42 protein-coding genes and 2 pseudogenes are annotated in these 42,427 nt (G+C 71.9%); 20 read left to right on the top strand and 24 right to left on the bottom strand.

The genetic code is table 11. From position 1 onward, the window contains the following. Positions 1-61: 61 nt before the first annotated feature. The 4 genes from ABZY57_RS17230 to ABZY57_RS17215 are packed head-to-tail and all read right to left on the bottom strand — an operon-like array spanning position 62 to position 3,745. Complete coding sequence (locus ABZY57_RS17230; protein ID WP_356512684.1) at positions 62-1,336, bottom strand: ABC transporter permease; 1,275 nt, start codon at positions 1,334-1,336, stop codon at positions 62-64. Then, entirely contained in the window at positions 1,336-2,046 is a 711-nt protein-coding gene (locus ABZY57_RS17225) for an ABC transporter ATP-binding protein (RefSeq protein WP_356512682.1), read from the bottom strand. The genes ABZY57_RS17230 and ABZY57_RS17225 overlap by 1 nt, the downstream gene beginning before the upstream one ends. Beyond that, positions 2,043-3,230, bottom strand: coding sequence for a peptidoglycan-binding protein (locus ABZY57_RS17220; RefSeq protein ID WP_356512680.1), 1,188 nt, complete (start codon positions 3,228-3,230; stop codon positions 2,043-2,045). The genes ABZY57_RS17225 and ABZY57_RS17220 overlap by 4 nt, the downstream gene beginning before the upstream one ends. Continuing rightward, positions 3,227-3,745: a hypothetical protein gene (locus ABZY57_RS17215; RefSeq protein ID WP_356512678.1), complete on the bottom strand. Its 519-nt coding sequence runs from the start codon at positions 3,743-3,745 to the stop codon at positions 3,227-3,229. Before ABZY57_RS17215 ends, ABZY57_RS17220 begins: the two co-directional genes overlap by 4 nt. A 90-nt stretch (positions 3,746-3,835) precedes the next feature. Here ABZY57_RS17215 and ABZY57_RS17210 point away from each other — a divergent pair, with 90 nt between their 5' ends. Genes ABZY57_RS17210 through ABZY57_RS17200 form a run of 3 tightly spaced genes read left to right on the top strand, consistent with a single transcriptional unit; the run spans position 3,836 to position 6,710 of the window. Further along, positions 3,836-4,501 carry a response regulator transcription factor gene (locus tag ABZY57_RS17210; RefSeq protein WP_356512676.1) on the top strand — a complete coding sequence of 222 codons (666 nt, stop codon included), beginning with the start codon at positions 3,836-3,838 and terminating at the stop codon, positions 4,499-4,501. Continuing rightward, positions 4,498-5,778 carry an ATP-binding protein gene (locus ABZY57_RS17205; protein ID WP_356512674.1) on the top strand — a complete coding sequence of 427 codons (1,281 nt, stop codon included), beginning with the start codon at positions 4,498-4,500 and terminating at the stop codon, positions 5,776-5,778. Before ABZY57_RS17210 ends, ABZY57_RS17205 begins: the two co-directional genes overlap by 4 nt. Positions 5,779-5,804: 26 nt before the next feature. Next, on the top strand, positions 5,805-6,710 hold the full coding sequence (locus ABZY57_RS17200) for a hypothetical protein (protein ID WP_356512672.1): 906 nt from the start codon (positions 5,805-5,807) through the stop codon (positions 6,708-6,710). Here the strand turns inward: ABZY57_RS17200 and ABZY57_RS17195 are convergent. After that, positions 6,682-7,410 carry a hypothetical protein gene (locus ABZY57_RS17195; protein ID WP_356512670.1) on the bottom strand — a complete coding sequence of 243 codons (729 nt, stop codon included), beginning with the start codon at positions 7,408-7,410 and terminating at the stop codon, positions 6,682-6,684. The genes ABZY57_RS17200 and ABZY57_RS17195 overlap by 29 nt on opposite strands. A 209-nt stretch (positions 7,411-7,619) precedes the next feature. Between ABZY57_RS17195 and ABZY57_RS17190 the strand changes: the two genes are divergently transcribed. The 9 genes from ABZY57_RS17190 to ABZY57_RS17150 all read left to right on the top strand — a co-directional run bounded on the left by ABZY57_RS17190 (position 7,620) and on the right by ABZY57_RS17150 (position 19,189). Next, on the top strand, positions 7,620-8,849 hold the full coding sequence (locus tag ABZY57_RS17190) for an FG-GAP-like repeat-containing protein (RefSeq protein ID WP_356512668.1): 1,230 nt from the start codon (positions 7,620-7,622) through the stop codon (positions 8,847-8,849). Positions 8,850-8,935: 86 nt separating this feature from the next. After that, positions 8,936-10,189, top strand: a complete 1,254-nt coding sequence (locus ABZY57_RS17185; RefSeq protein ID WP_356512666.1) for an FG-GAP-like repeat-containing protein — start codon at positions 8,936-8,938, stop codon at positions 10,187-10,189. A gap of 185 nt (positions 10,190-10,374) precedes the next feature. Further along, positions 10,375-11,322, top strand: a complete 948-nt coding sequence (locus ABZY57_RS17180; RefSeq protein WP_356512664.1) for an LLM class F420-dependent oxidoreductase — start codon at positions 10,375-10,377, stop codon at positions 11,320-11,322. A gap of 26 nt (positions 11,323-11,348) precedes the next feature. Next, on the top strand, positions 11,349-12,143 hold the full coding sequence (locus ABZY57_RS17175; RefSeq protein WP_356512662.1) for a glucose 1-dehydrogenase: 795 nt from the start codon (positions 11,349-11,351) through the stop codon (positions 12,141-12,143). A 127-nt stretch (positions 12,144-12,270) separates the two neighbouring features. Beyond that, the gene (locus tag ABZY57_RS17170) at positions 12,271-13,398 is read left to right on the top strand and encodes an LLM class flavin-dependent oxidoreductase (protein ID WP_356512660.1); all 1,128 of its coding nucleotides are present in this window, start codon (positions 12,271-12,273) and stop codon (positions 13,396-13,398) included. Between the two features lie 309 nt (positions 13,399-13,707). Then, positions 13,708-15,447, top strand: coding sequence for a D-aminoacylase (locus tag ABZY57_RS17165; protein ID WP_356512658.1), 1,740 nt, complete (start codon positions 13,708-13,710; stop codon positions 15,445-15,447). Beyond that, complete coding sequence (locus ABZY57_RS17160) at positions 15,444-16,919, top strand: aldehyde dehydrogenase family protein (protein WP_356512656.1); 1,476 nt, start codon at positions 15,444-15,446, stop codon at positions 16,917-16,919. Before ABZY57_RS17165 ends, ABZY57_RS17160 begins: the two co-directional genes overlap by 4 nt. Positions 16,920-17,150: 231 nt before the next feature. Then, a complete protein-coding gene (locus ABZY57_RS17155) occupies positions 17,151-18,731 on the top strand; it encodes an APC family permease (RefSeq protein WP_356512654.1) in 1,581 nt (526 codons plus the stop codon). A gap of 161 nt (positions 18,732-18,892) precedes the next feature. After that, the gene (locus ABZY57_RS17150; protein ID WP_356512652.1) at positions 18,893-19,189 is read left to right on the top strand and encodes a hypothetical protein; all 297 of its coding nucleotides are present in this window, start codon (positions 18,893-18,895) and stop codon (positions 19,187-19,189) included. Positions 19,190-19,283: 94 nt separating this feature from the next. Here the strand turns inward: ABZY57_RS17150 and ABZY57_RS17145 are convergent, their stop codons facing one another. Continuing rightward, positions 19,284-19,931, bottom strand: coding sequence for an NAD(P)H-binding protein (locus ABZY57_RS17145; RefSeq protein ID WP_356512650.1), 648 nt, complete (start codon positions 19,929-19,931; stop codon positions 19,284-19,286). Between the two features lie 59 nt (positions 19,932-19,990). Between ABZY57_RS17145 and ABZY57_RS17140 the strand changes: the two genes are divergently transcribed. Both ABZY57_RS17140 and ABZY57_RS17135 read left to right on the top strand, forming a co-directional pair. Continuing rightward, complete coding sequence (locus tag ABZY57_RS17140) at positions 19,991-20,398, top strand: helix-turn-helix domain-containing protein (protein ID WP_356512648.1); 408 nt, start codon at positions 19,991-19,993, stop codon at positions 20,396-20,398. 43 nt (positions 20,399-20,441) lie between these two features. Then, positions 20,442-21,230: a DUF4239 domain-containing protein gene (locus ABZY57_RS17135; protein WP_356512646.1), complete on the top strand. Its 789-nt coding sequence runs from the start codon at positions 20,442-20,444 to the stop codon at positions 21,228-21,230. A 34-nt stretch (positions 21,231-21,264) separates the two neighbouring features. Here the strand turns inward: ABZY57_RS17135 and ABZY57_RS17130 are convergent, their stop codons facing one another. The 4 genes from ABZY57_RS17130 to ABZY57_RS17115 form a co-directional block, all read right to left on the bottom strand. After that, positions 21,265-21,663, bottom strand: coding sequence for a VOC family protein (locus tag ABZY57_RS17130; RefSeq protein WP_356512644.1), 399 nt, complete (start codon positions 21,661-21,663; stop codon positions 21,265-21,267). 32 nt (positions 21,664-21,695) lie between these two features. After that, positions 21,696-22,637 (bottom strand): sigma-70 family RNA polymerase sigma factor, encoded by a 942-nt coding sequence (locus tag ABZY57_RS17125; protein ID WP_356512642.1) that lies wholly within the window; start codon positions 22,635-22,637, stop codon positions 21,696-21,698. Between the two features lie 116 nt (positions 22,638-22,753). Further along, positions 22,754-23,323 carry a hypothetical protein gene (locus ABZY57_RS17120; RefSeq protein ID WP_356512640.1) on the bottom strand — a complete coding sequence of 190 codons (570 nt, stop codon included), beginning with the start codon at positions 23,321-23,323 and terminating at the stop codon, positions 22,754-22,756. 37 nt (positions 23,324-23,360) lie between these two features. Next, complete coding sequence (locus tag ABZY57_RS17115; RefSeq protein ID WP_356512638.1) at positions 23,361-23,999, bottom strand: LysE family translocator; 639 nt, start codon at positions 23,997-23,999, stop codon at positions 23,361-23,363. A gap of 124 nt (positions 24,000-24,123) precedes the next feature. Here ABZY57_RS17115 and ABZY57_RS17110 point away from each other — a divergent pair, with 124 nt between their 5' ends. Beyond that, positions 24,124-24,666: a GNAT family protein gene (locus ABZY57_RS17110; protein WP_356512637.1), complete on the top strand. Its 543-nt coding sequence runs from the start codon at positions 24,124-24,126 to the stop codon at positions 24,664-24,666. Between the two features lie 17 nt (positions 24,667-24,683). Here ABZY57_RS17110 and ABZY57_RS17105 read toward each other — a convergent pair whose 3' ends face one another. After that, a complete protein-coding gene (locus ABZY57_RS17105; protein ID WP_356512686.1) occupies positions 24,684-25,535 on the bottom strand; it encodes a LysR substrate-binding domain-containing protein in 852 nt (283 codons plus the stop codon). Between the two features lie 87 nt (positions 25,536-25,622). Here ABZY57_RS17105 and ABZY57_RS17100 point away from each other — a divergent pair, with 87 nt between their 5' ends. Together ABZY57_RS17100 and ABZY57_RS17095 are read left to right on the top strand one after the other, a co-directional pair. After that, positions 25,623-25,748 carry a hypothetical protein gene (locus tag ABZY57_RS17100; RefSeq protein ID WP_356512635.1) on the top strand — a complete coding sequence of 42 codons (126 nt, stop codon included), beginning with the start codon at positions 25,623-25,625 and terminating at the stop codon, positions 25,746-25,748. A gap of 53 nt (positions 25,749-25,801) precedes the next feature. Further along, a complete protein-coding gene (locus ABZY57_RS17095) occupies positions 25,802-26,161 on the top strand; it encodes a DoxX family protein (RefSeq protein WP_356512633.1) in 360 nt (119 codons plus the stop codon). A 33-nt stretch (positions 26,162-26,194) separates the two neighbouring features. Here the strand turns inward: ABZY57_RS17095 and ABZY57_RS17090 are convergent, their stop codons facing one another. From ABZY57_RS17090 to ABZY57_RS17060, 7 genes and pseudogenes are all read right to left on the bottom strand, one after another. Then, on the bottom strand, positions 26,195-26,785 hold the full coding sequence (locus ABZY57_RS17090; protein ID WP_356512631.1) for a hypothetical protein: 591 nt from the start codon (positions 26,783-26,785) through the stop codon (positions 26,195-26,197). Positions 26,786-26,934: 149 nt separating this feature from the next. Continuing rightward, positions 26,935-27,090 (bottom strand): annotated as a pseudogene (locus ABZY57_RS17085) (DUF397 domain-containing protein); the annotation flags it as partial. A 76-nt stretch (positions 27,091-27,166) separates the two neighbouring features. Continuing rightward, positions 27,167-27,445, bottom strand: a complete 279-nt coding sequence (locus tag ABZY57_RS17080) for a type II toxin-antitoxin system RelE/ParE family toxin (RefSeq protein ID WP_356512629.1) — start codon at positions 27,443-27,445, stop codon at positions 27,167-27,169. Between the two features lie 3 nt (positions 27,446-27,448). Then, positions 27,449-27,619, bottom strand: a pseudogene (locus ABZY57_RS17075) (prevent-host-death family protein); the annotation flags it as partial. A gap of 36 nt (positions 27,620-27,655) precedes the next feature. Then, on the bottom strand, positions 27,656-28,516 hold the full coding sequence (locus ABZY57_RS17070; RefSeq protein WP_356512627.1) for an LLM class F420-dependent oxidoreductase: 861 nt from the start codon (positions 28,514-28,516) through the stop codon (positions 27,656-27,658). A 138-nt stretch (positions 28,517-28,654) separates the two neighbouring features. Next, a complete protein-coding gene (locus ABZY57_RS17065) occupies positions 28,655-29,905 on the bottom strand; it encodes an ADP-ribosylglycohydrolase family protein (protein WP_356512625.1) in 1,251 nt (416 codons plus the stop codon). Positions 29,906-30,045: 140 nt separating this feature from the next. Then, complete coding sequence (locus ABZY57_RS17060; protein ID WP_356512623.1) at positions 30,046-32,208, bottom strand: VCBS repeat-containing protein; 2,163 nt, start codon at positions 32,206-32,208, stop codon at positions 30,046-30,048. Between the two features lie 149 nt (positions 32,209-32,357). On the opposite strand from ABZY57_RS17060, the gene ABZY57_RS17055 reads away from it, so the two are divergent. Beyond that, complete coding sequence (locus ABZY57_RS17055) at positions 32,358-33,446, top strand: tyrosine-protein phosphatase (RefSeq protein WP_356512621.1); 1,089 nt, start codon at positions 32,358-32,360, stop codon at positions 33,444-33,446. Between the two features lie 119 nt (positions 33,447-33,565). Here the strand turns inward: ABZY57_RS17055 and ABZY57_RS17050 are convergent, their stop codons facing one another. From ABZY57_RS17050 to ABZY57_RS17040, 3 genes are all read right to left on the bottom strand, one after another. Continuing rightward, positions 33,566-36,157 (bottom strand): bifunctional FO biosynthesis protein CofGH, encoded by a 2,592-nt coding sequence (locus tag ABZY57_RS17050; RefSeq protein ID WP_356512619.1) that lies wholly within the window; start codon positions 36,155-36,157, stop codon positions 33,566-33,568. 40 nt (positions 36,158-36,197) lie between these two features. Then, on the bottom strand, positions 36,198-36,989 hold the full coding sequence (locus ABZY57_RS17045) for an SDR family oxidoreductase (protein ID WP_356512617.1): 792 nt from the start codon (positions 36,987-36,989) through the stop codon (positions 36,198-36,200). Positions 36,990-37,268: 279 nt separating this feature from the next. Next, positions 37,269-38,501, bottom strand: coding sequence for a PLP-dependent aminotransferase family protein (locus ABZY57_RS17040; RefSeq protein ID WP_356512615.1), 1,233 nt, complete (start codon positions 38,499-38,501; stop codon positions 37,269-37,271). A gap of 128 nt (positions 38,502-38,629) precedes the next feature. On the opposite strand from ABZY57_RS17040, the gene ABZY57_RS17035 reads away from it, so the two are divergent. After that, positions 38,630-39,475, top strand: a complete 846-nt coding sequence (locus ABZY57_RS17035; protein ID WP_356512613.1) for a hypothetical protein — start codon at positions 38,630-38,632, stop codon at positions 39,473-39,475. A 150-nt stretch (positions 39,476-39,625) separates the two neighbouring features. Here ABZY57_RS17035 and ABZY57_RS17030 read toward each other — a convergent pair whose 3' ends face one another. From ABZY57_RS17030 to ABZY57_RS17020, 3 genes are all read right to left on the bottom strand, one after another. Beyond that, entirely contained in the window at positions 39,626-39,835 is a 210-nt protein-coding gene (locus tag ABZY57_RS17030; protein WP_356512611.1) for a DUF397 domain-containing protein, read from the bottom strand. 186 nt (positions 39,836-40,021) lie between these two features. Further along, positions 40,022-40,906, bottom strand: coding sequence for a helix-turn-helix transcriptional regulator (locus tag ABZY57_RS17025; RefSeq protein ID WP_356512609.1), 885 nt, complete (start codon positions 40,904-40,906; stop codon positions 40,022-40,024). 338 nt (positions 40,907-41,244) lie between these two features. After that, positions 41,245-41,979 (bottom strand): GPP34 family phosphoprotein, encoded by a 735-nt coding sequence (locus ABZY57_RS17020; RefSeq protein WP_250742596.1) that lies wholly within the window; start codon positions 41,977-41,979, stop codon positions 41,245-41,247. Between the two features lie 163 nt (positions 41,980-42,142). Here ABZY57_RS17020 and ABZY57_RS17015 point away from each other — a divergent pair. Beyond that, positions 42,143-42,427: hypothetical protein (locus ABZY57_RS17015; protein ID WP_356512607.1), on the top strand; the 285-nt coding region annotated here is incomplete at its 3' end.

The following is a 42,427-nucleotide window of genomic DNA, read 5'->3' as shown; positions in this document are numbered from 1 at the left end:
ACCCACCCACCCCCGACCCCGCACACCCACCCCCCAGCCAACGGGGCCGGGCCCCCCGCCCCTACCCCGCCTGCAGCGCCAGCGTCGGCGACAGCTTTGCCGCGCGGACCGCAGGGTAGAGGCCTGCCACCGTGCCGATGGCCAGGGTTGCCGCGAAGCCGCCTGTGACGGCCCAGAGGGGGATCACCCAGGGGAGGTCGCCGGCCCGGGCGTACACTGCCGTGGCCGCGCCGCCCAGCACGATGCCTGCCAGGCCGCCCAGGCCCGACAGGAGCAGGGACTCCGTGACGAACTGGATGCGGATCTGGCCCTTGGTGGCGCCCAGGGAGCGGCGCAGGCCGATCTCGTGGCGGCGTTCCAGCACCGAGATGATCATGGTGTTGGCCACCCCGACCCCGCCCACCAGCAGGGCGATGCCGCCCAGGCCGAGGAGGAGGGTGCTGAAGGCGCCCTCGGTGGCGGCCTTCGCCTGGAGGGCCGCCGACGGGTCCGTGACCGAGACCGTGCTCGGGCTCTGCGGGTTGGCCGTCTTGGGGATGAGGTCGCGGACCTGCTGGACGCGGGCGTCGGCGGAGCGCTCGTAGACGGACGTGGGGTGGCCGTCGAAGCCCAGGAGGCTCTGGGCGGCGTCCCAGCCGATCAGTGCCGAGCGTTCGATCTCCGGTGCCAGCGGGATCGGCTCCAGGATGCCGATGACGGTGAAGTACTGCCCGCCGATGAAGACCTGCCCGCCCGGCCCCGTGATGCCCAGGCGCTCGGCGGTGACGTGTCCGAGGACCACGGACGGGTAGCGGCCCGTCGCGCCGTTGAGCCAGCTTCCGCTGTGCATCCGGGCCCGGAGCGTCTTCAGGAGCTCGTCCTTCGCCGCCTTGAGGGCGATGCCGTTGGTCTCCTCCTTCGGGATGTTCTCGCTGCGGCGGACGGACTCCTTCACGTCGCCCGTCGTGCCGACCGATTCGACCCCGCCGATCCGGGCGATCATGCCGGGGGCGTCCTTCGGCAGCTTGGTGTCCTGTCCCGAGAACATCGACGGGCCGGGGGTCGCGACCATCATGTTCGTGCCGAGCTTGTCGAGTTCCTGGAGCAGCTTGGCCTGGCTCGACGAGGAGATGCCGACGACCGCGATCATCGTCGCGATGCCGATCGCGATCCCGAGCGCGGACAGGAACACGCGCATGGGCCGCGAGCGCAGGCCCGCCGATCCCACGTGGAACACGTCCCGGGGTCCCAGCCGGGGCGGTGACAGCTTGCGGGCCTTCTTGCCGGCGGCGCGGTCCTGCTTCTCGGCGGCGCGCGTCTGCTTCTCGGCCGCGCGGGACTTCGTACGGGCACCCATTACGCGCCCACCCCCAGCGCGTCCGCGTTCCACACGTCCGCCACGATCGCGCCGTCGCGGATGCGGACCTGCCGGGGCAGGCTCGCCGCGATCTCGTTGTCGTGGGTGATCACGGCGATGGTGGCTCCGTCCTGGTTGAGCTCGTGCAGCAGTTCCATCACCGAGTCGCCGGACGCCGTGTCCAGTGCGCCCGTCGGCTCGTCGGCGAGCAGCAGGTCCGGTTCGCCCGCCACCGCGCGGGCGATCGCCACGCGCTGCTTCTGTCCGCCGGACAGCTCGTGCGGCCGGTGGTCCATGCGGTCGCCGAGGCCGACGCGCTCCAGGGCGCTTTCGGCCCGCCGTCCGCGTTCGGCGCGGGAGAGCCCGGAGTACAGCAGCCCTTCGGCGACGTTGGCCCGGGCGCTGATGCCCGGTACCAGGTGGAAGGACTGGAACACGAAGCCGACGTGGCGGGAGCGCAGCGCCGACAGGGAGCGGTCCGAGAGGCTCGCGATGTCGTACCCGGCGATGGCGACGCGGCCGGCGGTGGGCCGGTCCAGGGTTCCCACGATGTGCAGGAGGGTGGACTTTCCGGAGCCCGACGGTCCTACGATGGCGAGGAGTTCGCCGTTCAGGACGGTGAGGTCGACTCCGCGCAGGGCCGTGACCCCGCCGGGGTACTCCTTGGTGACCCCGCTCAGTTCGACGACCGCGTGGGCGTGCTTGTTCATGACGCGGGGACTCCTACGAGCATGCCCTCCTTGAGGGCGTCCCCCTTCACCTCCACCCGACCCTTGCCGAACATGCCGAGCTCGACCTGGACCTCGCGGACCTCGCCGTCCTCGACGACCTGGACTCCGAAGCCGCCCTCGGCGAGGGCCAGGAGCGAGTTGACCGGTACGGAGAGCACCCCCTTGCGGACTTCGCCCGTCAGGCTCACCGAGACCGGGGACTGGTCGGGGCCCGTGGCCTCGGCGGGGCTGTCGAGGGCGATCTCGACGTCGACCTTCGGCTTCTGGTTTCCGCCGCCGCCCCCGCCCCCACCGCCGCCCCCGCCGCCCGAGGACGGGTCGTCGCCGTTGGCGGTGGCGCCGATCGAGCCGATCCTGCCCTTGGCGGTACCGCCGCCGGGCAGGCTCACGGTCACCGGGTCGCCGGTCCTGACCTTGCCCGCCTTGGCCACGTCCAGCTGCAGGCGGACCATCCGCTCGGTGCCGGTCAGGGTCATGACGGGCTTGCCGGCGGCGGCCTCGTCGCCGACGGCCATGTCGTTCTTCTGGATCCGCTGGGGTCCGGAGGCGAAGGCGATGTCGTCCTTGCCGACCTCGCCCGTCTCCTTCACCTTGTGGGACTTCTGCCAGCGCTTGACGGCGGTGGCCGTCCCGGCGGTGAAGGTGCCGTCCGAGGTGTCCAGGCCGGTGCCGAAGCCGAGGGCCTGGAGGTTCTGCTTGAGCTGTTTGACGTCCTCGCCCTTGTCCCCGGACTTCAGGGACCGGTACACGGGGGTGCTGCCGTACATCAGGCGCACGGGCTTGCCGTTGACCTCGTAGAGCTTGCCGTCGCGCTCGACGGAGGAGCCGGCGGGCGCCGCCCAGGTCAGGGTCGCGGACCCGGACCCGGACCCGGACCCGGAGCCCGCCCCCGCTCCCCCCGCCCCGCCCGCACCCACCGCGTTGAGCTTGCGCTCCTTGGCGAAGCCGAGCGTTCCGTCGACCGTGAACCCGGAGCTCAGGTCCCCGCGCGTGACCGGCTGCGTGGCCCCCGGCAGACCGTCCGCGCGGCCCTGGTTCGAGCCGCCGCCGCTGCTGCCGCTGCCGCCGTCCGTCCCGGCCTGGGCCACGACCGCGTACCCGCCGCCCGTGACGGCGAGTACGACGGCCAGCGAGCCCAGGAGCCACGTGCCGCGCTTCCTCACTGGCCCTCGCCGCACTTGTTCAGCTGGGCCATGAAGGCGTCCTTGTCGGCGCCCTCGGGTATGGAGAACCCGGTCCGCGCGTTCCCGTTGAACTCCGGGTCCGGCATGTCGAAGCCGTTGTCCCGCATGCACTTGGCCTGCTTCAGGGCCTTGTCCTTCTCCGCCTGCGGGATCTCGCCGCCGGAGCCGGGGCCCTTCATCCCGCACGTGTCCATGGCCTTCTTCAGGACCTCCTGGTCCGTGCCCGCACCGAGCGTCATTCCGCGCGGGTCCTCGCCGGGCTTCGGGTCGGGCATGTCGACGCCGTTCTCGCGCAGGCACTTGCGCATCTTGAGGGCGTTGTCGGCGTCCGCGCCGCCACCGCCACCGCTGCCCCCCGTGCCGCTCGAGTTCGAGGAGTCCTTCTTCTCGTCCTTCTTTCCGTCCGAGCCGCCGGCGCCGCCCGTGCACGCGGTGACGAAGAGGGTGAGGCCGGTGAGGAGCGCGGCCGTGGTCATGGTCGTGGATCGCTTCATGGGCCCGAGGGTGCGCGAGAAGCGGGTTTCGCTTCTCTAACGGCTCGTGCTTACAACGGCGAAATGCCCCTCTCGGGTAAAGAGGACGCCATGCGAGTTCTGGTGGTGGAGGACGAGGAGTTCCTGCGGGAGATGATCGCCGAGGGGCTGCGCGGCGACGCGCTGGCCGTGGACGAGGCGAGCGACGGCCTGGAGGCTCTGAACCGCCTGCGCCTGGGCGCGTACGACGTCCTGGTCCTCGACCGCGACCTGCCCGGCCTGCACGGCGACGAGGTCTGCCGCCAGGTGGTGCGCGAGCGTCTGCTGACCCGCGTCCTGATGCTGACGGCCTCCGGGACCGTACGCGACCGGGTGGAGGGCCTGGGCCTCGGCGCCGACGACTACCTCACCAAGCCCTTCGCCTACGACGAGCTGCTCGCCCGTGTGCTGGCGCTGGGGCGGCGCGCCCAGCCGGCCCTGCCGCCGGTGCTGGAGCGGGCGGGGGTGGCCGTGGACGTCGCGCGGCGCACCGCCACCCGCGAGGGGCGCAGGCTGGCGCTCTCCCGCAAGGAGTTCGCCGTCCTGGAGTCGCTGCTGCGCGCGGAGGGCGCGGTCCTCAGCAGCGACGACCTGATCGAGCAGGTTTGGGAGGAGGACACCTCGTACCGCACGAATGCGGTACGGGTGACCCTGAGCAAGCTGCGCGCCAAGCTGGGGGATCCGCCGTTGATCGAGACCGTTCCGGGCGCCGGATACCGGATCGGTGATCCACGATGAGAGCAGTGCTCCACTCCGAGCGCGCCCGTCTCACCGTGCTCTACGGCTCCCTGCTGCTCCTCGCGGGCGGCGGCCTCATCGCACTGATCAACATCCTGCTCCGCAACGGCCTCTACACCCGCATCAGCGGGGCCGTCACCACCACCGTCCCGGCCTTCGAGGGCACCCCGCCGTCCGTGGTCCCGGGCCGGCGGCTGCCGGTCCCCGCCGAGAAGCTCGACCCCGGCGCCACCCCCACCCCCGAACAGCTCGAACAGTGGCGGGCCACCCGCAACCTGACCTCGGCCGTCGAGCAGGCCACCCTCCACGAGCTGCTCGTCGTCTCCCTCGTCGCCCTCGCCGTCTTCGCCGTCCTGTCCATCTGGCTCGCCTGGTGGATGGCGGGCCGCGTCCTGCGCCCCGTCGGCGTGATCACCGAGACGGCCCGGCGCCTGTCCGGCGCCAACCTCCACGAGCGGATCGGCCTCCGGGCCCCGCCCGGCGAACTCAAGCGGCTGGCGGACACCTTCGACGGGATGCTCGACCGGATGGAGGACCTGGTCGGGGCGCAGCGCCGGTTCGCCGCGAACGCCGCCCACGAGCTGCGCACCCCGCTCGCCGTCCAGCGGGCGGCCGCCGAGATCGGGCTGGCGGGGGAGCCGTCGCCGCAGAAGGTGGCCCGGATCCGCTCCAAGCTCATCGAGGTCGCGGACTCCAGTCAGCACCTCGTCGAGTCGCTGCTCCTGCTCGCCGTCTCGGAGGAGGGCCTGGAGGCGACGGAGCCGGTGGACCTGGCGGGGCTCGCGGAGGCGGAGCTGGCGGGCATCGAGGCGACGTCCCCTCAGGACCTGCTGGTCGTACGGGACCTCGCGCCGCTGACCGTCGCGGGCGACCGGACCCTGCTGGGCCACCTCGTACGGAACCTGCTGGCCAATGCCGTGCGTCACAACCGCGCGGGCGGCCGCCTGGAGGTGGCGACCTCCAGGGAGGGGGTGCTGACGGTCTCCAACACCGGTCCGGTGATCGAGCCGGCTGACGTGCCGCGCCTGCTGGAGCCCTTCCGGCGGCGGGCGGAGCGGCGGCACACGGCGGGCGAGGGAGCCGGGTTGGGGCTCTCGATCGTCGCGTCGATCGCGCGGGCGCACGGCGCGGAACTGACGGCGCGGGCCAACCCGGAGCCGGGCGGCGGGCTGATGGTCCGGGTCTGGTTCCCGGCCGCGTCACCGGGGGCGTCCCCGGGGGCGTCACGGGCCGCGTCCCCGGCCGCGCGACCCGCCGGGGAAACGCCCGGCGCTTGACCGGTCAACCAAAATGAAGATCGGCTGTGTACGGTCGGGTCAATGAGCAAGCACGCCCGAGCCGGCTCCCGCGCGTCCCGTCCGTCCCGCACACCCGGGGCGTCCCGACCGACCCCGCGCTTGCGCGCCGGTGGTGCGCGGCGCGCGGTCCGTGCCGGGCGCGGTTCCCGGCGTGCCCTCGGCTCGCGCCCGCTCGCCTTCGCGGCCGCCCTGGGCCTGCTCGGTTTCGGCGCGGGCTGGCGTACCTCGCCCAGAACCCGCCGGCCAACGCGGCGGCGTCGGCCGCCGCCGACGCCCGGCCGCCGTCCGGGGAGCGCGCCGCGAGGGCTGCCGAGCGCGACCCCCTCCAGGGTCTGCCCGAGGTCAGCGAGCAGACCCGGGCGAAGATCCCCGCGGACGCCCGCCAGCTGATCCTGGTCACCGGCAAGGCCAAGGACTCCTCGGAATCCACCGCGGCCCTGTACACCCGCCCGGCGGCCGGCGCCGACTGGGCGAAGAGCGACAGCTGGCCGGCGCGCAACGGCGCCAAGGGCTGGTCCACGGAGCGTACGTACGGGGACCTGACCTCACCCCAGGGCGTGTTCGCGCTGACCGACGCGGGCGGGCTGCTGGCGAAGCCGCCGGGCACGAAGTTCCCGTACGACCAGGACAGCTCCTTCGTGGCGACGGGCCGCGGGGTCAACGGCGAATCGCTGCGCGGCTCCTTCGACTACGTCGTCGCCATCGACTTCAACCGCAGGACGGGAGTGAGTCCGCTCGACCCGACGAAGCCGGAGGGCGAGGAGAAGGGCGGCAACATCTGGCTCCACGTGGACCACGACGGCCCCTCGCAGGGCTGCGTGGGCATCCCGAAGGCCGCGATGCAGAAGGTCCTGGCGACCCTCGACCCGGCGGCGAAGCCGGTCATCGTGATGGGGCCGCAGGGCTTCTGACGGGCCCGCCCGCCGCAGGCTCACCGCCCGCCGCAGGCTCCCCGCCGGCCGCAGGCTCTCCGCCCACCGCCGGCTCCCCGCCCGCGCCCCCGCCCGCAGCCGGGTCGCGGGCCAGCAGGGCGATGTAGGCGAGGTCGAAGACGGCGCACAGCAGCCCCAGCCCGAGGATGAACGGCGCGTCCTCGACGACTCCGAACAGGAAGGTCGGCGCGAGCGTGCCGAGCCATTTGGCGACGGCGATGACCAGGGACTGCCCGTGCCGGCCGCGCCGGCTCGCGTAGAGGGCGATGAACAGTCCGGACATCAGCAGGTTCTGCAGGAACGCCGAGTAGCGGCTCGCGTCGTGCGCGCCGAAGTGGGCGAGGAAGAGCCACTGCACGGCGAAGGCGCTCGCGAAGAGCAGCGCGGTCCAGACGGCGAACAGCGGCCGGGTCACGAAGCGGGGCAGCTCGGCCCGCCCGTAGCGCAGGTACGTGTACACGATGACGATGTCGGCGAGTGCCCACACCACGTTGACGATGCCCTGGGCGGAGACTCCGACGGTGAACTCGCGTACGGCATACGTCGACTCCCACGCGAAGTTCAGCGCGAGCGCGGCGACCGGCATCGCGTACGTCCGGTCCCGCAGCCCCACCCGGATCGCCTCGGCGTACACGAGGGTCCACGCCACACCGCTGACCAGCGTCAGAAAGAGATCCACGCGCGGCACCCTAGCGGTCCGCCCCGCGCTCGCACATCCCTCGTACGCCGCCTTCGGTGGCTCCGCCGTCGGATTCTGATGCCCGTGGCCCGGGGCAGGAAGGAAACGGGCCAGGGCTAGAATCCACACACTCGAATCCGCGTTCCAGGGGGGCCGGCTCCTGCGGGCCTGTGAGAACACGGCTGCTCCACACACATCCGGGGGGATCTGTGACCCTTTCCGTTCCGCGCGCCGTCCGCGGCGCGCTCCTCGCCGTCGCCACGGCGCTCGCCACCACCGCGGGCCTCCTCGGCGGCGCCTCGGCCGCCCAGGCGGCCAGCGGTTACGGCCGTTGTCCCTGGGGCGAGGTCTGCGTGTTCAGCGGGCCCGTCGGCACCGGCGACATGAAGATCGTCAAGAGCAGCCTGGCCCGCCTCGGCACCTGGGACAACCGCATCAGCTCGCTCTCCAACAACAGCGACTACACGGTGTGCGTCAGCCCCGATCCCGACTACGGCTGGAACGGCGCCACGCACTACTACAACACTCTCGTGTCCTTCGACGAGAGCTCGCGCCCGGACCTGGACGACGCCATCAGCTCGATCCAGCTCCTGCCGGACGCCGAGGACTGCGGCACCTTCGCCACCCACCCGTGGTGGTGGTGGGACGAGGAGCCGCAGACGCGTCCCGCGCCCACGGCCGCCGAGACGGCCTTCGGCGACCTCGACGGCGACGGCCGCACCGACCTGCTCGGCCGCAACCGGTACGGCGCGCTGTGGTCCGTGAACGCGGCGGAGGACAACAAGACCCACCGCATCGGCACCGGCTGGAACGCAATGACCCAGTTGCTGCGCCACGGCGACTACGACACGGACGCCAAGGAAGACGTCTTCGCCCGCGACAAGGACGGCGCCCTGTGGTTCTACCCGGGCACCGGCTCGGCCCTCGGTACGCGCGTCGGGCTCGGTGGCGGCTGGAACGCGATGCGGGACCTCGCCGCGATGGGCGACCTCACCGGTGACGGCAAGCGGGACCTGCTCGCCCGCGACACCGCCGGAGTGCTGTGGCTGTACCCCGGCAACGGCAAGGGCGGTTTCGGCACGCGCAAGAACCTCGGCGGCGGCTGGGGCGTGATGAACGAGCTCGTCGGCGCCGGTGACATGAACTCCGACCGCATCTCGGACCTCGTGGCCCGTGACACCTCCGGGCGGCTCTGGTTCTACCCGGGCAACGGCCGCGGCGCCTTCGGCGCGCGCAGCCTGATCGGCACCGGCGGCTGGAACGGCTTCAAGGAGCTGGCGGGCATCGGCGACTACGACGGCGACGGGCGGCCCGACCTCCTGACGCACTCGCACGGCGACAACTACCTGCGCCTGTACCCCGGGACGGGTGCGAAGGACGGCCACCTCGGCGGCGCGAAGGTCATCGGCAGCGCCTCGGACGCGCACCTCGTGTTCTGACCGCCCGGCCCTCCGGTTCTCACCCTCCCCATTCAGTCTTCAGTCTTCGGACTTCGCGCCTCAGTTCAGAACGGACTGCCCTCCTCATGACCCGACCCGGTACCCGATCCCGTCCCCTGCGCCGCATCCTCGGCGCGGCCGTCGCCACGGCCGCCTCGGTGGCCGCCCTGGTCACCGCCGCGCCCACCGCCGCCGCGGCCGAGAACTACGAGCGCTGCCCGGCGGGCAAGTTCTGCGTCTTCGCCGGCGACGACTTCACGGGCGAGATGAAGACCTTCTCGTCCCCGCAGGCCACGCTCGGCGCCTGGGACAACAAGATCTCCTCGCTGGTGAACAACAGCGACCTGTGGGCGGCGGTCTTCCCGGACGCGAACTACTCGGCCGGCCAGAACGGCGACGTCCTCATGGTGAGCCCGCACAACGGCCCCAACGACCTCTCGGGCTCCCTCATGGGCCGGTTCGACAACACCATCAGCTCCATCCGGATCGCCACCACCGAGTACGAGGTGAACCAGGGCGTCCCGTACATGGACTGGGTGGCCTGGCCCGACCAGCCGCGGCCCGCGCCGGTTCCGGCCGTCGCGAACTTCGCGGACCTCAACAACGACCGCATCGCCGACCTGCTGGAGCGTGGCGACGACGGCCGCCTGTGGTTCCTGCCCGGCAAGAGGGACGCCCAGGGGCGTACGCAGGGCAAGTTCCTCGGCGGCGGCTGGAACGCCATGACCCAGCTGCTGCGCCACGGCGACTACGACACCGACGGCAAGGAGGACGTCTTCGCCCGCGACAAGGGCGGTGTCCTCTGGTTCTACCCGGGCCTGGGCACCGGCGCCCTCGGTACGCGGCTGAGCCTGGGCGCCGGCTGGAACGCCATGCGCGAGATCAGCGCGGCCGGCGACCTGACCGGCGACGGCCGCGGCGACCTGCTCGCCCGCGACACGGCCGGCGTGCTGTGGATGTACCCGGGCAACGGCAGGGGCTCGTTCGGCACGCGCAAGAACCTGGGCGCCGGCTGGGGCGTCATGAACCAGCTCGTCTCGCCCGGCGACCTGTCCGGCGACGGCCGGGCCGACCTCCTGGCCCGGGACGGCTCGCGGCGGCTGTGGCTCTACCCGGGCAACGGCGCGGGCGGTTTCGGCGCGCGCAAGGTGCTGCCGTACGCCTGGCCGCTGGACGCCCCGATCGTGGCCACCGGCGACTCCACCGCCGACGGCATCAGCGACCTGCTGCGGCCCATCGGCTGGCAGGCCTTCGTGTACCCGGGCACCGGGACCGGCGGCCTGCGCGGCCCGGAGGCCAACATGGGCTGGGACAGGGCCGACCGGGTCCGCGTCTTCTGACCCGGGGGACCGCGTCCCCGAGCATCGGGACCCCGCGCCTTCGGGTGCGGGGTCTTCTGCGTGTCAGGACCCGGTCCCGGTTGCCGTCTTCGCACCTACCCCTTGCCTGACGGACCGTCAGCTATGACGATGGCCCCCGCACCGGTATGACGAATCGGCAGTCGAGGACGAGGCGGGTACGGCCCATGGCGCGCGTGTTTCCTGAAGGTCGGCTGGTCTACGGGATGCAGCTCCCGATCCAGTCGCAGAGCACCATCTATGCCGAGCCCTGGGAGGCCACGGCCGGCGCCGCCGATCTCGCCGCGGTCGCCCGGGCGGCCGACCGGGCCGGCTTCGGCTACGTCGCCACCTGCGACCACGTGGCCATCCCGCGGCACATGGCCGGCCCCATGAGCACCATCTGGTACGACCCCGTCGCGACCCTCTCCTTCCTGGCCGGGATCACCGAGAACGTGCGGCTGCTGAGCCACGTCGCGATCCTGGGCCTGCGCCACCCGCTGCTCAGCGCCAAGCAGTACGCCACCGTCGACCACCTCTCCGGCGGCCGGCTGATCCTCGGCGTCGGCGCCGGGCACGTGAAGGAGGAGTTCGAGGTCCTCGGCGTGGACTTCGCCCGCCGCGGGGCCGTCCTCGACGAGACCCTCGACGCGCTGCGCGCCGCCCTCGGCCCCGAGGAGTACCCGGAGTTCGAGGGTGAGCTGTTCTCCTTCAAGGACCTCGGGCAGCTTCCCCGCCCCGTCCAGTCCCGGATCCCCGTCTGGGTGGGAGGGTCCTCGCCCGCCGCCGTCCGCCGCGCCGCCGTGCGCGGCGACGGCTGGCTCCCGCAGGGCGACCCGCTCGACAGGCTTCCGGCGCAGATCGCCCGGATCAGGGAGCTCCGCGCCGAGGCCGGGGTCACCGGACCCGTGGAGTTCGGCGCGATCACCGCGCCGCTGTACGTCGGCGAGCCCGGCTGGGACACCGGCCGGCGGACCCTCACCGGCAAGGCGGAGGCGCTCGCCGAGTCGCTGCGCGCGTACAAGGCGATCGGCATCGACCAGATCCAGGTCCGCTTCCGCAATCGCGACCGGGCCGAACTCATCGACCAGATCACGGCTTTCGGGTCCGAAGTGGGCCCCCTCCTCAATGACTGAACGACTAGCCGCTTAGGGGCGAACACATGGGCAAGCCAGGCAAGCTGGACGGACGCGTCGTCATCATCACCGGTGCCGCGCGCGGCCAGGGCGAGCAGGAGGCCCGGCTCTTCGCCTCGGAGGGCGCCAAGGTGCTCCTGGGTGACGTGCTGGACGAGCGGGGCGCGGCGGTCGCGAAGGAGATCGGCGAGGACCGGGCCCGGTACGTACGGATGGACGTGAGCCGGGAGGAGGACTGGGCGGCCGCCATCGCGGCGGCGAAGGAGGCCTTCGGCCCGGTGAACGGGCTGGTCAACAATGCGGGCATCCTGCGCTTCAACGAGCTGACCGCGACCCCGCTGGAGGAGTTCCAGCACGTGGTCCAGGTCAACCAGGTCGGCGCCTTCCTCGGCATCAAGTCGGTGGCCCCGGAGATCGAGGCGGCCGGTGGCGGCACGATCGTCAACACCTCCTCGTACACGGGCCTGACGGGCATGGCGTACGTGGGCACGTACGCGGCGACCAAGGCGGCGATCCTCGGCCTGACCCGGGTGGCCGCGCTGGAGCTCGCCGCGAAGAACATCCGGGTCAACGCGATGTGCCCGGGGGCGGTGGACACCGCGATGGCCACCCCCGGGAACACCGATCCGGCGGACCTGCCCCAGGAGGCCCGGGACGCCATGGCGGAGCTCTACCAGCGCGTGGTGCCGATGGGCCGGGTGGGGCAGCCCGAGGAGATAGCCAAGCTGGCGCTGTTCCTGACCAGCGAGGACTCCTCGTACATCACCGGCCAGCCCTTCGTGATCGACGGCGGCTGGATGGCGGGCGTCAGCATCCTCTAGGGCCCCTCCGGCAACGCTGCGGGTACATCTGATGGAGCGTCAGGTATTGACGCTCCCGCCCCTGCGATGGAACAGTCGTGACATCGAATCTGACGCAACGTCAGAAACAGAAGGACGGTGAATCCCCTTGGAATTCGGGCTCTTTGTGCAGGGATACGTGCCTGAGGCGCGGTCCAAGGTCGACCCCGAGGCAGAGCACAAGGCGCTGATCGAGGAGACCGAGTACGTCATCCAGGCGGACAAGTCCGGCTTCAAGTACGCCTGGGCCTCCGAGCACCACTTCCTGGAGGAGTACTCGCACCTGTCGGCGAACGAGGTGTTCCTCGGGTACCTCGCTCACGCCACCGAGCGCATCCACCTCGGCTCCGGCATCTTCAACCCGCTCGCCCCGGTCAACCACCCGGTCAAGGTGGCCGAGAAGGTCGCCATGCTCGACCACCTCTCCAAGGGCCGCTTCGAGTTCGGCACCGGCCGCGGCGCCGGCAGCCACGAGATCCTCGGCTTCCTTCCCGGCATCGAGGACATGAACGGCACCAAGGAGATCTGGGAGGAGACCATCGCCGAGTTCCCCAAGATGTTCCTCCAGGAGGAGTACGAGGGGTTCCAGGGCAAGCACTGGTCGCTCCCGCCGCGCAAGATCTTCCCCAAGCCGTACGGCAAGGCCCACCCGGCCATGTGGTACGCCGCCGGCTCCCCCTCCTCGTACGCCATGGCCGCCAAGAAGGGCCTGGGAGTCCTCGGCTTCAGCGTCCAGAAGGTCTCCGACATGGCCTGGGTGCTGGAGCAGTACAAGACCGCGATCCAGGAGGCGAAGGCCATCGGCGCCTTCGTCAACGACAACGTCATGGTCACCTCGACCGCGATCTGCGCCGAGACCCACGACAAGGCCGTCGAGATCGCCGTCAACGCCAACATGAACCGCTTCCAGTCGCTGGTCTTCCGCTACCACGACACCTTCCCGCGCCCCGAGATGATCCCCGAGTGGCCCGAGATCCTCCCCGAGTACAACGCGGAGATCATCGAGCTGCTGATCGCCGAGGAACTGCTCATCTGCGGCGACCCGTCCGAGGTCCGCGCGCAGTGCAAGCGCTGGGAGGAGGCCGGGGCCGACCAGCTCTCCTTCGGCCTGCCGACCGGCGTCTCGCCCGAGGACACGATGACCACCATCAAGCTCATCGGCGAACACGTCATCCCGCACATCGACACCGACCCGGTGCACCGCACCACGCGCTTCCGTGAGGCTTCGGGAGCCTGAGGAACGGGGGCGGCGTCTTCCCGGACCGCCGCCCCGTACCGGCCCCGGCCGGAGTCATGCCGTGGCTGCGGCCGGCCCGGCGTGACCCCGACCGGGGTCCTGGCGCGCGGGTGCGGCACCGCTGCCGGGGACCAGCCCCCGGACGCCCGCTCCTCAAACGCCGGAGGGGCTGGATTTCGGCGGGCGTCAGCCCGCACCTGACCGCCGGCGGTCCGGGAAATTCGGCCCCTGCGGCGTTGGAGGAGCGGGGTCTGGGGCGGAGCCCGCAGGAAGCGGACCGCAAGACGAATCACCGGCAGAGAGGACGTCATGCTCGACCACCTGATCAAGGGCGCCACCGTCGTGGACGGGACCGGCGCCCCGGCCCGCGTGGCCGACGTAGGGATACGCGACGGCCGCATCGCCGTCATCGCCCCGCCGGGGACGGTCACCGAGGAGAGCCGGACCAGCGAGGACGCGACCGGCCTCGTCCTCACCCCCGGGTTCATAGACCCCCACACGCACTACGACGCCCAGCTCTTCTGGGACCCGTACGCGACCCCCTCCATGAACCACGGAGTGACCACCGTCGCGGGCGGCAACTGCGGATTCACCCTGGCCCCCCTCAACCCCGCCCGCCCCGAGGACGCCGACTACACCCGCCGCATGATGAGCAAGGTCGAGGGCATGGCGCTCAAGGCCCTCGAAGAGGGCGTCGACTGGACCTGGTCCACCTTCGGCGAGTACCTCGACGCGCTCGACGGCCGCATCGCCGTCAACGCCGGCTTCATGGTCGGCCACTGCGCGCTGCGCCGGCACGTCATGGGCGAGGACGCCGTCGGCGGCCAGCCCACCGAGGAGCAGATGCAGGCGATGCTCGACCTGTTCCACGACGCCATGAACGCCGGCGCCTGGGGGCTGTCGACCACCCAGTCCTCCACGCACTCCGACGGCTCCGGCGCCCCCGTCGCCTCCCGGCACGCCAAGCCCGAGGAGCTCCTCGCGCTCTCCCGCGCGGTCTCCGAGCACGAGGGCACCCAGCTCGAAGCGATCGTCGCGGGCTGCCTCGACCAGTTCGCCGACGAGGAGATCGACCTCTTCGTCGAGATGAGCGCGGCCGCCGGACGGCCCCTGAACTGGAACGTGCTCACCATCGACGCCTCCGTCCCCGAGCGCGTGCCGCGCCAGCTGATCCCCAGCGAGCGCGCCCGCAAGGCAGGCGGTCGCATCGTGGCGCTGACGATGCCGATCCTGACCCCCATGAACATGTCCCTCGGCACCTTCTGCGCCCTCAACCTCATCCCCGGCTGGGGCGAGATCCTGGGCCTGCCCGTCCCCGAGCGCATCGCGAAGCTGCGCGACGCCGACGTGCGCGCCGAGATGCTGCGCCGCGCCGCCAGCAAGGAGGCCGGCGTCTTCCGGCGCCTGGCCAACTTCGGGCGCTACGTCATCGGCGACACCTACACCGAGGCGAACGAGGGCCTGTCCGGCCGCGTCGTGGGCGACATCGCGGCCGAGCGCGGCCAGGACGCCTTCCAGTGCCTGGTGGAGATCTGCGCCAACGACGACCTGCGTACGGTGCTCTGGCCCATGCCCACCGACAACGACCCGGCGAGCTGGGCGCTGCGCGCCGAGACCTGGCAGCACGAGGACGTCATGCTCGGCGGCTCCGACGCGGGCGCCCACCTGGACCGCATGTGCGGAGCCCCGTACACGACCCGCTTCCTCGGGGACTGCCTGCGCGGCCGCAAGCTGGTGCCGCTGGAGCAGGCGGTACGGATGCTCACCGACGACCCGGCTCAGCTGTTCGGGCTGCGCGAGCGCGGCCGGATCGCCGAGGGCTTCCACGCGGACCTGGTGCTCTTCGACCCGGAGCGGATCGAGGCGGGACCGGCGACGCTCGTGCACGACCTGCCCGGGGACAGCCCGCGGTTGGACGCGCGGGCGATCGGCATGGTGTCCGTACGCGTCAACGGCGTGGAGACCATCCGCGACGACGAGGTCACGGGGGCCGTCCCGGGGATCGTCCTGCGTTCGGGCCGTGACACGAGGACGGTGAGCACCAGGTGACCAGCGCACAGAAGCTCTACATCGGCGGCGAGTGGGTCGAGCCGGCCGGCGGGCACTACGAGGTGGTCAACCCGGCCGACGAATCCGTCGTCGGCCTGGCCCCCGAGGCCTCGCGCGGTCAGGTCGAGGACGCGGCGCGCGCCGCGGCCGCGGCCTTCGAGGGCTGGTCGCGGACGAAGCCGGAGGAGCGCGCCGCGATCCTGGACCGGGCCGCGGACGTCATCCAGCGGGAGTACGAGCCCTGGGCGGCGCTCGCCCAGGCCGAGACGGGCGCCCCCACCGGGATCGCGCGCGGCATGCAGGTCGGGGTGGGCGTGGCCCGCTTCCGCCGGTACGCGAAGGGCGCGCTGGAACCGGTGGAGCGCGGGCTTCCTCCGCAGGTCACCGAGGCGGGCCCGATGGGTGCGGCGAGCATCCTCGGCGCCCTGGAGGTGCGCCAGCCGGTCGGGGTCGTCACCTGCATCACCTCGTACAACAATCCGTGGGCCAACCCGGCGGGCAAGGTGGCCCCGGCGCTGGCCATGGGCAACACCGTGGTGGTCAAGCCCGCCCCGCAGGACCCGCTGTCGGTGTTCCGGATGGCGGAGGCCCTGCACGAGGCCGGGGTCCCGGCGGGCGTGGTGAACGTGGTCTCCGGCACATCGGTGGAGGTCGGCGAGGCGGCCGTGGACTCGCCCGAAGTGGACATGGTGTCCTTCACCGGCTCCACGGGCGTCGGTCAGCGCATCGCCGAGGTCTGCGGCCGCACGATGAAGCGGCAGCTGATGGAGCTGGGAGGCAAGGGCGCGGCGATCGTCCTCGCGGACGCCGACCTGGACGCTGCGGTGATGGGGATCGGTACCACCTTCTCCTTCTACTCCGGGCAGATCTGCACGGCTCCGACCCGGGTGATCGTCCACCGGTCGGTGTACGGGCAGCTGGTGGAGAAGCTGCAGGGCTACCTGGCCTTCATGAAGGTCGGGGACCCGGCGGTGCGCGGCACGGTGGTGGGCCCGGTCATCTCGGCGGCGCACCGGGACCGCGTGGAGTCGTACGTGGAGCTGGGCAGGAAGGAGGGCGCCCGGATCGCCTTCGGCGGCGAGCGGCCGGTGGTGGGTGAGGGTGCCGGTTCGGGCAAGGGCTTCTACGTGGCCCCGACCCTGCTCGTCGACTGCACCAACGACATGCGCGTGGTCCGGGAGGAGATCTTCGGGCCGGTCGTGGTGGTGGTCCCCTTCGACGGGGACGAGGACGAGGCGGTGGCGCTGGCCAACGACAGCGACTTCGGCCTGATCAGCTACGTGTGGTCGGCGGACGCGGCGCGCGCCTTCCGCGTCGCGCGGCGGCTGCGGGCGGGCGGGGTCGGCGTGAACACGATCGGGCGGAACATGGAGGCGCCGTTCGGCGGCTTCAAACGGTCCGGTGTGGGGCGGGACGTGGGCTCGTACGCACTGCACGCCTACAGCGAGATGCAGTCGATCGTATGGGCTTGACCAAATGTTGACCTGGAAAGTTTGAAAAGGGTCAAAACGGACAGCGCTGCGGTTTCCGCATGGCGAAACTAAAGGTTCAGGCCTGCCGAAACGATGATCGGCGGGCCTGTGAACCTTGCATTACGTCCTCATGAAGACTCTCGATCTCAAGATTCGAAGGGTTTTGAGTGGGCGGCGGACTGGACTTTGGTCCTCCGGATGTGGAAAACGCAGCGTCTAACGTCCTGACGTATGACACAGCTGGACGCCCGGCCCCAGGTCGGAGACACGGTAAGCGGAGCCGCCCCCCAGGGTGGCTCCGATGGTGATGTGCGCGGCAAGGGTCTCGGCAAGGGCTCCGTCGGCCTCGTGGGAAGCGCCGTCATCGGCATCTCCACCGTTGCCCCCGTCTACTGCCTGACCTCGACCCTCGGCTCCACCGCCGGTGAAGTCGGCATGCAGATGCCGGCGATCTTCCTGGCGGGCTTCCTCCCGATGCTCCTGGTCGCCTTCGCGTACCGCGAGCTCAACAAGGCCATGCCGGACTGCGGCACCTCCTTTACCTGGACCGTGAAGGCCTTCGGCCCGCGGATCGGCTGGATGTGCGGCTGGGGCCTGGTGATCGCCACGATCATCGTGCTCTCCAACCTGGCCGGCGTCGCCACGTCCTACTTCTGGCTGCTGGCCGGCGAGGTCACGGGCAACGACTCGATCGCCGCCCTGGACGACAACAAGCTCGTCCACATCGTCACCTGCCTCACCCTCATCGCCGCCGCGACCGCCATCAGCTACCGCGGCATGACGGCCACCAAGGGCGTCCAGTACGCGCTGGTCGGCCTCCAGCTCGCCGTCCTCGCCCTCTTCGTCGCGATGGCCTTCCAGAAGGCCTCGGCGGGCACCTTCGACACCGGCCTGGACTTCTCCTGGTCCTGGATGAACCCCTTCGCGGTCGAGTCCATGGCGGCCTTCACCGCCGGACTCTCGCTCTCGATCTTCATGTACTGGGGCTGGGACGCCTGCCTGGCGACCAACGAGGAGACCACCGGCTCCACGAAGACCCCCGGCCGCGCCTCGCTCATCGCGATGGTCGTCCTCGTCGGCTCGTACCTGGCCACCGGCATCGCCGCCCAGATGGCCGTCGGCTCCGGCGGCGAAGGCCTCGGCCTCGCCAACGAGGAGACCTCCGGCAACGTCTTCGCCGCCCTCGCAGGCCCGGTCATGGGCCCGGCGCTCGGCGTCCTGCTCTTCATCGCGGTCCTGGCCTCCGCCGCCGCCTCCCTGCAGACCACCTTCATCCCGGTGGCCCGCACCGTCCTGGCCATGTCCACGTACGAGGCGCTGCCGCCCTCCTACGCGAAGGTCCACCCGAAGTTCAAGACCCCCGGCCGCGCCACGATCATGGCGGGCGTCGCCACCGGCGTCTTCTACACGGTGATGACCCTGGTCAGCGAGAACGTCCTGACCGACACGATCTTCGCGCTCGGCCTGATGATCTGCTTCTACTACTCGCTGACGGCCTTCGCCTGCGTCTGGTACTTCCGCAAGGAACTGCGCACCTCCGCCCGCGACCTGTTCTTCAAGGGCGTCTTCCCGATCCTGGGCGGCGTGCTGCTGGCCTCGGTCTTCTTCAAGACCCTGTACGACGCCTGGGACCCGTCCTACGGCTCCGGCTCCACCCTCCCCGGACTCGACGTCGGCAACGTCTTCGTCATCGGCGTCGGCCTGCTGGCCCTCGGCCTGGTCGTCATGTTCATCACCGAACGCCGCAGTCCCGCCTTCTTCCGCGGCGAGGTCCTGACGAAGTCCACCCCGTCCCTGGTGGTCCAGGACTGACCCCGCAGGGCCTCGCGCCCTCACCCCCCGCTGTGTCATGCACGCCCGCGGCCCCGGATCGTTCCTCCGATCCGGGGCCGCGGGCGTTGTCGCCGGCCGGCACTCACCCCAAAGTGGGCGGGAGCGGTGACCCGGGGTGCGGCGGGGTCGTTGGGCCGGGCATGAACCCCATCAAGCGCAGCCTCGCCGCCCTCGTCCTGTCAGGAGGAGCGGCCCTCGCCCTCTGTCCCGCCGTCGCGCACGCCGCCGACGAGCCCGCCATCCAAGGGCCCCCGATCACCCAGCGCGTCGGCGAGATCGTCGAACACCCCGGCACCGCCGTCAAGGACGCGAAGACGGCGGTGGAGATCACCGCCGGTGCCGCCGGTTCCGCGTCGAAGGCGACCGACGCCTCCCTCGGCGGAGCCGGGGGCGCGCTGGCCGCCGGGCTGCCGAAGGCGCCGCAGGTGCGCGGCTGAGGTTCAGACCGCCCCGGCCGTCGTGGCGGCGGTACGGGTGACCAGCACCAGCGGGACCGCGCGGCCGGGCCCGTGGACGCGGGCGGGGTCCCGGTCATGCCCCCGTCACCCCCGCGTGGGTGCGGTGCACGGTCGGAGCCAGCACCTCGTCCAGGACGGCCCGGGCGAACTCCGCGTGCGGGATCCGGGCCCCGGCATCGGCGGGGGCGAAGGCGTAGCCACCGCCGGGACCGGCCCCCGGCCCGCCCCCGGGCTCGCCCACCGGGGCGAAGTCGCCGGAGGGGCTCAGCACCGCCCAGTCCAGGCCCGTCGGCGCGGCCGCCCGCAGGGCCTCGGTGCCGGCGCCGTGGCCGACGTAGAACTCCCGCCACTCCTGCGGGTAGCCGGGGGTGTCCATCAGCAGCGCCCCGGACCGCGTGGGCAGGACCGACGCCAGCCCGACGGACACCAGCCGGCCCACCCCGGCCCCGCCCAGTCCCGCCGCCAGCGCGCGGGCGGCCGCCGGGAAGAACTCGCCCGGCGCGGCCCCCATGTCGTACACCGCCGCCACCGCCGCATCGTGCCCGGCGGCGAGCCGTGCCACGTCCGCCGCCGAGGTGACGTCCCCGTCCCCCCGCCCGGCCGCGGTGACCTCGTGCCCCCGGGCCCGCGCCTCGGCGACGACGGCCCGGCCCACGCGGCCGGCGGCACCGAAGACGACGATCTTGCGCCGTTCCTGCGTTTCGTTCCCCTGGTTCGTCATGCCACGGACCCTAGGGGGAGGGGTGGTTACCGATCGGATACCCGCCTACCGTGTGGATCATGACGCAGAGGCCGCCGCTCACGCCCCCACCCCTCGACCCCGAGATGTTCGACCCCGTCTGCCCGTCGCCGCTGGTGCCGTTCCGGATCGGCGACAAGTGGGCCACGCTGATCCTGCGCTGCCTCCAGGACGGCCCCCGCCGCTTCTCGGAGCTCAAGGTCCCGCTGCGCGAGATCACCGCCAAGTCCCTCACCCAGTCCCTGCGCGGGCTGGAGCGCGACGGCTTCGTGGCGCGCACCGAGTACGAGACCCCGGCGCGCCGGGTCGAGTACGCCCTCACCCCGCTCGGCCGGGGACTGCTCGGCCCCCTGGACGCGGCCTGCGCGTGGACGCGGGAGCACTGGGACGAACTGCTCGACGCCCAGGAGGCGGGGGCGGAGCCGCCGCGCACGAGCCGCTCGCGCTGACTTCTGGGCGGGCCCTCCCGAGGGAGAGGTCGTTGGGCAGGACATGAACCTCTGGTTGCTCAATCACCTCAGCACCTTCTTCCTCGGCGTCCTCCTCGTCGGCGGGTTCGTCGCCCTCGCCATCGGCGGCAGCCTGGCCGCGCGCCGCCGCTTCCCGCACCTCGCGGACGGCGACCACAACGAGATGGTCGGGGTGGCCCTCGGGATGTTCGGCGCGATCTACGGCATCATCCTCGCCTTCGTCGTCGTCACCCTGTGGACGCAACTGGAGAACACCCAGACCGTCGTCGCGACCGAGGCCACCGACCTGGCCCTGGTCGTCCGCAGCGCGGAGGTCTTCCCGCCGGCCGAACGCGCCCGCGTGGACCGGGCGGTGGGCGACTACGTCCACGCCGTCGTCGAGATCCAGTGGCCCCTCATGCGCGAGGGCCGGCCCAGCTACGCGGCCACCGCCGACCAGACGCACGCCCTGTACACGGCACTCCAGGCCTACGAGCCCTCCGGCCCCCGGAGCGAGACCTTCTACGGGGAGGCCGTCGGCCGCCTCAACGACGTGGCCGCGCAGCGCCGGGCGCGCGTGACGATGGCCGAGACCTCACTGCCGCCACTGCTCCAAGTGCTCGTGTACGGCGGTGCGCTGGTGATCCTCCCCCTCACCTTCCTCTTCGGACTGCGCAGCCTGAAGATGCAGCTGCTCTTCGTCTCCGCGGTGGCGGGGCTGATCGGCTTCAGCCTGCTGCTGGTGATGGCCCTCGACCGGCCCTTCGCCGGGGAACTGAGCGTGAGCCCGGCACCGTACAAGGAGGCGGCGCTGGCGCAGTTCTGGCCCTAGGCCGAGCCGGGGCGCCGCGCCCGGCCGCCGTCGCTCAGCCCCAGGTGCGGGAGGACAGGACGAGCTGGTAGCCGTCGGGGTCGGTGACGGTGACCCCGTAGGTGTCCCAGTACGGGTTGTGGGCGGGCGTACGGGTCCCGCCGTGCTCGACGAGCCGGGACACGAGGGCCTCGTCGGGCTCCTTGCCCAGATAGACGACGAAGAGGTCCTCGGCGGTGGGGGCGGGCGCCACCGGGTTCTCGGGGTCGTGGGTCAGCTCGAAGTGCCAGCCGCCCCCGAGGGGCCCGACCATCAGAAGGTCGTGCTTCCCGGAGACCCGCTCGGTGGTGCGCCACTGCACGTCGAGTCCGAGCCCTCCCACGTAGAACCGCTCGGCGGCGGCGAGGTCGAGGGAGGGCCGGGCGATCCGGATGTGCGCGCGTGCGTCGATCATGGTGGAGAGGGTAAACGGGCGGGCCCGGACCGTCAGATGAAGGGGCCGATGTCGATGGTGTCCAGCCGGTCGGGATCGGTGAGGACGTCGATCGCGGTGATCCGCCCGCCGGTGACCGTGAAGGCCATCACCGACATCAGCCGGCCCTCGACCACGCACAGCACGCCGGCCGCCCCGTTGACGAGGACGGGGCGGACGAAGGGGGCGAGCACGCTGTAGAGGGCCGCCTGCGAGCCCACGGTCCGGGCTCCGGTCAGCACCACCGACTGGCCCGCGCGCGCGACGCCGCCGTCGGAACGCAGGACGACGTCGGGGTGGAGCAGGGTGAGGAGCGCGTCGAAGTCTCCGTCGCGGGTGGCCGCGAAGAACGCGCTGACAGCCTCGCGCTGCCGGCCCAGGTCCGGATCCGCCGCGGGTGCCTGCCCCTGGACGCGGCGCCGCGCACGGCTGGCGAGCTGCCGGGTGGCCGCCGGTGTCCGGTCGAGCATCACGGCGATCTCGTCGAAGGGCACGGAGAACATGTCGTGCAGGACGAACGCCAGCCGCTCCGCCGGAGCGAGGGATTCGAGCACGACGAGCAGCGCCAGCCCGACCGAATCGGCGAGCAGCACCTCGTCCTCCGGGTCGACCACGCCGCCCTCCCGGGCGAGGACGGGGTCGGGCATCCGGGGCGCACGCTCCAGCCGGTCGTCGAGGGAGTCCTCCCGGCGGGTCTCGCGGGCCCGCAGGCCGTTCAGGCACAGCCGCGCCACGACCGTCGTCAGCCAGCCGCCGAGGTTCTCCACGTCACTGACATCGCTACGGCTGAGCCGCAGCCACGCTTCCTGGACCGCGTCCTCGGCCTCACCGATCGACCCGAGCATCCGGTAGGCGACGGCGCGGAGATGGGAGCGGTGCTCCTCGAAGCGCAGGACGAGCAGGTGCTGCCGCCCGTCGGCGTTCCCGTCCGGACCCGCGCTCGTGCCCGTACTCATGTCCCCACCCATGGCCACACCCATGTCCACACCCCCGTGTTGAGTCCCCGACCGGCCGGATCAGTAGATCATCCGTCCGCGCCGATACCCGAGAGCCCGAGCCCCCCGAAACCCCTTTACTTCCAGGGGTCTTCGGTCGGCAGGCAGCCCAGCGCGCGGAGCTGGTCGTCCGTCTCCTTGAGTCCTTGGATCCCCTCGCCGATCTCCGCCCAGCCGCTGGCGGCCGCCTCCGCGGCCTTCTCCTTGTTCGTCGGCGACACGGCGAGGCCCGACGCGTTCAGCACCCTGCCCATGCCGGAGGAGAGGTGCTCGCGGGCCTTGGTCCAGGTGTCGTGGGTCTTCTGATCGGGGATGTAGGCGACGGTGTAACTGCGGGCCTCCTCCAGCCGGTCCGACAAGGGGCCCAGATCGATGACGACCTTGCCGGCCTCGTGCTGGCCCCGGGCGGTCCGCGCCGCGGAGATCAGCCCGTGGAGCAGCTTCTCGCCGCCGGTGCCGTACCACCGGATCACGCCCGGTCCGGGGTTCGCCGGCCCCGTGCTGCTGGGGGTCGGGGCGGTGAAGGTCGGCGCGGGCTTGAAGCTCACGTTCGTCTTCGGCGGGGTGACCTCGGGCTCCCCCGCACACCCGGTGAGCAGGACGCCGCCGATGGTGACCAGCGACACGAGCGGTAAGCGGACGCGCATGCTTCCCCCTGGGGAGGTTTCGGGTGGGGCTCCGGGATCAGTCCTTGCGCCCGGTCGCGGCGACGGTCACACCCAGACCGATCATCGCGAGCCCGCCGGCCCCGCCCACGGCGGAGAGCCGCTGCGGAGACCGAGAGAACCAGCTGCGGGCGGTCGCGGCGACCATCCCCCAGGCGCTGTCGCAGACTACGGCGATGAGGTTGAACACGAGGCCGAGCAGCAGCATTTGGGCGGTGACGTGACCCTGATCACGGTCCACGAACTGCGGCAGGACGGCGGCGAAGAACACGATGGTCTTCGGATTGGCCACCCCGACGGCGAATCCCTCCCACAGCGACCGCCAGTTCCCGTACTCGGCTGCGCCCGCCCCGAACTCCGCACGCAGCGCGTGCCGCTGCCGGAACGCCTTGACCCCCAGGTGGACGAGGTACGCGGCCCCCGCGAGCTTCAGCACGTTGAACACGAGCACGGACCGCTCCACGACCGAACCCACCCCGAAGGCCACGGCGACGACGAGCACGTACGCACCCAGCGTGTTCCCGGCCACCGTGATCAGCGCGGCCCGCCACCCCTGGGACAGCGCCCGCCCGATGACGAAGAGCACGCTCGGCCCGGGGATGAGGATCAAGAGCAACGACATGGCGGCGAACGCCAGCAGTCGGTCAGTGGACACCATGCACTTCATCGTTCCGGACGGGTGGTGGGAGGGGAAGGGATTTTTGCGCGGGCGGCGGGGCGGGCGGGGGCGCTCCGGCAACAATCGGGTTGCCGCCGACCGGCCGGTCGGATAGGAAGCTCGCATGCTAAGAGGCAACACGGTGGGGCTCAGGGCCCGGCACGAGGACGACATCCCCCTCCTGCATGCCGGTCTTCACGACGACGTGGTCACCGCTTCACGGGCCACCGCGAACCCGTGGCGGCCGCTCATGGCCGGCTCGCAGGCCCTGCCGTTCCAGGTGGACGACAAGGAGCAGGGCCACGTGCCGTTCTCCGTGGTGGACCTGGAGAGCGGAGCGCTGGTCGGCACCGCGACGCTGTGGGGCATCGACCACCACAACCGGTCCGCGCACGTCGGGCTCGGGCTGTTGCCGTCCGCGCGCGGCAAGGGCTACAGCACCGACGTGGTCGCGGTCCTGTGCCACTACGGCTTCGTCGTCCGCGGCCTGCACCGGCTGCAGATCGAGACGCTGGCGGACAACACCGCGATGCTCCGCTCCGCCGAGCGCAACGGCTTCGTCCGCGAGGGCGTGCTGCGCTCCTCGGCCTGGGTGATGGGCGAGTTCCTGGACGAGGTCCTCCTCGGCCTCCTGGCCCGCGACTGGCAGCCGGCCGTCACCGCCTGAGGCGGTCCGGGCGCGGCTCAATGGCGGTAGGCGGCTGCCGCGATCCCGATGAAGGATCGGACCAACGGGTTGGTGTCGCCCTCGTTGCACACCGCCACCACTCGGCTCGGTGCCATGTCGACCAGTGGCACCACGGCCAACTCCGCGGGCAGATCGTGTCCGAGCGGGGCCAGGCCGACCGTGCCGTTCCACAGCACGGCGTGCAGGCATTCCTGGACGGCGCGCACCACGGGGCCCTCGCGCGGCGTTCCGCCGTTCCAGTAGGACTGCCAGGCGGGGTCGGTGCCCTCGGGGAACCGGAACCAGCGGCGGTCGCTCAGATCGGCCAGCCGCAGCCGGTCGCAGCGGGCCAGCGGATCGTCGGCGCGCAGGACCACCCCGACCGGATCGGTTCGCAGCTCACGCACCGTCAGGGCGGTCTCGTCGAACGGCGCTCGGGTCAGGGCGACGTCGACCTGTCCGGTGCGCAGCCCGCACGTCGGGTCGGTCAGATCGGTCTCGCGGATGCGGATGTCGATGCCGGGGTGGGTTCGGCGGTAGGCGGCGGCCAGCCTGGACACTCCCGGGTCGGTGCCGTCGCCCAGGATGCCGACGGTGAGGGTCGCGCCGCCGGCTGCCGCGCTCACACGTACACGGACGCGGTCGGCGTGGTCGAGCAGGGCCCGTGTCTCGTCGAGCAGCACTGCGCCCACCGGAGTGAGCGTGACGCCGGTGGGTGAGCGGGTGAACAGCAGGGCCCCGACATCGGCCTCCAACCGCTTGACCGCACGGCTCAGCGGCGGCTGGCTCATGTGCAGTCGGGTGGCCGCCCGGCCGAAGTGGAGTTCCTCGGCGACGGCCACGAAGTAGCGCAAGGTCCGTAGCTCCAGCTCCACGCTGCAACGATACCCGTCGGGTATCGGCGCTGCGGGACGGGTCTTGGACACGGGCCCGCCCCCGGCGGTGCACTTGTGGGCATGACCGAAGAAGCAGAGGCCGACGGGCCGCAGGCCGTTCCCGCCGTATCGGTAGTGGGCCCCGGCGGCGGCGAGAGGATCGCGATGAGCCGCTATGCGACCGAGCCTGCCACCGGCCTCGACTGAAGCAGCCGACGCGTCCCCGCGGACCGATCACCCCTCACCGATGAACGGAAACCATGAACATCGCCTACTGGATCGTCGCGGGACTGCTCGCCCTCTTCTACCTCTACGCGGGGACACTGAAGGTGTTCCGCAGCCCTGATCGGCTCCGACCCATGATGTCCTGGGTCGACCGCATGCCCCTGACCGCCCTCAGGGCGCTCGGGACGGTCGAAGTACTCGGCGCGACCGGCCTGATCCTGCCGCCGCTGACGGGCATCGCGCTCCCGCTGGCGTCGGCGGCGGCCGGCGGCTTCGTCCTCCTCCAGGCAGGGGCGATAGCCGTCCACCTGACGGGCGGAGACGGCCGGATCGCACTCAACGTCGGGCTCGTCACCACCGCGGCCGTGACCATCTGGCTGGCCACCGGGCTGTGAGTGAGCGCGGCCCTCGTCCGGCCGTCAGGACCGTCAGCGGGCCTTCTTGATCAGTTCGACCTGCAGCGTGGCCATGCGGTTCCTGCTCTCGCTGTCGTAGATGCCCGCCTGGACGTACGCCACGACATTGCCGACGCGCATGACGGTACGGGCGCTGGACCTGCCGTTGGTGAACGCCTCGGTTTCGTCCGCGCCGGTTGCGAGCTGAGTCCGTTCGGGTGCGGGCTCACGGCTCCCCATTTTGGCTGCCAGGCCCTTCACTGCGGCACTCGCGGCCTCCTTCGAATCGAACGAGAAGAGGGTGAACTCGACCTCGTCGTCATCCGCATTCCCCCGCGCGGCAGCCTCCTTGTGGCCTGCGGCCACCAAGCCGGTGCACGGAGTGCCGGTCTGCTCGGCGCAGTGCTGGCGCGCCGGTTCTCCCTCGAACGCCGCCAGGTCATCGCCGACGAAGACGCCGCCCAGCACCTCGTTGGTCGGCAGTGCCGCCCGCACCTGTTCCACCGACAGGGGGCCGGACTTGTTGCCCTTCCCGTCGCCGCTTCCGATCCCGACGACACCCACGGGCGAATCAGCGGCGTCCCCGTCACTCCCACAGCCGGTCAGCGCCGCCACCAGCGCCACGGCACACACAGTCCCCCGCACAACGGACTTCACTCTGAACTCCCCATCATTCTTCGCACTTTGAAGATCACTACTTAACCACCCGGCGGCTGCTGGCCCTGCTCCGGGTGGGGGTGGGTGCGGAGGGAGATCTACGGAGGATCCGCAGCTCAGGGCCCGGTGGCCCCGCCCACGAACGCGGCCCGGGTCCGGGGGGACACCGCGAGCTCGGGTCCGGCGGTCACCTTCGAGTCCCGGACGTGGACGGAGTCGGCGCAGCTTGCGACCTCGACGCAGCTGTCGCCCTGGCTGCCGTCGTACGTGGACTTGTGCCAGGAGAGGTGGGTGGGGCCGGGTGGTCGGCAGGACGGTCTGGGCGGAGCTCGGCGTCGGGGGGAATCCTCAGAGGCCCCGGTGGACCTCGCGGCGGTGCCCGGCGGGAAGTACCCAGATGATGAGCTTGCCGTCCTCGATCGTGTAGACCACGCGGTAGTCGCCGATGCGGAGGCGCCAGCGGGATGCGTGCCCCTGGAGGACCTTGATGTCGAAGGCCGAGGTGTCCCCCGCCGTAAGGGCTCCTTGGAACTCTGCCAGTCGGTGCAGGATTCGCAGGGCGTCGGGGCGGGGGACCTTGAGCAGGTCGCGCTGGCCGTGAGGGGTGAAGCGGGTGACGTATCCCATCCGTCAGGCCTGATCGTGCCGGAGGATGGCGGCCATCTCCTCAAGCGATACGGACCCTGCGGTCCCTTCGCTCTCGGCCTCGTCGGCCAGTTTGTTCAGCCATGCGTCCTCGGCTTCGTCCGCGAGTCGACGAAGCCGCTGGTACTCCTCGATGTCGATCACGACGGCTTCCTGATGTACATGAGTTGGGCTCGGGCTCCGGCTCTGCTCTCACACGTACTGCCCGAACCCGTCCAGGATCCGGAGGATCTCCGCCTCGCCCTCCGAGGGGAGCTGGAGGACGACCTCCTCGATGCCCAGGTCGGCGTAGTGGGACATCTTGCCGGGGGTCGGCTGGACGGCGTACGGGACCACCTGGAGGGACTTGGGGTCGCGGCCCGCGGCCTCCCAGACCTGGCGCAGCGCCGGGAGCGACTCCGTCAGGCCGCCGCCGCCGATCGGCAGCCAGCCGTCGCTGTGGTCGGCGATGGCCGCGAAGAGCTTCGGGCCGGCCTGGCCGCCGATCAGGGTGCGCGGGCCGTACAGGGGCACGCCCGGGGCGAGTTCGCGCGGGGGCTGGACCGGCTTCGGGTGCGCGGAGCTGGCCTGGACGGAGGAGAACTGGCCGACGTACGCCGCGGGGTGCGGGGACCACAGGGTCCGCATCAGGGCCATGCGGTCGCGGACCAGTTCGCGGCGGGTGCGCCACTCGACTCCGTGGTCGGCGGCCTCCTCGACGTTCCAGCCGTAGCCGATGCCGAGGGTGACCCGGCCGCCGGACAGGTGGTCCAGCGTCGCGACCTGCTTCGCGAGGTCGATGGGGTCGTGCTGGGCGACGAGGGTGATGCCGGTGCCCAGGTGGAGCCGCTCGGTGACGGCGGCGGCCTGGCCGAGGGCGACGAAGGGGTCCAGGGTGCGCCCGTAGCGGTCGGGGAGTTCGCCGCCCATCGGGGCCGGGGTGACGCGGCTGACCGGGATGTGGGTGTGCTCGGGGAGGTAGAGGCCGGAGAAGCCGCGTTCCTCCAGGGCGCGGGCCAGGGGTACGGGAGCGATGGTGCGGTCGGTGAGGAAGACGGTCGTGGCGATCCGCATGTGCGCTGACACCTCCGTGGTCTGGGGAGGGCCAAAGTACGGGTTCGCGCGTGCGGACGGCAGGGGCGTGCGTCGGCCATGGCCGTGGGCGTGTCCACGGCCGTGGGCGTGTCCACGGCCGGGACCGGACCCCCGGTGTCAGCCCCGCGGGTACCGGGTCAGCCAGGTGGTGGAGGCTGCCGTCGGGCCGTGGAGGGCGGGGCCCTGGGTCATCTCCAGGGCGAAGTCGTCGGCGAGTTCCAGGACCGTGGCGCGGCCTTCGAGGCCGGCGACCCAGGCCGCCGGGAGGGCCGTTTCGCCGTGCTGGGCGCCGAGCAGGGAGCCGCAGAGGGCGCCGGTGGCAGCGGAGTCGCCGCCGTGGTTCACGGCGAGGCGCAGGCCGTGCGCCACGTTCTCGGCGACGAGGGCGCAGTAGACGGCGATGGCGAGGACCTCCTCGGCGGAGCGGCCGTAGCCGGAGGACAGGCCCTCGATCGCCTGCGGCGACGGGACACCCGTGGTGACGGCGCCGAGCGCGCGCTGCAGGGCGTCCGTGACGGGCTGGTGGCCGGGGCGGACGCCCAGCAGGCCCAGTGCGCGCTGGACGGCGGAGTCGAGGGATTCGCCGCGGGTCAGGCCGTGGACGATGACGGCGTGGGCGCCGGCCGACAGGTACGCGGTGGGGTGCCCGTGGCTCTGCGCGGCGCATTCGACGGCGAGTTGCAGGACCAGGGCCGGCTCCCAGCCGACCAGCAGCCCGAAGGGGGCGGAACGGGTGGCGGCGGCCGGGTCCAGGGCGCTCGGGTTCTTCGGCTGGGCGAGCGTGCCGAGGACTCCGTCGGCGAAGCCGGTCAGGCAGGAGCGGTCGGGGGAGCGCCGGGCGTAGAGCCACTCCTCCTGGGCGAGCCAGCCGTTGTCCTCGCGGCGCTCGTCGGGGCCCCAGTCGTGCTGGGTGAGCGCCCAGCGGAGGTACGCGCGGTGCACGTCGGTCGGCGGGTGCCAGGCGCCGGTGTCCCGGCGCACGTGGGCCCGTATCAGGCCGTCCACGGTGAACAGGCCGAGCTGGGTGGCGGCGGTGACCTCGGCGCGGGGGGCCGGCTCGGTCAGGCCCGCCGGGCCGTGGGCCGCCACGAGCTCGGGGAGGGAGAGGGTGGCGACGGGGGCGCCGAGGGCGTCGCCGATGGCGGAGCCGAGGAGGGTGCCCCGGACGCGGCTGCGGAAGTCCTGCTGCTCGGTGCGGCCCCAGAGGCCGGTCGTGACCGCGGCGCGGCCGCCGAGGGTGGCACCGGCGGCGGGTGCGGCGGGTGCCGGTGCGGCCGGGGCGGGAGGGAGCGCCGGTGCTGCGGGGAGGGGCTGGGCGGCCCCGGGCCCGTGCTGCTGATCCCCGGCCGTTTCCGTCGCCGTGTCCATGTCGATCCCCCCGGACTGCCCGCGCGTGCCCTGGCGGGCACTGTAGTGGACAGTACCGATCAGGTCCGGAAAGAGTCGGTCGCGGGGGCGGTAAGGCGCCGGGGAACGGCTGGATTCCGCCGTTCCCCGCGCCCGTCGTCCTACCTGATGTTCGCGTAGGACTGCCAGTTCTCGTGGGTGATCCGCACGCCGGCGCCGAAGGTGCCCTTGCCCGTCCCCGCGTACCGGAAGAGCTCGCCGGCGGCGTTGCGGGCGACCAGGTCGTTCTTGCCGTCCCCGGTCAGGTCGCCGATGCCGACGACGTTCACCATGCCGGCCCAGCCGGAGGCGATCTTCACGGGCGAGCCGATGGTGCCCTGGCCCGTGCCGTAGTAGCGGTACAGGGAGCCGGTGGTCGTACGGGTGAGGAGGTCGGCGTTGCCGTCGCCGTTGAGGTCGCCCGCGCCGACGATGAGCATCGACTTCCGGCCGGTGGCGATCTTGCCGGCCTTGGCCAGGGTGCCCGCGGTCGTGCCCTGGTACAGGTACAGGTCCCCGGTCGAGGCCTGACGGGCGACCAGGTCCGGGAGGCCGTCCCGGTTGAAGTCGCCGGAGTACGTCAGCGTGTCGAACTGCCCCCAGCCGCTGCTGCCGATCTTGGTGGCGGGTGACTGCGGGGTGACGGCCACACCGCAGGCCGGTGTGTAGCGGAACAGTTCGCCCGCCGCCGTACGCACCAGGGTGTCGTTGCAGCCGTCCCGGTTCAGGTCGCCGAAGGGGACGATGAACGAGGAGGTCGGCCACCTGCCGCTGACGGACCGGGTGGGCAGCGACTGCTTCGCACCGCGGTAGACCCACAGGTCGCCCTTGGCGTTCTGCGCGTACAGGTCGGGGGTGCCGCTCCAGCCCGCGTAGTCACGGAACTCGGGTGCCACGGCGGTGATCCCGGTGCCGGACGCCCACAGCTGCCTGCCCTGCGGCCAGACCGCCGTCAGCTTGCCGTCCGGCGCCACGGCGACGGCGCCCTTCACCGCTGTCGGGACGGTGCTGAGCCGCGTGGGACCGGTCCAGACGCCGTCGCGTCGGGTGGAGGTGACGAAGTGGGCCACCCCGCGGCTCTGGCCCGCCCAGCCGACCTGGACCGTTCCGTCGGCGCCTATGGACGCGTCCACCTCGGTGTGGCGGACGTCCAGGCCGAGCTGCTTGATCTCGCTCCAGCCCCCGGAGGGCGCCCGGGTGGCGGTGCGCAGCCAGGACCCCTCGGAGGAATGGTTCGTCCAGAGGAGGGTGATCTCCCCCTTCGGCCCGATCAGGGACGCTTGCAGGACGGCCGAGGCGCCCCACCCCGTGAGCTGCTCCGGGGCGCCCCAGGTGCCGGAGCCTGCCGGGCGCACGGAGGTGAGGACGTAGTTGTTCCCCTCATCCAGCGTCTCCGGGGCACCCGGCGTGTGGTAGCTCCAGGACACGGCCGCCGTGCCGTCGGGGCCGACGGACAGCAGGGGCGGCGTGCTCACCTTCCCCGTGCCGGACACGCTCACGGGGCCGCTCCACTGGGTGGCACCGGCGGCCTTGGTCAGGGTGACGACACCGGAGGCGTTCTGGGCGGCGACGGTGAAGGTCCCGTCCGGAGCCACTGCCACCTGGGGCGCGGCCGTGGTGGAGGTGAGGGCGAGGCGCGAGGACCAGTAGGTGCCGGGCGACACCTCGGAGGCGTAGAGGGTGTTGTCCGATCCCGCCGTGCGCCACACGACCACCCGCTTCTGCGTGGCCGGGTGGTAGGCGAAGGCGATGTCCCTGGCCGTGGTGTTGTGGCCGAGGAGGAAGCCGGAGTGGTCGGTCCACTCCTGCGCGCCCGGTACGAGCCTGTGCGTGTGGATCTCGGTGGAATCCGTACGTCCGATCCACGCCAGGGTCACCGATCCGTCCGACGCCACGCCCAGCTTGACGCTGTCGAGCGTGGCCGCGGGGGGCTGGTCCATCTGGATCGGCTCGCCCCAGACGGTGCTGTTGGCGGGCCGGATCGCCGTCATGAGTGCGGCGTCCGTACGGGTGGGGACCTGGTTGTACCAGACGGCCACCGCCCTCCCGTCCGGCGCTGTCACGAGGTCCTTGATCCGCATGCCGTCGGACGCGCCCGGCATCGGCGTGGGCGTGCTCCAGCCCGGCGCCGGGGCCACGTCGGCCGCCGCGGCCAACTCGGCCGTCGGGGCCGCATCGGCCGTCGGTGCCGCCGCGGCGGGTCCGGCCGTCGCGAGGACGGTCGTGGCGGTGGTTCCGAGGGCGATGCCCCCCAGGGCCAGCGTCGGCACGAGTGCCGCGGTCACGAGTCTTCTGTTGGTGCGCAGGTTGATTACCCCCGTCTGATGGGCCTATTGGTGCCTCAGCGGCACGTTTTGACAGTTGTCTTCCCGGTGGCCGCGACCGGCCATTCCGTGTTCACGCGGCGTTGGCCGCGGGCCGGGAGCCTCGGAGCATGAAGAAGGCACTCCTCGCCGCGACCGTCGTCGCCTCCACGTTCACCGTCGCCGTCGTCGCGGCCCCCGCCGCCTCCGCCTCCGCCTCCGGATGGGACCTCCCCTGGGGCGGCCGCCACCACGGCCACTCCGCCATCCCGTTCACCGAGGCCACCGTCACCGCCGGGGCCGACGGGGCGTACACCCTGAAGTGGAACGCCAAGGGCACCGAGCGGGTGGAGATCCGGGCGAACGGCAAGGTCGTCGCCAAGGGCGGCGCCCAGGGCGAGGCCCGGGTCGGCGGGCTGCCCGCCGCCGACCGGCAGTGGTTCGACTTCGAGCCCGAGCGCGGCCAGGGCCTGCGCCTCGCCGACCGGCTGATCAAGCTCGAAGGCACCTCCAACTTCCGTGACGCGGGCGGCTACCGCACCACGAACGGCCAGTGGGTCACGATGGGCGAGATCTACCGCTCCGACGCCCTCGACAAGCTCACCGACAACGACCTCGCCAAGCTCCAGCGCCTCCGCGTCAAGACGGTCTTCGACCTCCGCATGGAGAGCGAGCGCACCAAGGACGCCGACAGGGTCCCGGCCGGTGCGCACTACGTCGTCGCCGACGTCTTCGCGGGCTCCGGTTCCTTCGAGGCCATGCCCAGGACCCCCGACGAGGCCGTCAAGGCCATGGTCGACGCCGAAAAGGCGATGGTCAGCGGCGAGGGCGGCAAGAAGGCCTACACCCAGGTCTTCGAGGGCATGGAGCGCGACCGCGACCGCTCCGTCCTGTTCCACTGCACCGCGGGCAAGGACCGTACGGGCTGGGCGAACGCCTCCCTGCTGACCGCCCTCGGCGTGCCGAGCGAGACCGTGATGGCCGACTACCTGGCCAGCAACGATTACCGCAAGGCCGCCAACGACGCGATCCTCTCGCACCTGCCGGCCGCCCAGGCCGCCGTCTACAAGCCGCTGCTCGACGTGCGCCCCGAGTACCTCAACGCCGGGTACGAGGAGGTCCGGGCGAAGTTCGGCAGCTTCGACACCTACCTCGAGGACGGCCTCGGCATCGACGGCCGCGAGCTGAAGCAGCTGAAGAAGGACCTCCTCGTCGGCTAGGCAGGTACGGCCGCGGTCCATGTGTCCGTCTCCCCGGTGCTGACATTCGTCGATCACCGGGGAGACCGCTGACACCGCCCGAGGGTTGTACGGAAACACGCGCGGATGTGCGCGCCGGCTCAGTCCAGGACCGGCAGCAGCTCCGGCAGGTGCCCGTCCGAGGCGCGGGCCGCGGCCTGGCGTTCCTCCGGGACCTCCCCGTAGAGGGTCGTACGGGCCTTCGCGGGCCGGCCGGCAGCCTCGGCGACGGCGATCAGGTCCTGGACGGACTTGTACGAGCCGTAACTGGAGCCGGCCATCCGGGAGATGGTCTCCTCCATCAGCGTCCCGCCCAGGTCGTTGGCGCCCGAGCGGAGCATCTCGGCCGCCCCCTCCGAGCCCAGCTTCACCCAGCTGGTCTGGATGTTGGTGATGTGCGGGTGGAGCAGGATGCGGGCCATGGCCGTGACCGCGCGGTTGTCGCGCACCGTCGGGCCGGGCCGGGAGATGCCCGCCAGGTAGACGGGGGCGTTGGTGTGGATGAAGGGCAGCGTCACGAACTCCGTGAAGCCCTCCACCCCCTTCGCGTGCGCGTCCTGCTGGATGCGGGCCAGGGTGCGGAAGTGGCCCAGCCAGTGCCGGGGCTGGTCCACGTGGCCGTACATCATGGTGGACGAGGAGCGGATGCCGAGCTCGTGCGCTGTGGAGACCACGTCGATCCAGTCCGCCGTCGGCAGCTTGCCCTTGGTGAGGACCCAGCGGACCTCGTCGTCCAGGATCTCCGCCGCGGTCCCGGGGATGGAGTCGAGCCCGGCCTCCCTGGCCGCCGTCAGCCAGTCCCGTACCGACATCCCCGTGCGCGTCGCGCCGTTGACGACCTCCATCGGGGAGAAGGCGTGCACGTGCATGCCGGGCACGCGCTCCTTCACCGCCCGCGCGATGTCGAAGTAGGCCGTCCCGGGCAGGTCCGGGTGGATGCCGCCCTGCATGCACACCTCGACCGCGCCCACGTCCCAGGCCTGCGCGGCCCGGTCGGCGACCTGGTCGAGCGAGAGGGTGTACGCGTCCGCGTCCGTGCGGCGCTGCGCGAAGGCGCAGAAGCGGCAGCCGGTGTAACAGACGTTGGTGAAGTTGATGTTGCGGGTCACGATGTACGTGACGTCCTCGCCCACCACCGACTTGCGCAGGTCGTCGGCGATCCGGCAGAGGGCGTCCAGCGCGGGCCCGTCCGCGTGCAGCAGGGCGAGCGCCTGCCCGTCGGTGAGCTGCGTCGGGTCGTCGGCGGCCTGCGCGAGCGCGCCCCGTACGTCGGTGTCGATGCGCTCCGGCACCATGCCGGGGGCCGCGGCCTCGCGCAGGGCCTCCCAGTCGCCGTAGACCTCGTCGAAGTCGTCGCGGCGGTCGCCGGTACGGCCCTGCGTGTCGATGGTGGTGTGCAGGTCGGTGCGGCCGTAGGCGGTGAAGCCCTCGTCCGGCTCCTGCCACGGCCGGCCCACGACCTTCGCGGACGCGTCCGCGAGCCCGCTGTCCGCGTCGGCCAGCGCGCGTACGTGCGGCAGCAGGCGCGGGTCCAGCCAGGGTTCGCCGCGCTGCAGGAACTCCGGGTAGATGGTGAGGCGTTCGCGGAGCTCGAAGCCGGCGGCGGCGGTGCGCTCGGCCAGCTCCTCGATGTGCGGCCAGGGGCGCTCGGGGTTCACGTGGTCGGGGGTGAGCGGGGAGACCCCGCCCCAGTCGTCGATGCCGGCGCCGATGAGCAGTGCGTACTCGGAGTCCACCAGGTTCGGCGGGGCCTGGATGCGGGCGCTCGGGCCCAGGATGTGGCGGGCCACGGCGATGGCCGCCGCGAGCTCCTCCAGCTCCGCGTCGGGCATGCCGCGCATGGCCGTGTCGGGCTTGGCCCGGAAGTTCTGGACGATGACTTCCTGGATGCCGTGGTAGCTGCGCTGGATGCGGCGCAGCTCGAAGAAGGCGTCCGCGCGCTCCTCGTAGGACTCGCCGATGCCGATCAGCACCCCGGTGGTGAAGGGGACGTTGGAGCGGCCCGCGTCCTCCAGGACGCGCAGCCGCACGGCCGGGTCCTTGTCGGGGGAGCCGTGGTGGGGGCCGCCGGGCTCGGACCACAGCCGGGTCGCGGTGGTCTCCAGCATCATGCCCATCGAGGGGGCCACCGGCTTGAGGCGCTGGAGGTCCGACCAGGACAGCACGCCGGGGTTGAGGTGCGGGAGGAGGCCGGTCTCCTCCAGGACGCGGATGGCCATGGCGCGCACGTAGGCGAGGGTGTCGTCGTAGCCGTGCGCGTCGAGCCACTCGCGGGCCTCCGGCCAGCGGTCCTCGGGCCGGTCGCCGAGCGTGAACAGGGCTTCCTTGCAGCCCATGGCCGCGCCCTGGCGGGCTATGTCGAGGACCTCGTCGGGGGAGAGGTACATGCCGTGGCCCTCGCGGCGGAGCTTGCCGGGGACGGTGACGAAGGTGCAGTAGTGGCACTTGTCCCGGCACAGGCGGGTGAGGGGGATGAAGACCTTGCGCGAGTACGTGATGACGCCGGGCCGGCCGGCGGCCTGGAGGCCGGAGTCCCTCACCCGGGCGGCCGAGGCGGCGAGGTCCTTCAGGGCCTCGCCGCGCGCCTGCAGGAGTACGGCCGCCTCGGTCGCGTCGAGCGCGACGCCGTCGCGGGCGCGGCGGAGCGCGCGGCGCATCGAGTTCTCGGTCGGAGCGTCACTCGGAGTGGTCATGGCCCGAGCATACGATCCGCTCGCGCGGGCACGGAGGGGCTCATCGCATCAGTTCCCCGGCGTTGACCAGCAGGGACTGGCCGGTTATCGCCCGTGCCCGGTCGGACGCGAGGAAGGCGGCGGCGTCGGCGACGTCCCCGTCGGTGGCCAGGTCCGGCAGCGCCATGCGGTCGGTGAGCCGCGCGTGCACCTCGGCCTCCGGCACGCCTTCGGTGTGCGCGGTGAAGGTGACGAAGGCCTGCACCGGGGGACCCCACATCCAGCCGGGGAGCACGGTGTTCACGCGGATGCGGTGGGGGCCGAGCTCGCGGGCCATGGAGTACATGGCGGAGGTCAGCGCGCCCTTGGAGGCGGCGTAGGCGGCCTGCTGGACCTCGTTGGGGGCGGCTACGGCGGACTGGGTGCCGATGATGACGACGGAGCCGCCGGCGCGCTTCAGCGCGGGCAGACAGGCGCGGGTCATGCGCAGGGTACCCAGCAGGTTCACGTCGAGGATCTGCTGCCAGGTGCCGAAGTCGGCGTCCTGGAGGCCCCCGAAGTACGAGTCCCAGGCGGCGACGTGGACGACGGCGTCGACCCCGCCGAACCGCTCCTCGGCGAGGGCGGCGAGGGCCTCGCACTGGCGCTCGTCGGAGATGTCGGTGGGCAGGTACGCGGTGTGCGTGCCGTCGGGGTCGATCTCGGCGGCGGACTTGGCGAGGTTGGCCTCGGTCCGCGCCCCGAGCACGGCGTTGCCGCCGTCACGGACCACGGTGGCGGCCACCTGGTGCCCGAGCCCGGCGCCTACGCCGGAGACGATGACGGTCTTGCCCTGCAGCAGTAGCGGCGACATGGTGCGGGCCTCCTGGGGCGCTGGCCTATATCTGACGGGGCGTCAGGCTACGGCGCAGGGCGCGGGGAGGGAAGAGCCCGGTGCGCCGCCGCTGCCGGGGACCGGCCCCCGGACCCCGCTCCTCCAGCGCCGGCGGGGTTGGATTCGGCTGAGGCGGCCCGCACCCTCCCCCCGGGGGATCGATCGGCCCTCCGGCGTTCGAGGAGCGGGGTCCGGGGCGGAGCCCCGGGGGACGGGTGAAGGGTGGGTGGGGGGCTGCTTCGGCAGGGCCGGTCCGCGCTACGCGGCCAGGCGGCGCAGGCCCTCCCCGATCTCCTCCGGCGTATGCGTCGTGAACGACAGGCGGAGCGTGCGGGGGTCCGGGGACTCGGCGAAGAACGGGGCCCCGGGGACGAAGGCGACCCCCCGGGAGGTGGCCGCGCGGAACAGGGCCGTCGCGTCGTGGCCCTCCGGCAGGCGGGCCCAGACGAACATGCCGCCCTCCGGACGGTTCCAGGTGGAGCCCGTCGGCAGCGCGGCGGCCAGGCCCGCCAGCAGGGCGTCGCGCCGGATCCGGTACGCCTCGCGGACGCGGTCCACGTGCGCGTCCAGGTCCGCCGTCCGCAGGTACTCCGCCGCCGCCAGCTGGTCCACCGTCGAGGTGTGCAGGTCCGCCGCCTGCTTCGCGAGCACCGCCCCGCGCAGCAGGGCGGCCGGGGCGCGCAGCCAGCCGAGCCGCAGCCCCGGTGCCATCACCTTCGAGAAGCTGCCGAGGAGCACGGTGCGGTCCTCGGCCCCCGGGTGCGCGGCGAGCCAGGGCAGTTCGCGTCCCTCGTAGCGGAGGTCCCCGTACGGATCGTCCTCCAGGAGCCACAGTCCGAGCCGGGCGGCGACCGACGCGATCTCCGCGCGGCGGCAGGCGGGGAGGGTGCGGCCGGTCGGGTTCTGGAAGGTGGGGATCGTGTAGAGCAGCTTGGGGCGCTCGCGGGCGACGAGCTCCGCCAGTGCGTCCGGGAGGATGCCGTCGTCGTCGCACGGCACGGGGATCACCCGGGCGCCGGCGAGCTGGAATCCCTGGAGGGCCGCCAGGTAGGTGGGGTTCTCGACGAGCACGGTGTCGCCCGGCTCGATCAGCGCGGTCGCCATCAGGGCGAGCCCCTGCTGCGATCCGGTGGTGATCAGCAGGTCGTCGCCGGTGGTCGCCAGTCCCCGCCGGTCGATCCGGGCCGCCACCGCCGCGCGGAGCTCGGGGACGCCCTCGGTGGTCGAGTACTGGAGGGCGCGGCGGGCGGAGCGGGCGAAGGCGGAGTCGTACGCGGCCCGCAGGCCCTCGGCGTCGAAGAGCTCGGGCGCGGGCAGGCCGCCGGCGAAGGAGATCATGCCGGGCCGGGCGGTGACGGCGAGGATCTCGCGCACGGCGGAGGGGGAGGTCGTACGGATCCGGGCGGCGAAGGCCGGCGGAGGGGCCGGGGTGAGGACGGCGCCGGATGCGACTGCGGCTGCGGGCGTGGAGGCGGGCGCTGAAGCGGGCACGGGAGCTCCTTCGGGAGGCGGGTGCGCGCATCGTAGCCCCGGGAAGGTGTAGATGACACCTATGTATCGGATGCTGAACGGCCGCCAGGGGCTCCACATCTGACGTCGCATCAGCTAGACCGTCTCCCATGACAGCAGACGAGCGGAACACCCGGGCCGACGACTACGCCGAGCTCGCCTCGGTCGGCCCCTACGGAGTCCACCCCGGCCACGCGCTGATCACCATGGTCGAACCGCACCCGGGCCACGAGTTCGCGTACAACCGCTGGTACGAGGACGACCACTACTACGCCGGCGCCATGGCCATGCCCTGGATGTTCGCCGGCCGCCGCTGGGTCGCCACCCGCGAGCTCCAGGAACTGCGCTACCCGGAGAAGTCGGCCGTGGCCCAGCCCGTGACCGCCGGGTGCTACATCTCCACGTACTGGGTCACCGAGGGCCGCTACGACGAGCACATGAAGTGGACCGTCGGCATCAACAAGCGCCTGGGCCGCGACGGCCGGGTCTACCAGGACCGCACCCACGTCTTCACCGCGTTCCAGGACCACGAGGCCACCGTCTACCGGGACGGCGCCGCCGGCCCCCGCGACTTCCACGCCCTCGACCACCCGTACGGCGGGCTCGTGGTCCAGGTCGTCGACGCGCAGGGCCCGGAGCAGCGGGCCGAGCTCCTGGAATGGCTGCGCTCGCGCGCCCTGCCGAAGCAGCTGGCCGGGTCGCCGGCCGCGATGGTCACGGTCTTCCGGCCGACGCCGCTGCCCGGGGACCGGATGACGTACGTCAAGCAGGTCGAGGGGGTCGACACCCGGCTGACCCTGCTGTGGTTCCTGGAAGCCGACCCGCGCAGCTGCTGGGACCGGTTCCAGGGGCTGGACGCGGAGGTCGCGGAGTCCGGGCTGGGACGGGTGGAGCTGGTGGCGCCCTTCATCCCGACGGTGCCGGGGACGGACCGCTACGTCGACCAGCTGAGGTAGCCCGGGGTCCGGACATGGCCGAGCCCCCTCGGCAGGCGACGGCGGGCCGGTCGAGAGGGCTCCAGTCAGTGGTGCAGGTCTTGCGGTTGGTGCTGGTTGCTCTGGTGGCGCTGATCGTGTGACGGCGGGAGGGGAGGATCGTCTCGACCTTCAGACGATGCGCCCCAGCCGGCCCTCGGTCACCTCGGCGACGAACGAGGTCCAGGAGCCGGGCGCGAAGGTGAGGGACGGGCCGTCCTGCACCTTCGAGTCGCGGACCGCGATGGCCTCCATGACGGGGGACTTGACCTCGACGCAGGCGCCGTTGGCGGAGTACGAGGACTTGGTCCAGTTTTCCGTTGCACCTTGACGAATAGCCATGTTTCTCTCCGGTTCAGCGAGTGGTTCCGGTGTCATGTCGGCCATTGCTCCGGCTGACGTGATGGACGCTACCCGCAGCTCCCGGTGTGCGAAGGAGCCGTTCACCCGACCGAGTGGCATATTCCAGTCAGGTCTTCTGTGGCCGGGGAGTGACGGTGTACCGTACCGGCCTTTTTCCGCCGGGCCTCATTCCCCCTTGCCCGCGAAGTCCTCGATGATCTGCGCGATGAACTGCCGCGTCTGGTCCACGTTGTGGGCCTGTGCGCGCAGATGTTCGTACATCACGCTGTATTTCTGGACGTCGTTGGCCTTTTCCAGGTACAGGTCGCTCGTCACGCCTTCGATGTAGACCACCGTCGAGTCCGAGGCGTCCGGGAATTCCAGAATGGCGTACTGCCCGTTGACGCCCGGGTGGGCTCCCACCGAGAAGGGCATCACCTGGACCGTGACGTGCGGCTTCTCCGACTGCTCTATCAGGAACTCGAGCTGGCGGATCATGAGCTGGGCATCGCCCACGTGCCGCCGCAGAGCGGCCTCGTCGATGACCGCCCACAGGCGCAGCGGTCCGATCTCGGGATTGCTGTTCTCGGTCTCGTGCAGCCGCTTCTGGCGGTGCATCCGGACCTGGACGCGCTTCTCCACGTCGACGGGGGCGGTCTCCGGCCACGCACCGCGGACGAGCGACTGGGCGTATTCCGGGGTCTGGAGCAGGCCCGGGATCACCAGGGGTTCGTAGGTGCGCAGGCTGGCGGCGTCCGTCTCCAGGCCGATGTAGACGCTGTACGGGATGTCGCCGAAGGCGTGCCACCAGCCCTGCTGTCGGGAATCCTTGGCCATCTGCATGAGGGAGTCGACGAGCCGCCGGTCCTCGACCTCGTAGACGTCGCACAGATCGCGGACGTCGCGCTGACTGATGGAACGGCGGCCGTTCTCCAGCCGGCTGATCTTCGACTGGGAGACGAGCAGGCGTTCCGCGACCTGCTCGGCCGTCATGCCTTTGTCCTCGCGCAGCTTGCGCAACTCCATGCCCAGTCGGCGGCGTCGGACGGTGGGATTGACATTGGACGCCACGTGAACGGCACCTCCGCCTTCTTCTCGTGCTGTCTCTCTGCGTGTCTGATGGGGAGCAGACTGCCACCGAAGCGTGTGACCTCGCTGGGGAACGGCCCGGAAAAGCGAACGCGCGGGGTGGCGGGGCCGGCGTACCGGCCTCGCCACCCCGCGCGCTGGCGGCTTCCGGGCCGGGTCCTGGGGACGTCGGCCACGGTGCTGGCGTTACGTGTGCTGCGGTCGTGCGGGTGGTGCCTGCGGTGCATTTGGTGCCGGCGGTGCCTGTGCTGCGGTGGTGCCCGTCCTGCTGCCCTGCTGTCCTGCCCTGTCCTGCCCGTGCTGCGTGCCCCGCCGGTGGATCAGTGCGCGGCCGCGCGGGCCATCGCACCGGTCCGGCGCGGCTGCAGCGGAACGGCTGCCGCCGTTGCCCGGGCGGGCTGGGCCGGTGCCCGGTCGCGGCGCGGCTGTGCGGCCACGCCGTTCTGGACGTCCATGACGGCGTGCGCCACCAGTCCGCCCATCGGGTCGTGCCGGATCAGGTCCCGGAGCCGGGACCTGGACGACCGCCCCTCGTTGCCGGGGTACAGGTGCTTGCCGAGTCCGACCGCGTGGGCCAGTGCGGCAAGCGCCGCGGTCCGCGGGTCCGGCGGTACGCCGGTGCGGATCGCACTGTCCAGCCGGCCACGGATCTCCCGGCTGATCGCCGTATCGGTCGCTTGGTAGCGAGTCGTCGGCAGCACCCCGCACATCTGGCCCGCGACGGCATGGACCATGCCGCAGCGCTCCAGGTGAGCGAGATAAATCTGACGGAGCCCCAGTCGGGGTCCGCCGATCCAGTGGACAGCCCGAACCGGGCTGCCGCGCCTGCGCAGCAGTTCCAGTGCGGAGTCCAGAGTCGGATCTCCTGTCGGCCGTGGCATCACCACGGCGATACGATCCCCATCAGGGGCTATCCGTCCTGCCAGAGCCAGCTCCACTAGCTGTGCCCCGGCCAGGCCGAGGTCGAGCGACTGCGGCTGCGCCGTGGTACCCGTGGCCGGGTCCAAGGCGAGCAGCAAAAGCTCCTCCGGAATCGTTCTGCGGCTCTTGCCCATCCATGCCTCCCCGCGTGGATGAGTGACAGGGTGACGCCTCTCACATTCATCTGTCGAGAGCGCCTGACCGCTTTGTGGGGGAACCGTCAGCTATGTCGTTCTCGTCTAGCACGGGGGCGATGCCCCCTAGACGGGACACTGTTAGACATTCGGACAGCCGGACGTGAAGGCGAACGAGGAGGAACTGGTGGCGGGCGAGTCCCCCGACAAGTCGGTTGATGAAGGAACGTCGGGGACGGCGGAGTCGTCCGAGGGGCGTGACCCGAGGGCATCGCTGTTGCGCCCGAGGGAGTCGGAGGACGGGTCCGCGGATCGCGATCCGCTGCGCGACGCGGTGGCCGCGTGGGTGGCCACGGCGGAGCCCTCGCCCTCCGGGGACGAGCCGGACGAGGCGCCGGCCGAGCCGGCCGAGCCGGCCGAGCCGGGCGCGCCGGGCGCGGAGCCCGAG

Origin of the sequence: Streptomyces sp. NPDC006450 (genome assembly GCF_040612195.1) — a bacterium.
Classification (GTDB): domain Bacteria; phylum Actinomycetota; class Actinomycetes; order Streptomycetales; family Streptomycetaceae; genus Streptomyces.
Note: the sequence above shows the minus strand (reverse complement) of the source record. Positions and strands in the feature narration are given on the sequence as shown.

What these genes read in the sequence shown, in the direction of transcription:
- ABZY57_RS17030 (WP_356512611.1), bottom strand. Translation starts at nt 39,835, where the DNA reads ATGGCTATTCGTCAAGGTGCAACGGAAAACTGGACCAAGTCCTCGTAC.
- ABZY57_RS17020 (WP_250742596.1), bottom strand. Translation starts at nt 41,979, where the DNA reads ATGGGCAAGAGCCGCAGAACGATTCCGGAGGAGCTTTTGCTGCTCGCC.
- ABZY57_RS17125 (WP_356512642.1), bottom strand. Translation starts at nt 22,637, where the DNA reads ATGAGTACGGGCACGAGCGCGGGTCCGGACGGGAACGCCGACGGGCGG.
- ABZY57_RS17120 (WP_356512640.1), bottom strand. Translation starts at nt 23,323, where the DNA reads ATGCGCGTCCGCTTACCGCTCGTGTCGCTGGTCACCATCGGCGGCGTC.
- ABZY57_RS17070 (WP_356512627.1), bottom strand. Translation starts at nt 28,516, where the DNA reads ATGCGGATCGCCACGACCGTCTTCCTCACCGACCGCACCATCGCTCCC.
- ABZY57_RS17145 (WP_356512650.1), bottom strand. Translation starts at nt 19,931, where the DNA reads ATGACGAACCAGGGGAACGAAACGCAGGAACGGCGCAAGATCGTCGTC.
- ABZY57_RS17150 (WP_356512652.1), top strand. Translation starts at nt 18,893, where the DNA reads ATGAACCCCATCAAGCGCAGCCTCGCCGCCCTCGTCCTGTCAGGAGGA.
- ABZY57_RS17115 (WP_356512638.1), bottom strand. Translation starts at nt 23,999, where the DNA reads ATGGTGTCCACTGACCGACTGCTGGCGTTCGCCGCCATGTCGTTGCTC.
- ABZY57_RS17185 (WP_356512666.1), top strand. Translation starts at nt 8,936, where the DNA reads ATGACCCGACCCGGTACCCGATCCCGTCCCCTGCGCCGCATCCTCGGC.
- ABZY57_RS17035 (WP_356512613.1), top strand. Translation starts at nt 38,630, where the DNA reads ATGACAGCAGACGAGCGGAACACCCGGGCCGACGACTACGCCGAGCTC.
- ABZY57_RS17205 (WP_356512674.1), top strand. Translation starts at nt 4,498, where the DNA reads ATGAGAGCAGTGCTCCACTCCGAGCGCGCCCGTCTCACCGTGCTCTAC.
- ABZY57_RS17065 (WP_356512625.1), bottom strand. Translation starts at nt 29,905, where the DNA reads ATGGACACGGCGACGGAAACGGCCGGGGATCAGCAGCACGGGCCCGGG.
- ABZY57_RS17165 (WP_356512658.1), top strand. Translation starts at nt 13,708, where the DNA reads ATGCTCGACCACCTGATCAAGGGCGCCACCGTCGTGGACGGGACCGGC.
- ABZY57_RS17045 (WP_356512617.1), bottom strand. Translation starts at nt 36,989, where the DNA reads ATGTCGCCGCTACTGCTGCAGGGCAAGACCGTCATCGTCTCCGGCGTA.
- ABZY57_RS17135 (WP_356512646.1), top strand. Translation starts at nt 20,442, where the DNA reads ATGAACCTCTGGTTGCTCAATCACCTCAGCACCTTCTTCCTCGGCGTC.
- ABZY57_RS17130 (WP_356512644.1), bottom strand. Translation starts at nt 21,663, where the DNA reads ATGATCGACGCACGCGCGCACATCCGGATCGCCCGGCCCTCCCTCGAC.
- ABZY57_RS17225 (WP_356512682.1), bottom strand. Translation starts at nt 2,046, where the DNA reads ATGAACAAGCACGCCCACGCGGTCGTCGAACTGAGCGGGGTCACCAAG.
- ABZY57_RS17100 (WP_356512635.1), top strand. Translation starts at nt 25,623, where the DNA reads ATGACCGAAGAAGCAGAGGCCGACGGGCCGCAGGCCGTTCCCGCCGTA.
- ABZY57_RS17080 (WP_356512629.1), bottom strand. Translation starts at nt 27,445, where the DNA reads ATGGGATACGTCACCCGCTTCACCCCTCACGGCCAGCGCGACCTGCTC.
- ABZY57_RS17230 (WP_356512684.1), bottom strand. Translation starts at nt 1,336, where the DNA reads ATGGGTGCCCGTACGAAGTCCCGCGCGGCCGAGAAGCAGACGCGCGCC.
- ABZY57_RS17140 (WP_356512648.1), top strand. Translation starts at nt 19,991, where the DNA reads ATGACGCAGAGGCCGCCGCTCACGCCCCCACCCCTCGACCCCGAGATG.
- ABZY57_RS17110 (WP_356512637.1), top strand. Translation starts at nt 24,124, where the DNA reads ATGCTAAGAGGCAACACGGTGGGGCTCAGGGCCCGGCACGAGGACGAC.
- ABZY57_RS17050 (WP_356512619.1), bottom strand. Translation starts at nt 36,157, where the DNA reads ATGACCACTCCGAGTGACGCTCCGACCGAGAACTCGATGCGCCGCGCG.
- ABZY57_RS17055 (WP_356512621.1), top strand. Translation starts at nt 32,358, where the DNA reads ATGAAGAAGGCACTCCTCGCCGCGACCGTCGTCGCCTCCACGTTCACC.
- ABZY57_RS17215 (WP_356512678.1), bottom strand. Translation starts at nt 3,745, where the DNA reads ATGAAGCGATCCACGACCATGACCACGGCCGCGCTCCTCACCGGCCTC.
- ABZY57_RS17180 (WP_356512664.1), top strand. Translation starts at nt 10,375, where the DNA reads ATGGCGCGCGTGTTTCCTGAAGGTCGGCTGGTCTACGGGATGCAGCTC.
- ABZY57_RS17175 (WP_356512662.1), top strand. Translation starts at nt 11,349, where the DNA reads ATGGGCAAGCCAGGCAAGCTGGACGGACGCGTCGTCATCATCACCGGT.
- ABZY57_RS17155 (WP_356512654.1), top strand. Translation starts at nt 17,151, where the DNA reads ATGACACAGCTGGACGCCCGGCCCCAGGTCGGAGACACGGTAAGCGGA.
- ABZY57_RS17095 (WP_356512633.1), top strand. Translation starts at nt 25,802, where the DNA reads ATGAACATCGCCTACTGGATCGTCGCGGGACTGCTCGCCCTCTTCTAC.
- ABZY57_RS17210 (WP_356512676.1), top strand. Translation starts at nt 3,836, where the DNA reads ATGCGAGTTCTGGTGGTGGAGGACGAGGAGTTCCTGCGGGAGATGATC.